The 42,294-nt window shown below is 65.9% G+C and carries 46 protein-coding genes and 4 pseudogenes; 20 read left to right on the top strand and 30 right to left on the bottom strand.

Going from position 1 to position 42,294, the window contains the following annotated elements; all coding sequences use genetic code 11:
• The first annotated feature begins 88 nt into the window (after positions 1-88).
• From AC30QB_RS03255 to AC30QB_RS03240, 4 genes are all read left to right on the top strand, one after another.
• Positions 89-1,221, top strand: a protein-coding gene (locus tag AC30QB_RS03255; RefSeq protein ID WP_489544749.1) for an IS3 family transposase whose coding sequence is annotated in 2 segments (ribosomal slippage) — positions 89-350 and positions 350-1,221 — 1,134 coding nt in all. Because the reading frame shifts where the segments join, the coding sequence is not laid out codon by codon here.
• A gap of 155 nt (positions 1,222-1,376) precedes the next feature.
• Positions 1,377-2,141: an isocitrate lyase/PEP mutase family protein gene (locus AC30QB_RS03250; RefSeq protein ID WP_489544748.1), complete on the top strand. Its 765-nt coding sequence runs from the start codon at positions 1,377-1,379 to the stop codon at positions 2,139-2,141.
• Between the two features lie 9 nt (positions 2,142-2,150).
• Positions 2,151-2,618, top strand: coding sequence for an OsmC family protein (locus tag AC30QB_RS03245; RefSeq protein ID WP_489544747.1), 468 nt, complete (start codon positions 2,151-2,153; stop codon positions 2,616-2,618).
• A gap of 2 nt (positions 2,619-2,620) precedes the next feature.
• Positions 2,621-3,271 carry an FMN-binding negative transcriptional regulator gene (locus AC30QB_RS03240; protein ID WP_489544746.1) on the top strand — a complete coding sequence of 217 codons (651 nt, stop codon included), beginning with the start codon at positions 2,621-2,623 and terminating at the stop codon, positions 3,269-3,271.
• A 22-nt stretch (positions 3,272-3,293) separates the two neighbouring features.
• Here the strand turns inward: AC30QB_RS03240 and AC30QB_RS03235 are convergent.
• Positions 3,294-3,839, bottom strand: a pseudogene (locus AC30QB_RS03235) (phosphatase PAP2 family protein); the annotation flags it as partial.
• 165 nt (positions 3,840-4,004) lie between these two features.
• On the opposite strand from AC30QB_RS03235, the gene AC30QB_RS03230 reads away from it, so the two are divergent.
• Positions 4,005-4,688 (top strand): response regulator transcription factor, encoded by a 684-nt coding sequence (locus AC30QB_RS03230; RefSeq protein WP_489544745.1) that lies wholly within the window; start codon positions 4,005-4,007, stop codon positions 4,686-4,688.
• Positions 4,685-6,019, top strand: a complete 1,335-nt coding sequence (locus tag AC30QB_RS03225) for a histidine kinase dimerization/phospho-acceptor domain-containing protein (RefSeq protein WP_489544744.1) — start codon at positions 4,685-4,687, stop codon at positions 6,017-6,019. The genes AC30QB_RS03230 and AC30QB_RS03225 overlap by 4 nt, the downstream gene beginning before the upstream one ends.
• A gap of 42 nt (positions 6,020-6,061) precedes the next feature.
• On the opposite strand, the gene AC30QB_RS03220 is transcribed toward AC30QB_RS03225, so the two are convergent.
• Entirely contained in the window at positions 6,062-6,574 is a 513-nt protein-coding gene (locus AC30QB_RS03220; protein WP_489544743.1) for a hypothetical protein, read from the bottom strand.
• A gap of 316 nt (positions 6,575-6,890) precedes the next feature.
• Here AC30QB_RS03220 and AC30QB_RS03215 point away from each other — a divergent pair, with 316 nt between their 5' ends.
• A complete protein-coding gene (locus AC30QB_RS03215; RefSeq protein ID WP_489544742.1) occupies positions 6,891-8,033 on the top strand; it encodes an ABC transporter substrate-binding protein in 1,143 nt (380 codons plus the stop codon).
• Positions 8,034-8,198: 165 nt separating this feature from the next.
• Here AC30QB_RS03215 and AC30QB_RS03210 read toward each other — a convergent pair whose 3' ends face one another.
• The 8 genes from AC30QB_RS03210 to AC30QB_RS03175 all read right to left on the bottom strand — a co-directional run bounded on the left by AC30QB_RS03210 (position 8,199) and on the right by AC30QB_RS03175 (position 13,637).
• The gene (locus tag AC30QB_RS03210; RefSeq protein ID WP_489544741.1) at positions 8,199-8,609 is read right to left on the bottom strand and encodes a hypothetical protein; all 411 of its coding nucleotides are present in this window, start codon (positions 8,607-8,609) and stop codon (positions 8,199-8,201) included.
• Complete coding sequence (locus AC30QB_RS03205; RefSeq protein WP_489544740.1) at positions 8,606-9,115, bottom strand: response regulator; 510 nt, start codon at positions 9,113-9,115, stop codon at positions 8,606-8,608. The genes AC30QB_RS03210 and AC30QB_RS03205 overlap by 4 nt, the downstream gene beginning before the upstream one ends.
• On the bottom strand, positions 9,112-10,287 hold the full coding sequence (locus AC30QB_RS03200; RefSeq protein ID WP_489544739.1) for a DUF5666 domain-containing protein: 1,176 nt from the start codon (positions 10,285-10,287) through the stop codon (positions 9,112-9,114). The genes AC30QB_RS03205 and AC30QB_RS03200 overlap by 4 nt, the downstream gene beginning before the upstream one ends.
• Complete coding sequence (locus tag AC30QB_RS03195) at positions 10,284-11,099, bottom strand: DUF6502 family protein (protein WP_489544750.1); 816 nt, start codon at positions 11,097-11,099, stop codon at positions 10,284-10,286. The genes AC30QB_RS03200 and AC30QB_RS03195 overlap by 4 nt, the downstream gene beginning before the upstream one ends.
• Before the next feature lie 92 nt (positions 11,100-11,191).
• A complete protein-coding gene (locus tag AC30QB_RS03190) occupies positions 11,192-12,013 on the bottom strand; it encodes a M90 family metallopeptidase (protein ID WP_489544738.1) in 822 nt (273 codons plus the stop codon).
• 95 nt (positions 12,014-12,108) lie between these two features.
• Positions 12,109-12,630 (bottom strand): RDD family protein, encoded by a 522-nt coding sequence (locus AC30QB_RS03185; RefSeq protein WP_489544737.1) that lies wholly within the window; start codon positions 12,628-12,630, stop codon positions 12,109-12,111.
• Between the two features lie 70 nt (positions 12,631-12,700).
• Positions 12,701-13,186, bottom strand: coding sequence for a hypothetical protein (locus AC30QB_RS03180; RefSeq protein WP_489544736.1), 486 nt, complete (start codon positions 13,184-13,186; stop codon positions 12,701-12,703).
• Between the two features lie 16 nt (positions 13,187-13,202).
• Positions 13,203-13,637 carry a DUF4864 domain-containing protein gene (locus AC30QB_RS03175; protein WP_489544735.1) on the bottom strand — a complete coding sequence of 145 codons (435 nt, stop codon included), beginning with the start codon at positions 13,635-13,637 and terminating at the stop codon, positions 13,203-13,205.
• Positions 13,638-13,857: 220 nt separating this feature from the next.
• Between AC30QB_RS03175 and AC30QB_RS03170 the strand changes: the two genes are divergently transcribed.
• Positions 13,858-14,643 carry an SDR family NAD(P)-dependent oxidoreductase gene (locus AC30QB_RS03170; protein ID WP_489544734.1) on the top strand — a complete coding sequence of 262 codons (786 nt, stop codon included), beginning with the start codon at positions 13,858-13,860 and terminating at the stop codon, positions 14,641-14,643.
• 19 nt (positions 14,644-14,662) lie between these two features.
• Here AC30QB_RS03170 and AC30QB_RS03165 read toward each other — a convergent pair whose 3' ends face one another.
• Positions 14,663-15,427 carry an SDR family NAD(P)-dependent oxidoreductase gene (locus tag AC30QB_RS03165; RefSeq protein WP_489544733.1) on the bottom strand — a complete coding sequence of 255 codons (765 nt, stop codon included), beginning with the start codon at positions 15,425-15,427 and terminating at the stop codon, positions 14,663-14,665.
• A 132-nt stretch (positions 15,428-15,559) separates the two neighbouring features.
• On the opposite strand from AC30QB_RS03165, the gene AC30QB_RS03160 reads away from it, so the two are divergent.
• On the top strand, positions 15,560-16,507 hold the full coding sequence (locus tag AC30QB_RS03160) for a GAF domain-containing protein (RefSeq protein WP_489544732.1): 948 nt from the start codon (positions 15,560-15,562) through the stop codon (positions 16,505-16,507).
• 29 nt (positions 16,508-16,536) lie between these two features.
• Here the strand turns inward: AC30QB_RS03160 and AC30QB_RS03155 are convergent, their stop codons facing one another.
• Complete coding sequence (locus AC30QB_RS03155) at positions 16,537-16,836, bottom strand: hypothetical protein (RefSeq protein WP_489544731.1); 300 nt, start codon at positions 16,834-16,836, stop codon at positions 16,537-16,539.
• A 180-nt stretch (positions 16,837-17,016) separates the two neighbouring features.
• Here AC30QB_RS03155 and AC30QB_RS03150 point away from each other — a divergent pair, with 180 nt between their 5' ends.
• The gene (locus AC30QB_RS03150) at positions 17,017-17,607 is read left to right on the top strand and encodes a YdeI/OmpD-associated family protein (protein ID WP_489544730.1); all 591 of its coding nucleotides are present in this window, start codon (positions 17,017-17,019) and stop codon (positions 17,605-17,607) included.
• Positions 17,608-17,688: 81 nt separating this feature from the next.
• The gene (locus tag AC30QB_RS03145) at positions 17,689-18,975 is read left to right on the top strand and encodes an SGNH/GDSL hydrolase family protein (RefSeq protein ID WP_489544729.1); all 1,287 of its coding nucleotides are present in this window, start codon (positions 17,689-17,691) and stop codon (positions 18,973-18,975) included.
• Positions 18,976-18,988: 13 nt separating this feature from the next.
• Here AC30QB_RS03145 and AC30QB_RS03140 read toward each other — a convergent pair whose 3' ends face one another.
• From AC30QB_RS03140 to AC30QB_RS03130, 3 genes and pseudogenes are all read right to left on the bottom strand, one after another.
• The gene (locus AC30QB_RS03140; RefSeq protein ID WP_489544751.1) at positions 18,989-19,399 is read right to left on the bottom strand and encodes a hypothetical protein; all 411 of its coding nucleotides are present in this window, start codon (positions 19,397-19,399) and stop codon (positions 18,989-18,991) included.
• Positions 19,323-19,765, bottom strand: a pseudogene (locus tag AC30QB_RS03135) (patatin-like phospholipase family protein). Before AC30QB_RS03135 ends, AC30QB_RS03140 begins: the two are co-directional and overlap by 77 nt.
• Positions 19,766-19,773: 8 nt before the next feature.
• Positions 19,774-20,202, bottom strand: coding sequence for a hypothetical protein (locus AC30QB_RS03130; RefSeq protein WP_489544728.1), 429 nt, complete (start codon positions 20,200-20,202; stop codon positions 19,774-19,776).
• A gap of 73 nt (positions 20,203-20,275) precedes the next feature.
• Between AC30QB_RS03130 and AC30QB_RS03125 the strand changes: the two genes are divergently transcribed.
• The 3 genes from AC30QB_RS03125 to AC30QB_RS03115 are packed head-to-tail and all read left to right on the top strand — an operon-like array spanning position 20,276 to position 23,206.
• Positions 20,276-20,764 carry an Lrp/AsnC ligand binding domain-containing protein gene (locus AC30QB_RS03125; RefSeq protein ID WP_489544727.1) on the top strand — a complete coding sequence of 163 codons (489 nt, stop codon included), beginning with the start codon at positions 20,276-20,278 and terminating at the stop codon, positions 20,762-20,764.
• Positions 20,765-20,816: 52 nt separating this feature from the next.
• Positions 20,817-22,238, top strand: a complete 1,422-nt coding sequence (locus tag AC30QB_RS03120) for a hypothetical protein (RefSeq protein ID WP_489544726.1) — start codon at positions 20,817-20,819, stop codon at positions 22,236-22,238.
• Positions 22,235-23,206, top strand: a complete 972-nt coding sequence (locus AC30QB_RS03115; protein ID WP_489544725.1) for an alpha/beta fold hydrolase — start codon at positions 22,235-22,237, stop codon at positions 23,204-23,206. The genes AC30QB_RS03120 and AC30QB_RS03115 overlap by 4 nt, the downstream gene beginning before the upstream one ends.
• A gap of 9 nt (positions 23,207-23,215) precedes the next feature.
• On the opposite strand, the gene infA is transcribed toward AC30QB_RS03115, so the two are convergent.
• Together infA and AC30QB_RS03105 are read right to left on the bottom strand one after the other, a co-directional pair.
• Positions 23,216-23,455, bottom strand: a complete 240-nt coding sequence (gene infA, locus AC30QB_RS03110) for a translation initiation factor IF-1 (RefSeq protein ID WP_489544724.1) — start codon at positions 23,453-23,455, stop codon at positions 23,216-23,218.
• 179 nt (positions 23,456-23,634) lie between these two features.
• The gene (locus AC30QB_RS03105) at positions 23,635-26,103 is read right to left on the bottom strand and encodes a DEAD/DEAH box helicase (protein WP_489544723.1); all 2,469 of its coding nucleotides are present in this window, start codon (positions 26,101-26,103) and stop codon (positions 23,635-23,637) included.
• Positions 26,104-26,193: 90 nt separating this feature from the next.
• Here AC30QB_RS03105 and AC30QB_RS03100 point away from each other — a divergent pair, with 90 nt between their 5' ends.
• Positions 26,194-26,964 (top strand): hypothetical protein, encoded by a 771-nt coding sequence (locus AC30QB_RS03100; protein ID WP_489544722.1) that lies wholly within the window; start codon positions 26,194-26,196, stop codon positions 26,962-26,964.
• 6 nt (positions 26,965-26,970) lie between these two features.
• Here the strand turns inward: AC30QB_RS03100 and AC30QB_RS03095 are convergent, their stop codons facing one another.
• On the bottom strand, positions 26,971-27,696 hold the full coding sequence (locus AC30QB_RS03095; protein WP_489544721.1) for an SDR family oxidoreductase: 726 nt from the start codon (positions 27,694-27,696) through the stop codon (positions 26,971-26,973).
• A 121-nt stretch (positions 27,697-27,817) separates the two neighbouring features.
• Here AC30QB_RS03095 and AC30QB_RS03090 point away from each other — a divergent pair, with 121 nt between their 5' ends.
• Positions 27,818-28,744 carry a LysR family transcriptional regulator gene (locus AC30QB_RS03090; RefSeq protein ID WP_489544720.1) on the top strand — a complete coding sequence of 309 codons (927 nt, stop codon included), beginning with the start codon at positions 27,818-27,820 and terminating at the stop codon, positions 28,742-28,744.
• On the opposite strand, the gene AC30QB_RS03085 is transcribed toward AC30QB_RS03090, so the two are convergent.
• Complete coding sequence (locus AC30QB_RS03085) at positions 28,741-29,028, bottom strand: hypothetical protein (RefSeq protein WP_489544719.1); 288 nt, start codon at positions 29,026-29,028, stop codon at positions 28,741-28,743. The two genes, AC30QB_RS03090 and AC30QB_RS03085, sit on opposite strands and share 4 nt — an antisense overlap.
• A 155-nt stretch (positions 29,029-29,183) precedes the next feature.
• On the opposite strand from AC30QB_RS03085, the gene AC30QB_RS03080 reads away from it, so the two are divergent.
• Positions 29,184-31,673: a putative bifunctional diguanylate cyclase/phosphodiesterase gene (locus AC30QB_RS03080; RefSeq protein ID WP_489544718.1), complete on the top strand. Its 2,490-nt coding sequence runs from the start codon at positions 29,184-29,186 to the stop codon at positions 31,671-31,673.
• A gap of 69 nt (positions 31,674-31,742) precedes the next feature.
• Here AC30QB_RS03080 and AC30QB_RS03075 read toward each other — a convergent pair whose 3' ends face one another.
• The 4 genes from AC30QB_RS03075 to AC30QB_RS03060 form a co-directional block, all read right to left on the bottom strand.
• Positions 31,743-32,534: a hypothetical protein gene (locus tag AC30QB_RS03075; protein ID WP_489544717.1), complete on the bottom strand. Its 792-nt coding sequence runs from the start codon at positions 32,532-32,534 to the stop codon at positions 31,743-31,745.
• A 234-nt stretch (positions 32,535-32,768) separates the two neighbouring features.
• Positions 32,769-33,473: a glutathione binding-like protein gene (locus AC30QB_RS03070; protein WP_489544716.1), complete on the bottom strand. Its 705-nt coding sequence runs from the start codon at positions 33,471-33,473 to the stop codon at positions 32,769-32,771.
• A 161-nt stretch (positions 33,474-33,634) separates the two neighbouring features.
• Entirely contained in the window at positions 33,635-33,904 is a 270-nt protein-coding gene (locus tag AC30QB_RS03065) for a GlsB/YeaQ/YmgE family stress response membrane protein (RefSeq protein WP_489544715.1), read from the bottom strand.
• A 114-nt stretch (positions 33,905-34,018) separates the two neighbouring features.
• Entirely contained in the window at positions 34,019-34,306 is a 288-nt protein-coding gene (locus AC30QB_RS03060) for a hypothetical protein (RefSeq protein WP_489544714.1), read from the bottom strand.
• 177 nt (positions 34,307-34,483) lie between these two features.
• Here AC30QB_RS03060 and AC30QB_RS03055 point away from each other — a divergent pair, with 177 nt between their 5' ends.
• A complete protein-coding gene (locus AC30QB_RS03055; RefSeq protein WP_489544713.1) occupies positions 34,484-35,125 on the top strand; it encodes a TetR/AcrR family transcriptional regulator in 642 nt (213 codons plus the stop codon).
• 72 nt (positions 35,126-35,197) lie between these two features.
• On the opposite strand, the gene AC30QB_RS03050 is transcribed toward AC30QB_RS03055, so the two are convergent.
• From AC30QB_RS03050 to ssb, 4 genes are all read right to left on the bottom strand, one after another.
• Entirely contained in the window at positions 35,198-35,683 is a 486-nt protein-coding gene (locus AC30QB_RS03050) for a hypothetical protein (protein WP_489544712.1), read from the bottom strand.
• 102 nt (positions 35,684-35,785) lie between these two features.
• The gene (locus tag AC30QB_RS03045; RefSeq protein ID WP_489544711.1) at positions 35,786-36,253 is read right to left on the bottom strand and encodes a group II truncated hemoglobin; all 468 of its coding nucleotides are present in this window, start codon (positions 36,251-36,253) and stop codon (positions 35,786-35,788) included.
• A 22-nt stretch (positions 36,254-36,275) separates the two neighbouring features.
• Positions 36,276-36,770: a GNAT family N-acetyltransferase gene (locus AC30QB_RS03040; protein WP_489544710.1), complete on the bottom strand. Its 495-nt coding sequence runs from the start codon at positions 36,768-36,770 to the stop codon at positions 36,276-36,278.
• Positions 36,771-36,886: 116 nt separating this feature from the next.
• Positions 36,887-37,420, bottom strand: a complete 534-nt coding sequence (ssb, locus tag AC30QB_RS03035; RefSeq protein ID WP_489544709.1) for a single-stranded DNA-binding protein — start codon at positions 37,418-37,420, stop codon at positions 36,887-36,889.
• A gap of 184 nt (positions 37,421-37,604) precedes the next feature.
• Between ssb and AC30QB_RS03030 the strand changes: the two genes are divergently transcribed.
• Positions 37,605-38,993, top strand: coding sequence for a serine/threonine protein kinase (locus AC30QB_RS03030; protein ID WP_489544708.1), 1,389 nt, complete (start codon positions 37,605-37,607; stop codon positions 38,991-38,993).
• A 32-nt stretch (positions 38,994-39,025) separates the two neighbouring features.
• Here AC30QB_RS03030 and AC30QB_RS03025 read toward each other — a convergent pair whose 3' ends face one another.
• Both AC30QB_RS03025 and AC30QB_RS03020 read right to left on the bottom strand, forming a co-directional pair.
• Positions 39,026-41,233: a prolyl oligopeptidase family serine peptidase gene (locus AC30QB_RS03025; protein WP_489544707.1), complete on the bottom strand. Its 2,208-nt coding sequence runs from the start codon at positions 41,231-41,233 to the stop codon at positions 39,026-39,028.
• A gap of 78 nt (positions 41,234-41,311) precedes the next feature.
• Positions 41,312-41,818: a cupin domain-containing protein gene (locus AC30QB_RS03020; RefSeq protein ID WP_489544706.1), complete on the bottom strand. Its 507-nt coding sequence runs from the start codon at positions 41,816-41,818 to the stop codon at positions 41,312-41,314.
• A 68-nt stretch (positions 41,819-41,886) separates the two neighbouring features.
• Here AC30QB_RS03020 and AC30QB_RS03015 point away from each other — a divergent pair.
• A pseudogene (locus AC30QB_RS03015) lies at positions 41,887-42,222 on the top strand (DEAD/DEAH box helicase); the annotation flags it as partial.
• Here AC30QB_RS03015 and AC30QB_RS03010 read toward each other — a convergent pair.
• Positions 42,177-42,293 (bottom strand): annotated as a pseudogene (locus AC30QB_RS03010) (DEAD/DEAH box helicase); the annotation flags it as partial. The pseudogenes AC30QB_RS03015 and AC30QB_RS03010 overlap by 46 nt on opposite strands.
• Position 42,294: the final 1 nt, after the last annotated feature.

Genomic DNA, 42,294 nt, shown 5'->3' with positions numbered 1-42,294 from the left:
CAGAGGTGGCGGCGCAAAACCGGACACGACGATAAGTGGAAACTCTGCTTCATGACCACGGGCCCGAGGCCCGAGAAAGCGGCAGACCATGAGCAGAAGAGCAAGACGAAACCACTCACCGGCCTTCAAGGCCAAAGTGGCGTTAGCAGCCATCCGAGGCGAGAAGACCTTGGCCGAGTTGGCCAAGCTGCACGACGTGCACGCGAATCAGATCAACGATTGGAAGAACCAGTTGCTTGAACGAGCGGCAGGCGTATTTGGAGGCGAGGTGCCCAACTCGCCACCCGCGGTGGATCTCAAAGAGCTGCACGCCAAGATCGGCCAACTGGCGTTGGAGAATGATTTTTTGGCCGGCGCGCTCAACAAGGCCGGCTTGTTGAGCGTAAAGCGATGATCGACCGAGAGCATGCGCTGCCGATCAAGCGGCAAGCCGAGTTGCTCGACATCAGCCGAGGCAATGTGTACTACCTGGCGCGGGGTACGAGTCAGGCCGATCAGCAGCTGATGAAGCGCATTGACCCTATTCACCTGGAATACCCATTTGCCGGCAGCCGCATGCTGCGCGACCTGCTCAACCGAGAAGGCCTCGAGGTGGGCCGCAGGCACGTGGCCACGCTGATGCAACGCATGGGCATCCAGGCGCTGTACCGCAAGCCCAACACGAGCAAGAAGCAGCCAGGGCACAAGATCTATCCGTACCTGCTGCACGGGATGAAGATAGCGCGCGCCAACCACGTGTGGGCGAGCGACATCACCTACATCCCGATGGCCTGCGGCTGGGTCTACCTGTGCGCCATCGTCGACTGGGCCAGCCGCAAGGTGTTGGCACATCGGGTGTCGATCAGCATGGACACCGCGTTCTGCCTGGAGGCGCTGGAAGAGGCGTTTGCGAAGCACGGACAGCCAGAGATCTTCAACACCGACCAGGGCAGCCAGTTCACCAGCGAGGCGTTCACGCAAGTGCTCAAGGACCGCGGTATCCAGATCAGCATGGACGGCAAAGGCAGCTGGCGCGACAACGTGTTCGTTGAACGGCTGTGGCGCTCGATCAAGTACGAGGAGGTCTACCTGCACGCCTACGAGTCGGTTAGCCAAGCCAAGGCTGGCATTGCGCGGTACATCGGCTTCTACAACGAGCGCCGGCCGCATTCGTCGCTGGACAAGCAAACGCCTGACGAGTTCTACTTCGCAACCCTGCCGGCGATGGCTCAAGCCGCCTGAGGGGGCGCCTCCGGCGGCCTGGCAGGGGCCTATTTGAAATCCTCAACCCGCAGACGATCCACTTATCAATTCAGGTTTGGTGTTCAGACAAGCGGAGCCACCTCTCCCGCTTCAACGGCTTCATTCGCTACGACTTTTCACTTTAAGGAGGCTGCATGGCCCACACCTTTCTCGAGCTGCACCAGCAGCCACGCGCCTTGCTGATGGCCAATGCCTGGGACGTGGGCTCGGCCAAGCTGCTGGCAAGCCTGGGCTACCAGGCCATCGCCACGTCCAGCGGCGCCTCGGCCGCCACGCTGGGCCGCGTCGACGGCGAGCTGACCCGCGACGAAGCACTGGCGCATGCGCGCGCCGTGGTGCAGGCCGTCGACCTGCCGGTGTCGGCCGACCTGGAAAACGGCTTCGGGCCCGAGCCCAAAGCCGCCGCCGAGACAATCCGCCTGGCCGCTGAAGCGGGCCTGGCCGGCGGCTCGATCGAAGACTCGCCCGCCGCCGGCTCGCCGCCCTATGACTTCGACCATGCAGTTGAGCGCATGCATGCGGCGGTCGAAGCGGTGCGCGCGCTGAAGCGGCCTTTCGTGCTGACGGCGCGCACCGAAAACTACCTGCGCAACAAGCCCGACCTCGACGACACCATTCGCCGCCTGCAAGCCTTCGAGAAGGCCGGAGCCGACGTGCTGTTCGCCCCCGCCTTGCCCGACCTGGCGGCCGTGCGCGCGGTGTGTGCCGCCCTCACGAAGCCGGTGAGCTTCATGGTGGGCATGCCCGGCAAATCGTTCAGCGTGGCCGAGCTTGAAGCCGCAGGTGTGAAGCGCATCAGCTTCGCGACTTCGTTTTACCGCGCCGCAATGCGCGCCGCACGCGACGCCGCCAAAGAGGCCCTCGAACACGGCACCTTCGGCTACACCAACCAACGCTGAGCGAACGCCATGTCTGAGCACTCGTATGTCGCCACCACCCACTGGGCGCGCGGCAACCAGCCCTTCAGCGACAAGAAGTACAGCCGCCGCCATGAGATCCACTTCGACGGCGGGCACGTGATGCCGGCCTCGTCCTCGCCGCTGTCGGTGCGCGCGCCGTATTCCGACCCGGCAGCCGTAGACCCTGAAGAGGGCTTCATCGCCTCGATTTCGAGCTGCCACATGCTGTGGTTTCTCGACATCGCCTGCCGGGCCGGCTGGGTGGTCGACGACTATCGCGACGACGTGGTCGGCGTGATGGACCGCAACCCACAAGGCCAGATGGCCGTCACCCTGGTCACGCTGCGCCCGGCCGTGCGCTTCAGCGGCAAGCAACCCACCGAAGACGAGCTGCACCACCTGCACCACCGCGCGCACGAAGAGTGCTTCATCGCCAACTCGGTGAAGAGCGAGATACGCTGTGAGCCGGTCATCTGAGCATGTACACGCCCGCCCACTTCAACGAAGAGCGCCCCGACACGCTGCATCAGATGGTGCGCGACCACCCGCTGGGCCTGCTGATCACGCAAGGCGCGCAGGGGCTGGACGCCAACCCCATTCCCTTCCTGCTCGACGCCGAAGACGGCCGCCCCGGCGTGCTGCGCGCCCACGTGGCGCGCGCAAACCCGGTGTGGCGTGAGGCGCGCACCGACGTCGAGACGCTGGTGGTATTCCAGGGCCCGCAGGCCTACATCTCGCCAAGCTGGTACCCGAGCAAGGCTGACAACGGCAAGGCCGTGCCCACCTGGAACTACATCACCGTGCAGGCGCGCGGCCGGCTGGTGGTGCACGACGATGCCGAATGGCTGCGCACGCTGGTCACGCGCCTCACGCAGCGGCACGAGGCCACGCAGGCCCGGCCCTGGGCTGTGACCGACGCGCCAGCCGACTACATAGACGCCATGCTGCGCGGCATCGTGGGCATCGAGATCCCACTCGACTCGCTCAAGGGGAAATGGAAGATGAGCCAGAACCACCCCGCCGCCAACCGGCGAGGCGTCTCGCAAGGCCTGCGAGGCCGGGGCGAAGCACAGTCTGAGGCGGTGGCAACGTGGGTGGACCTTGGTGGGGAGCCACCGGCGACGGGTTAAGGCGCGGCCTCACGACGGCCGCCACGCTGAGCGCAAAAGTCCAGCACAGCCAGGCGGTCCAGAAGGTATGGCTCATGAAGTGCGCACCGCGTGCCTGCTGCGCCATGCCCAAGGTGAAACCGGCCAGCAACGCCACCGCCAGCCACAGGCGTGCCAGTTTCGGTGCGCGCCCCCGCCACACGAAATACCCGCCTATGAAGGCGAAGCCTGAAGACGCATGCCCGCCCGGGAAGCAGCGGCCGCTGCCACCGTCATGCTGCCATGACCAGTGCGACAGATGGCGTGCCACGCCACCGAAGGCCGACAGGTCCCAGGGGCAACTGGTGGGGCTGAACGACTTCAACAACGACACCAGCAGCACGCTCAGCAGCGTGGTCGCAATGAGCTGAACACGCTCGCGCGATTCGAGCCTGCGCAGCGGGCCGACCGGCCACCACACGGCCAGCGTGAGGGCCACCGCGACACCCCATGACACCAGGCGGCCGCCGTCGTGCAGCACGTTGGTGAGCAACCAGTGCTCGGTCAGCGGAAAACCCTGGGGGCCACCGAACCACTGCGCCAATCGCATGTCCAGAGGGCTTGCGTCCCAGGCCAACAGCGCGAACAGCAGGCCGAGGGTGATGAAGGCGTGGCGGCGCAACAGGTGGGCAGACATCTGAACCGTCACTGTCGATAACACGGCTTAAGGGACGCTTAAGGGCGAGGCGACAGGCGCCACCGCACAATGCGCCGCATGCGCGTTCTGGTGGTCGAAGACGATGAAGGCATCGCCGCGGGCCTGCAAGGCCATCTGCGGCAGCAGGGATGCGCCGTCGATGTGGCGGGCAGCGTGGCCATGGCCTGGGCGGCGCTGCGTGCCGAAGCCTTCGACATGGTGCTGCTCGACCTGGGCTTGCCCGATGGCGACGGGCAGGACGTGCTGACCCGCCTGCGCGCCGCCGCAACGGGCAGCCTGCCGGATGCACAGACACCGGTGCTGGTGATGACCGCGCGCGATGAAGTGGCCTCACGCATCGCTGCGCTGGACCGCGGCGCCGACGACTACCTCACCAAACCTTTCGACCCGGGCGAGCTGGCGGCCCGCATGCGTGCTGTGCGCCGCCGCGCGGCTGGGCGAGCTCAGGCCTTGCTGCACTGCGGCGAGGTCGAGGTCGACCCGGCGGCGCGAACGGTGCAGCGCGCGGGCCAGCTGGTGGAGCTGTCAGCGCGCGAGTTCAGCGTGCTGCTGGCGCTGCTGGAGGTACGCCCCCGCGTGCTGTCTCGCCCACAGATCGAGGCGCAGCTCTACGACTGGGGCAGCGCCATTGACAGCAACGCGGTCGAGGTGCACGTACATCACTTGCGCAAAAAGCTGGGCGAAGGCGTGATTCGCACGCTGCGCGGCGTGGGCTATTTCGTGCCGGTGGAAGGCCCATGAGGCAGAAGTCGCTGATGCGCCATCTGCTCGCCTGGGTGCTGGGTGCCCTGGCGCTGGTGTGGGCGAGCTTCATCGTGATGGGCTACACGACTGGCGTGCACGAAGCCGACGAGCTGACCGACGGCCACCTGGCGAGCGTGGCCCAGTTGCTGCTGCGCCAGCACGATGGCCGCTTCGATGCAGGCGACCGCAGTGGCATTGCCGCGCCACAAGATACCGGCCACGACCTGAAGAGCCACGACTACCAGCAGTCGATGAGCGTCGTGGTGTGGGACGCCCAGGGCCGCGTGATCACGCAAACGGGCGAGGCGCCGACACCGGTGTTCAACGCCAACGAAGGTTTTGCCAACCTCTTGCTGGGCACCCCCCCCACGCTGTGGCGCGCCTTCTCGCGCTGGGACCCAAGCGACCACAGCCGCAAGGTGATGGTGATGCTGAGCGTGCATGAGCGCGATGACCTGGCCGAAGACATTGCCGAGCAGGTGGCCGAGCCCGGCTTCTGGCTGCTCCCCGTGGTAGCCCTGGCGCTGGGCTGGGCGATACGCCGCGGGCTGAGCCCCTTGCTCAAGCTGTCGCACGACGTGAGTGCGCTCGATGTGCACGAGGCCGCACCGCTGCACACGCAGCCCCACCAAGAGTTCAAGGCCGTGGTCGACTCCATCAACACCCTGGTCGAGCGCCAGCGCAATGCGCTGGGGCGCGAGCGCGAGCTGAGCAGCGAGCTGGCCCACGAGCTGCGCACTCCGCTGGCCTCGCTGGTGCTGCACGCCGGCCTGCTGCGCCAGGCTGGCAACGAGGCCGAGCGCCAACAGGCGCTGGCCAGCATCGAGCACGATGCGCAACGCGCCAACCATGTGCTCTCGCAACTGCTCTCGCTGGCACGCGCCAGCCGCGCCGAGATGGCCGAAGCCGCGCAGCCACTTGATCTGGCCGAGCTGGCACGCCGCGTGGTGAGCGAGTACGCGCAGGCCGCGCTCAACACACAGCACGAACTCGCACTGGTGGCCACCGGCCCCTTCGAGATCAAGGGCCACCCGGTGCTGCTGGAGATCGCCTTGCGCAACCTGATCGACAACGCGCTCGACCACACGCCGCGCGGCAGCTTGATCGAAGTGCAACTCGACACCGCAGCTCGCTGTTTGCAGGTGTGTGACAACGGTGCACTCTCGTCGGCATCGCATGAAGCGGCGACAGCCGCCTCGCGAGGCCTGGGCCTCGGCCTCGGCCACCGCGTGGTCGACAAGATCGCCGCGATTCACGGCGCGCGTTTCGCGCTAGAGGCGCCACCGGCAGGCTTCAGCGCCTGCTACCGCATCAGCTTCTCTGTTTGAGCGCTAGACGCGCCAGAAGGCGTGACCCCGAAACGCCGCGCCTCAGAGTGCGGCTGCAACGCTGCCGGCCACGTCCAGCGGCGCGCGCTTTTGCATACGCTGCGCCAACGCCGGCTCGATCTTGTTGGAATAGAGGGTCAGGCGCGCCGTGGCGCCACTGGCCACCAGGTCGGCGCGCGTGCCAGACGTCTTGCTGCCCCACGAAGCAGCTTGGCCGCGGCGGCCATCGGGGCGACCATAGGTGTGCTCAAACTCGGCCGCGAGCACCTTGGCTTCGACGGCGGCTTCCAGGGCCACCATGAACAAGCGATCTTGATGAAAGCAGTAGCGCACGCCTTTCAGCGCGCTGTCACCGAAGATCAGGTTCTCGCGCTCGCGCTGGTAGCAAGCGACGTCGCCATCGGTGTAAGCCACCTTGGCGTCACCCAGCGCTTCGACACCTTCACCCCACGACACACCGCGAAAGCCGCGCAACTCGAAGGCATGCACGCCCACGGCGGCCAGGCTCAGGCAGACCAGGGCGGCCCATTTGGCGGTGCGTTGAAGTGACTTCATGGGGCGCTTTCCTGTGGTGGCTGCGGGGTGAGGAAAGTGTGTTCGCTGCGGCCCGAATGTGTCAATTCGTTACCGCCCCTGGAACCACACCTGCGCTGCGCACAAATCCGCGCTTTGCTTAAAGCGCGATGTGACAAGACGCGTCACCGCGACATATGCACGACTGCAACAAGATCGCACGAAAGTATCAATCTGTACCAATGCCTCAAGCGCTACGGCCCACAGCCGAAGACGTGCTCATGGTGCAAGCTCGAACAACGCGCACGTTGCGCGCATCGGGCAGCCCGGTCGTCCCCGTCATCAGCAGGAGAGTCACATGAAGCGCAGAAACTTGGTGTTCGCAGGCCCCGCAGCATTGGCGGCCGGCATGGTCGGTGGGGCGTCGTTCAGCGCAACACCGCAGGGCAACGTGATCAAGTTCGGCCAATCGGCTTCATTGACCGGTAGCCAGGCCAGCTACGGGCGCGACATACGCGACGGCATCATGGCTGCGTTTGCCGCCGCCTCGGCAGTGCCGGGCAGCCCGCGCTTTGAACTGGTAACGCTGGACGACGGCGGCGTGAAAGACCGCTGCATACAGAACGTGACGGCGCTGATGGAAGGCGGCGTGTCGGCAATCGTGGGCCTGACGAACGGCATCGCGGCCGAGGCCTGCGTGGCGCTCGCCAACAACAACCAGACCGCGCTCTTGGGCACGGCCAGCGGCAACATGGGCCTGCGCAACATGGCCGCAAGCGGCGGGGTCTTTCATGTGCGCGCCGGCTATGACCTCGAATACAAGCGCATGGCCAGCTACATCAAAGACTTCGGCATGCGCCGCATCGGCTACGTCTCGCTGAAAGACACCTCGCCTGCCAACCTGGCGGCCATGACGCAAGCGCTGAACAACGTGTCCATCGTGCCCACGGAATCCATTGCGATAGACCGCGCGGCCGCATCGTTCGACGACGTCTGCGCCAAGCTGCTCGACGCCAAGCTCGACTGCGTGCTGCTGTCTGCCAACGCAGGGCCCGTCGCCACCATCATCGACAAGATGACGGCGGGGCGCTACTCAGGCCTCTTCTACGCCTCGTCGTACGCCGGCCAGGGCTTGATGGACACCCTCATTTCCCGCAAGCAGAGCTGCATCATGAGCATGGTGGTGCCGCGACCGAACACGGGTTCCGCCAACGTGGTCTCGCGCGCCCGCCAGGATTTCACGGCCATGGGCCCCGACGCCAAGCTCGGCATCACGACGCTGGAAGGCTACATCGCCGGCCGCACCGCCGTGGAGGCCGCGCGCGCTGCGCTGAAGGTGAGCGGCGGCGAGCGCATCAGCCGCGCGCGCCTGAAGGAGTCTCTGGCCGGGCTGCGCACCGACCTCGGCGGCTACAGAGTCGAGTTTGCGCCCGGGGTAACGCAGGGCTCGCAGTACGTCGACCTGATCGCCATCGACCGTTGGGGTCGCCTCGTGGGCTGATGGGCGACGAATCTCGGCCTTTCCACGGGCCACGTTCGCCCTGAGCAACCGAAGGGTGCGTGGGTGCACTGCGCTGCCCTTCGCTACCTCAAGGCGAACGGAAATTGGCTGAGGTAGCGCTCGAATCAAGAGGCAGACTGATGTCGCCCCGCCGCGGTGCGGCCATCAGTCCTTGCCGTGCTTGCCGTGCTTTTCCTTTTTGTCGTGCTTGTCGCCATGACCGTGCTCATGCTCATGTTCATGCTCATGTTCATAGCGCTCGCGCACCCAGCTCTCTTTCACGAAGTAGACCGGCTGCCCGCAGGCGTTGTATTGGGCGCAGTGCTTTCCCCATTTTTTCTGGTGGCCAGGCGGCACGTACAGGTAGAGGGGCTGCTGCACCACTGCTACGGGCTGCGGCGCATAGATGATGGGGCGGGCGTAAATAACCTGCGGCGGCGGCATGTTGCCGATGTCGATGCGCCCGTAGACCCCCGGCTGGTTGATGCCCACCGATACGCCTACGTTGGTCTGGGCTGAAGCGGTGGCGGCTGTCAACGCCGCCGCCAAAGTGATGAGAGCGTAAAAAGTCTTCATGAGGGGGCTCCAAGAGTTTGGAAGGGGTTGGCATAGGCAGCGGCGCGGCCAGGGCAGAGGCGCGCCACCACATCGGCCAGGGCACCGGCCGAGAAGGGTTTGAAGATGGCTTCGTCCATGCCGGCTTCCGTGTAGCGACGGCATTCGCTGACCATGGCGCTCGCAGTCACAGCCACGATGGGCGTGCGCGGGCGGCCGGTTTCTCGCTCCCAGCGCCGGATGATTCGTGTGGCTTCCAACCCATCGACCACCGGCATCAGGTAGTCCATCAGCACCAAGGCGTAAGGCGTGGCCTTCACGGCTGCGATCGCCTGAGCGCCGTCGGTCACCAAGGTGTGGACGACGCCCAAGTGCTCGAGCATCAGCGTGATCAGCAGGGCTTGCACCGGGTCGTCTTCGACCACCAGCACGCGCTCACGGCGATCGCGGGCCATGAAGGTCGGGGCGTCGTGCCGCTCGCGCCACAGCGGTGCGGGCGTTGCCGGCTGGAATTGAGGTGCTTTCATCGCTCGAACTTGATCTTGTCTGCGTACAGATTGATGCCGCCCGGTGAGGGCGCGCCCTTCACTTCCACCTGGGCGCCCACGACGAGGCCGGCCACCGTACCCGCTGAAAAGTGCGTGCCTGCGTCGTAGGCGACGGTCGCGCCACGGATCACGAAGGTCTGCGCCGCAACGTTCACCGATTCGATGGCGCCATGAAGCTCGAACTCCTGGTCACCTCCACCGGCTTTCTTGAAGTCGACCGCACTTGCCACCAGCACGCCGTTGCGCATTTGACCCTCCACTTCCACCCGCACGCCGTTGGCAAGCTGGGCCGGCGCACCATGGCGAAAGCTCACGCCCGGCCCACTGGCGTCCACCGCCACACCCGCCACCTGGAAGCTCGCACTGCTGACGAAAGCGCTGACGATGCCTTCGAGCTCAGCCTCGGTGGCATCAGGGAAGTTGCGTTGAGACGTGTGCACCGAGCTGGCCACCCAACGCCCTGCGACCGGCGTTGTTTGCAGGCTCACGCGCACCGACAAGCCGTTGGCCAACTGCGGCAGCGACGAAGGCGCAATCGCGCTGTAGTCGATCACGGCCGCGCCGATGGCAAAGCTCGTGGCCGAGAGGCTGGCAATGCGCCCCCGTAGCTTGTAGATGCTCAGCGAGGTCTTGCGCTCGATGCGCGTGGCCATGTACACGGCGCTTGTGGGGTCGTAGAAGGCAAACACTTCGACCAGATCACCCGCCATCACACCCGCCAGGCCCGTGGCATAGCCACTCAGCAACGTGTCCACGTCAATTTGCACCACCTGGCCCAGCACCCGAAGACGTGCGTTGGCAAAGTCCACCGACTCGACGGGGCCGGCGATCTCGTTGCCAAACTGGATGCTGCGCGCCACGCCGTTTCCGCTGTTGCCCTGCAGCGTGCCGTCGACGTCCACGATCATGCCGAGCTTGAGGTCGGTGCGCGGATGCACGACACCCTCGTCGTCAACGACATTGGCGTGTGCATCATCGAAGCGGACGCCGTTCACGATCACGGAACCGAAGCCCGAGATGCGACCTGCAGAGCTGGTCTGAACGGTCTGGCCCGTGCCGCCGCTGTCGACGCCGCCACAGGCGTTCAGCAGCAGGGCGATGCAGGCCAGCGTGGCCAGCGCGAACCACGGGAGGCGGAGGCTGTATTTCATGATGTGCTCCTCATCGGTTCTGAGTACGCATACAAGCCGATTCGCAGCCGCTGGTCTTGCACCCGCTGCTCGGCCTGGTCTTCGTCGATCAGCTTTTGCACCACAGGCGCCAGGGCGCTCAGCAGTTGCTGCCATTGCGCACGCACAAGCGGCTGCAGCTGCTTCAAGGACTCCGCCGAAAGCTCGTCGGCAAACAGGGCTTGCTCCAGGTGACGCGGTGCCTCGGCGAGCACATTGGCCACGGCGGCTCGAAGGTGGTCACCCACGTTGCTCGCCAAAAAGCCGAGCATGCGCGACCCATCACCCGATGGGGCAAAGCGTTCTCGCAGCAGCTCGACGCGGTCAGTCGTTTCGTCCACACCCACCAGCCCCAAGCGGCACAGCTCTTCGAGCAGGCTGCGCGGATGCACATCTTTCGTCACCGACTGCGCCAACGCTTCAAAGCTGGGGGCGGCCCCTTGCCGAGGCAGCGTGCGCAAGGGCGCTCCGCCGCTCGCCCAGGCGGGGTCGCTCAGCCAGCGAGTGAACAGCTGCGTGGCAGGTGAGCGCCTGCTCGCGATGGCCGGCTCTCGCTGCTGGATGAGGCGGCTCACTTCTCGCCGGTTCAAGCCCGTGGCGGCGCTCACACGGCTGACCGCCCGGGTGGGCGCCGCCTCAGGGTGAGCCGCTTGAGCCGCATCGACAAAGGCACTGCGCAGACTTTCATCAACGTCGGCGTAGTGAAGGCCGCGCGCTATCGCCAGTTCAGCCAGCGGCCTCATCAAGGCGCGGCAGGCTTGAAGCTCAGCAGGTGCTGCGGGAGCGGGAGGCAAGGTGGTAGCAGTCAAGGCCAGGTGACAACGGTGAAGTCAGGCCTCGATAATACCTCAAATGTGCTTTTTGCACATTTCTTTTGCCAAAGCCGCTACCAGCTCAGCGGGCTCAGCCGATAGAAGCCCGCGAGCTCCCGGTACAGCGCAGGGTGCTGTGTCGCGAGCTGCTGCGGCTGCTCGAAGAACACTTCTGATGCCACCGCAAAAAACTCGGCGGGGTTGGTGGCGCCGTAGTGGTTGAGCAGCGTGGGTTCGTGGCCCTCGGCCCGTGCCTGCAACTGCGCAAACTCGGCCGCCATCACCGTTGACCAGCGCGCGTAGTGCTTGCGGCCAGAGAGTGGCGGTGCGCCGTTGGCATGGCCGTTTTCCTGATCGAGCTGGTGCGCAAACTCGTGAATCACCACGTTTTGCCCATCATCGATCACGGCCGCGCCTTCGAGCGTGTCTTGCCACGACAGAATCACCTGCCCCTGCGACCACGACTCTCCTGACAGCGCGCGCCGCTGGTCTTGCAGCACACCGGCACCGTCGGTGTGCACGCGGTCGACCAGAAACGCGCCGGGGTAGACCAGGATCTGGCGCAGCTGCGGGTAGTAAGACGCACGCCGCTTGTTGAGCAGCAGCAGGCAGGCTTGCGCGGCAATGGTGATGCGCATCTCGTCGGTCACATCGAGCCCCGCGCACCCGATGAACGGCTTCTCGGCCACGAACACCTGGATGTGCTTCTTCAGCTGCAGCTGCAAGTCGGCCGGCAGGCCGCGCACATAAGGCACGCGGCGGCGAAGAATGTCACGCCATGCAGCAGGGAAAGGCCGGCGGCGTATGCGCTGGCGGCGCAACTCGGTTGCCAGCGGCTGGCCGGCAAGCCAGCCCACCAGCAGCAGCATCACGCCGATCACGATGAACAGGGGCACGGTGCGGCCTTGCGCAAAGGGGGTCGAAAGACACAGCTGGGTGCGAAGCGGCGGGTTTCAAGCTCCGAGAAAACGAGCCGAGGAGGCGCTCTGGCTCAGCGCTTCTCGAACACAACCGGCCGCGTGCCGGCGCTCTTGCTGCGCACCACGACTGTCCCTGCGAGCTTGTCGTGCCAGCCTTGCTTGCGCGGATCGAACCCCACCCAGATGAGGCCCAGCCCCAAGGGCAGCGTCGAGACAAAGTAGCCGAGGTAGCGCACGAGCGACTGGCCGACGCTGAGTTTGCCGCCGGTCTTCGCGTCAACGATGCGAGCCGACACGGCCATCTTGCCGGGGGTGCCCTGCTTGCTGCTCAGCCAGAAGGCGATCACCCCCGCTGCGGGCAGCAGCCACGAGATGGCGAAATCGGCCGGGCCTGCGAAAAAGCCGCTTCGGGCCTGGCTGAAATAGGTCCAGCCATAAAGCGCGCCCAAGATCGGCCAGGTGACGACGAGGATGACCACGGTGTCGATCAAGGACGCGCCCACGCGTATCCAGAAGCCGGCGTACTCGACGTCACCTTCGGCGGCGATGTTTTCAACCGCGGCGCTGGGCGGGGTGTAGGGGTTGGTGCTCATCAGGCATTGTGACAAGCCGCCTCGGGCTCCGTGTGACAAGCCTCGTGGGGTTCGCACGCCCTGACATGGTTCAAGCCAGCGCTCTGGCTTTATGTGAGGGAACCACCACGTTGCGCTCGACCCAGCTTCTGAACTTGGCCGACTCGACGCTGGTGGTCTTGCCCAGGTAGACCCACAAGGCTTCGCCCTTGATGCGCAGCGCCCGCTCAGACCCTAGCGTTTTCACGTCAGCGCCCAGCGTTCGGCGTAGCACCTCGTCTCTCGGAAAGTGCGGCACAACCTTTCGCACATCAGCCAAGCGCAACCATCGGTATTTGTCTTGATCCTCGGCAACGCTGATGGGCTGGCCTCTGTACTGAAATTGGCAACCCTCGACGTCTCGATAAGCCAGCGCTCGAAGCCACGCGCCCACGCTGATGAAGCCTTCCACGATGGGTTTTGCGAACGCCATCGCGTACAGCACAGAGCAGTACACCAAGCCCTCAGGGCCCATGACAGACCACGCCAAGTAGGTCACCACGCCACACGCCATGAGCCGGATGGCGATGGATGTCATGACGAATGAATCGGTTTCAGACGACTTGCCCTTCGCCCTTGTGCACCACGCAGCCGCTGATGCGCCAACTTTTGTCGAGCTGCCGCTCCAGCGCATAGAGCGCCAGCCACACGTGGCCATCGCCATCGGTCATCTGCACCGCCTGGAAAACCTGGCCATCGATGCTGCCGGTGCTGAGGAAATTGACCGAGGTGGGCCGGTACACCACCGGGTAATTGGCTCGCACCATTTCCATGAAGCGTTCGGGTGTGCCCGACGCAATGCGAATGCCCGGTGCCGCGTAAGAGAAGGCCTTGGTCGCGTCGTCTGACGCAAAGGCGGCGATCTGCGCCTCGATCAGCGTCTTGATTTTTCTGGCATCGGCTGGGGCCACTTCAGACGACAGCGCGGCGCCGCACACGAGGCTCAGCACCAGACCCAGAAGCCACAGCTTGCGTACGAGATAGTGCATGCCCCACTCCCCATCCTGACGGTGATAAAGCGCATCGTGAAGGAATCAGCGCTGGCTTGCAATCGAGCCAGCGCCTTGTCCCTGCGCGCGACGCAAGGCCTGTCAGATCATTCGCGTTTTCACGACCAAGCAGGTTGTGCCCCTCGGGATGACACCGGGGCGGGTGCCGCTCCAAGCGGCCTATGCTCTCGGTTTTGGAAACATCGGTACGGAGCAAACCATGAAACGTCTAGAAGGCAAATCGGCCGTCGTCACCGGCGCTGCCAGCGGCATCGGCCGCGCCACCAGCATCTTGTTCGCCGAGCATGGCGCCAGTGTGATCGCAGTCGACCGCGCACCCGAAGTCGAGGCCACGGCCGAGGCCGTTCGCCAGGCCGGTGGCAAATGTGTGGCCCTGGTACGCGACACCTCGCTAGAGGCCGACGTGGCCGACTACATCGAAACAGCGGTACGCACCCACGGCAAACTCGACATCGTCTACGCCAACGCAGGCGTGAGTGGCGGCATGCGCGCCTTCGACGAGTGGACGGTGGAGGACTGGACGCGCATTCTCAGCATCAACCTCATCGGCACCTTTCTCGCCATCAAGTACGCGGCGCGCGTGATGGTGCCCGCCGGCCGCGGCTCGATCATCTGTACGGCCTCGGTGGCCGGCTTGCGCTCGGGCGCGGGCGGCCCGCCTTACAGCGCCAGCAAGGCTGGTGTGGTGAGCCTGGTGCAGACCAGCGCCAACCAGTTCGGCGGCACCGGCATACGCATCAACGCCATCTGCCCGGGGCTGATCGAGACCGGCATGACACAGCCCATCTTCGACCGTGCGCGCGAGCGGGGCACCGAAGCGAAGATCGGGCAGCTGAACCCGCTGCGGCGTGGTGGCTTACCGCATGAGATTGCGCATGCGGCCCTGTTCCTCGCATCTGACGACGCGTCGTATGTGAACGGGCAGGCGCTGCCGGTGGATGGTGGCTTGTCTTCGTCGTTGCCAGTCGTGCCACCGAAGGTGTGAGGGCCCGCGCCCACCTCGCCTAAACCTTCGAGATCCGCAAACCCGCATCCACCAGCATCACCTCACCGGTCGTCTTCGCTGCACTCGCGCCCAGGTACCAAGCCGTCTCGGCCACGTCCTCGGGCGTGATCACCGCTTCGAGCGCCGCACGGCCCTTGTACCAATCCACGCCGCGCTGGTAACCCTCGGCGCCCAGTCCCTCTTGCAGCCAGGGCGTCTCTACCAGCCCCGGCGCTATCGCATTCACGCGCACGTTCGGTGCCAGCGCGCGCGCAAGGCCCACCGTCATCGCATTGAGTGCGCCTTTCGAGGCCATGTACGCGAGAGAAGACCCGCGCCCCATGATCGACGCGACCGACGACACGTTGACCACGCCCGAGCCCACGTTCAGCTTCAGCAAGGGAGCCAAGGCGCGTGTCATCTGGTATGCCCCGATCACGTTCACGCTGTAGATCTTGTGGAAGTCTTCGGCCTCCAGCCCGTCGAGGTTTTTCAGATCGACGAACTTGGTGGTGCCGGCGTTGTTGACCAACGCGTCGGCGCGGCCGAAGCGCTTTTCCACTTCGCTCGCCAAGCGGCGGCAGTCGGCGTCTTGCGACACATCGGCCTTGACCAGCAACACCTCTGCACCGAGCGCCTCGCACTGCGCTGCCACCGCCTCAGCCGGGGCCGGGTCGCGCGAGTAGTTGACGACGACGTTCCAGCCGTTGCGCGCGTACAAACGGGCCGTGGCCGCCCCTATGCCTGACGACGACCCCGTGATCACGCACACCTTCTTGCTCATGACAGCTCTCCTTGCTCGCCGATGTCGCCCTGATGTCGCTGCTGCGCATTACCGCCCGAGGATGTTAGCGCCGCCATGTCGGCTGGCTCGAAACCTGCTGTGCCAGACCATCCTCTAGCTGCAGGTGGAGACATGAACACACTCATCAAAGCCGTGGAAGTCTGGCTGCCCACGCCTGATCGCAGCCTGCTGGAATTCGGTGGCGGCTTGTTTGGCCGTGCGACCGGTTTTGGTGCGAGCAGCCGTGCCATGTGCTTCGGCCGCGGAGAGGGCCTGCCCGGGCGCGCGTGGTTCGACGGGCGGCCTATCGTGCTCAAGCAGTTTGAAGGCTCCTACTTCCGTCGCACCGATGCGGCGCGCGAAGCGGGCTACACCTGCGCCATCGCGGTACCGGTGTTCGTGGCCGAGCAGATGACGGCGGTGGTGGTGTTCTTCTGTGGCGGCTCGCCTGCAGGGGAGAGCACGCACGACGGCGCGGTGGAGCTTTGGCGCAACAACGCGCGCGTCACCTCCGACATGACCCTGGTCGACGGCTACTTCGGGCCCGAAGCGGCCGAGGCCTTCGAGCCTCTCACGCGCGACACCTACCTGCCGCGCGGCAGCGGCCTGCCGGGCATGGCCTGGCAACGCGGTGCCTCGGTGCTGATCGACGACCTGGGGCAAGCTGCCAAGTTCATGCGCGCCGAAAGCGCGGCCGAAGTCGGCATCAACCGCGGCCTGGCCTTCCCTTGCAGCACGGCCACGAACGACGCGTATGTGCTGGCTCTGCTCTCGACCACGCAAACCCCCATCGCCAAGCGCATCGAGTGCTGGGCGCCCGACGACTCGCGCCAGTGCTTGCAGCGGGTGTTCGGTTTCTGCGAAACCGTAGGCGGCCTGCGCGCCTCAGAGGGAGGCACGGTGCTGGCCGGCGCCATCGGCAAAGCCTTCGCGAGCGGCGTGCCGGTGGTAAACGAAGCAGCCGGAACTGAGCCCGGCAGCGTAGGCGATGCAGCCCGTGCGGCAGGGCTGCAGTCGATGCTGGCGCTGCCGGTGGTGAACGAGGGCGCGGTGAGCGAAGTGCTGGCGCTGTACTTCTGAGCGGGCGCGTGGTGGCCCACAGGGCCGTGTCAGCCCAGCAACTCGGGGGCTCTCAAAGAGAGCAGCAAACCCAGCCCGATCAACCCGACCAGCACGTGGGCCTGGCGTGAGAGCGCAGCCCCTGCCGGGCCGCGCTGCTGCGCGGCGAGCGTGAACATCACGAAAGAAGCCGAGGCCGACGCGGCAAACAAGGTCGCCACGAAAAAACCGTAGGCGCTGCTCTCACCGCGCTGCGCCATCACCGCCACCGCCTGGCCCAGCATCAGGCCGAGGCCCACTGCCAGCGGGTGACGCGTACGGAAAAGAAGAGGAGTCGATCGGGTGCTCATGGGGTGCCATCGTGGCATGCATGCGCGCAGCAGGGTCATCACAAAACGTGTCATTTGGCATGCCTTTTCAAGCTATCGCTCAGGCCATCGCCAGAGGCATTCTTCGGGCCGTTGTCAGCTCATCAGCAGAGGCCCAAGGTGCGGGCGACGACGTCCACCGCGTCGCCGCTACATTCGGTCATGGCCTCCACCAAGCTCGCCGACACGCCCCTTCTGCTGTTCAAGACACCCACGGCCTGGGCCACCTGGCTGGCCAAGCACCACGACAAGTCGACCGGGCTGTGGCTGCGTCTGGCGAAGAAAGACTCAGGCTGCAAATCGATCACCTACCCCGAAGCCCTGGAAGTGGCGCTGTGCCATGGCTGGATCGACGGCCAGAAGAAAGGTGAAGACGAGCAGTACTGGCAGCAGCGCTTCACGCGGCGTGGCGCGCGCAGCATCTGGTCGAAGATCAACCGCGACAAGGCCCTGGCCCTCATCGAGCAAGGGCTGATGAAGCCTGCAGGGCAGCGCGAAGTCGATCGCGCCCAAGCCGATGGCCGATGGGACGCCGCTTACGAGGGCCAAGCCAAGGCCACCGTGCCGCCCGACCTGCAAGCCGCGCTCGACGCCAACAAGACGGCCTTGGCCTTCTTCGCCACGCTGGACAGCGTGAACCGCTACGCCATCCTCTTTCGCACGCACAACGCCAAGAAGGCCGAGACGCGGGCCAAGCGCATTGCGCAGTACGTGGACATGCTGGCTCGACACGAGAAGATCCACGGCGACTGAGGTCAGGGGTCGACACCGATGTCGGTGGGTGAGTGCGGCGACGAGACTGCCGGACCGACATCCACAACAAACGAAGACGACATGCATCCCTCTGCGCCCTTCTCAGACCACGCCCCTGCGCGCCGCCGCTTCATGCACCACGGCCTTCTGTCGCTCGCGCTCGCGGCCAGCTTCAGCCTGCCGGGCTGCGCCACCGCCCCGACGGCACACAGCGGCGATGCCGGTTGGGTGGGCACCTGGGGTGCGAGCCCCGCGCTTGCCGAGCCCGCCGCCAACTTCAACAACCAGACGCTGCGCCTGATCACGCACGTGACGCTGGGCGGCGAACAGGTGCGCATTCGCGTGTCCAACACCTTTGGCACGCAGCCGATCGAAATCGGCACGGCCCAAGTGGGCGTGCGAGCAAAAGACGCCGCCGTGGCGCCCGGAATGCACCGCAAGCTCAGCTTCAGCGGCGCGCCAGGCATCGTCGTGCCGCCGGGTGCGGTGGTGGTCAGCGACCCGGTGGGCTTGAGTGTGGCCAACGGCGCCGATCTGGCCATCAGCCTGTACCTGCCCAAGGCCACAGGGCCTGCGACCTCGCACACGCTGGCATCGCAGACCTCGTACGTTTCGGGTGTGGGCGATTCGTCGGCCAACGACGACGGCGCGCCCTTCAGCACCAAGGTGCAGGTCTGGCCTTTCCTCAGCGGCGTAGAAGTGATGGCTAGCAACGGCGCGCGCAGCATCGTCACCTTTGGCGACTCGATCACCGACGGCTTCAAGTCGACGGCCGAGACCAACGGCCGATGGCCCGACACTCTTGCACGCCGCCTGCAAGCCGCAGGCAAGAAGATCGCGGTGGTCAACCAGGGCATCAGCGGCAACCGCCTGTGGTGGGACGCACCCGAAGCCATCAAGCGCTTCGGCCCCAACGGCATGGCCCGCTTCGATCGCGACGTATTGAGCGTCACCGGCGTGTCACACGTGGTGCTGCTGCTCAGCATCAACGACATCGGCATCCCCGGCTCGCGCAAGGAGCCCACGCAAGAGGTCTCGGCGCAGCAAATCATCGCCGGCATGCGCCAGCTGATCGCTCGCGCCCACGCACGCGGTGTGAAGCTCGTCGCCGGCACGCTCACGCCTTTCGACACCTACACCGGCGTGGGCTACTTCACGGCCGAGAACGAAGTGAAGCGCCAGGCCGTCAATGCCTGGATCCGCAACGGCAAAGAGTTCGACGGCGTGATCGACTTCGACGCCGCCACGCGCGACCCGGCCAACCCGAACAAGTTCCTGCCGGCCTACGACAGCGGCGACCATCTGCACCCCAACGATGCGGGCTACAAGGCCATGGGCGAGGCAGTCAACCTGTCCTTGTTCGAGTGACCCCAATGAGGGCTCACGGCTGGCCGAGGTAAAGGTAGGCGGCGCGGCGGCCGCTGTCGGCAAAGCCGGCGGCGACGTACAGCGGCCCGATGGGCGTGTCGAGCGCGAAGTAGAGCGAGCCCCCATGTCGCCGCGAGCGCTGCGCGGGTGTCAGGAAAGCCACGTTGGTCATGCGTGCCGTCTCGATCGACGCGCCGGCATACATGCCGTCCAGAAAGCCGGGCCCCGACAAGCGGTAGTTGTAGACCAGGCGGGCGAAGCGGTAGTCGTTGGCGATCAGCTGGCCTGTCTTGTAGCCCGACAGCTGCAAGAAGCCGCCCAGCTGGAAGATCTCGTGGCCGGGCAACTCACCGTCCTTCAGGTTCTGGCCCGACTTGAACGCCGCGCGAAACGTGTGCCGGCCCAAGCTGGTGGCCCCCAGCACTGAGGCCTCGGCCTTGGTTTAGGTGTCGTCTGCGCCCAGGCTGGGGTGAGAGAAGTACAGCCGTACATCGCCGGCAAAACCCGAACGCGGAAAGCGCAAGTTGTTTCAGCGGCAGCCCGCTCGCGTAGGCCGAGCCCACGATGGAGCCGGCGCTGGTGCCCACGATCATGTCGACCGGCACGCGCAGCTCTTCAAGCACCTTGAGCACCCGATGTGCGCACCGCCGCGCGCACCACCGCCCGACAGCACCACACCGATGCGTGGGCGGGCCGCGGCGCTGTCAGGTGCAGGGCTGGTTTGCGCCGCGGCAGCAAAGGCGCACAGCCACGCCGCACTGCATGCGGCGCGGCGCACCCAAACCGGCATGCGTGGCCTCAGCGGGAAGCGGCAGACGCGGGCGGTGCGGCCGGCGCCACCGGCACGCTCACCCCGGGCATCAGCGAGATCTCTTCCTGCACGCGCACGCCGGTCACGTAGGCCCGGGTATCGCCGAAGCAGCTGGTGGGCAGGCCCACCTTCTCGTCGTAACTGAGCGAGACGCGCTTGCCCATCACCGCGGTGATCTTTTGGGCGACGGCGTCGTCCCATACGGTGAATAAAAACTTCTCGGGCGATGCACCGGGCATGGAGACCAACGACAGCTCGCCCTCCCATGTCTTGCAGAGCCAGCCCTTGTGCGACAGCTTCTGCACCCAGCCGGCACGCTCTCCACTGGAGTAGCTCCACCTCGACACCATGAGAACGTAAGCCGCGCCTAGCAGCACGACGATGAACAGCGCCATCAGCACACGGGTCAAACGCATCGGATCCTCCAACCTTCTCTGGGTCAACGACGGTTTATAACCGAGGATCAGTGCACGCCCTGGAGCGAACGTCATGAAAGCCGACCCCTGCGCCGCGAGCCCCGACGGGCTGGACAAGATCGACGCCAAGATTCTTCGCCTGCTGCAGGCCGACGGCCGCATGTCCAACCTCAAGCTGGCCGAGAGCATCCACCTCTCGCCCACCGCCGTGCTCGAACGCGTGAAGCGGCTCACGCGCGACGGCTTCATCCTCGGCTACGAGGCCAAGCTCAACCCCAACAAACTGGGCGCCGGCCTGATGGTGTTCATCCAGGTGGTGCTCGACCGCACCACGCCCGATGTGTTCAATGCCTTCAAGGCCGCAGTGCAGGTGCGACCCGAGATCATGGAGTGCCATATGGTGGCGGGCGGCTTCGACTACCTCATCAAGACGCGCGTGGCCGACATGGCGGCCTACCGCGAGCTGGTGGGCGCGGTGATCTGGACCCTGCCCGGCGTGCGCGAGACGCACACCTATGCGGTAATGGAAGAAGTGAAGAACACGACGGCCCTGCCGCTGTGAAGCCCCACTATTCCGACCAAGGAACAACCCAAGAAACAACCCAAGGAACGCGATGCCGCTTTTCGAGACGGACTACCTCATGGTGGGCGCTGGCGCCACCGGCATGGCTTTCGCCGACACCCTGCTCGACGAGTCTGATGCCACGATGCTCATCGTCGATCGCCAGCACGCACCCGGAGGGCACTGGCTCAATGCCTACTCCTTTGTGCGGCTGCATCAGCCTTCGTCGTTCTACGGGGTCAATTCACGCCCGCTGGGCAAAGACCTCAAGGAAGGCCCGGGCCTGAACGAAGGCCTTTATGAGCGCGCCAGTGGCGCCGAGCTGGTTCACTACTACGAGCAGGTCATGGGCCGGCTGTTGGCCTCGGGGCGGGTGCGCTTCCTGGCCATGCACGAGTACGTGGCCGAGCGTGATGGCGTGCATGTGGTGAAGTCTGTGGTGGCGGGCGAAGAGCACACGGTGCGCGTGAAGAAGAAGCTCGTCGAAACCACTTACTTCAAGACCGAAGTGCCCGCCACGCACCCACCCAAGTACGCCGTGGCCGCTGGCGTGACCTGCGTGCCCCTCAACGCCCTCACACGCATGGCCAGGCCACACTCAGGCTACGTGGTGGTGGGCGCGGGAAAGACCGGCGTCGATGCATGCCTGTGGTTGCTGGAACACGGTGCCGACCCCGACTCGATCACCTGGATCATGCCGCGCGACCAATGGTTCACCAACCGGGCCACGGTGCAAACAGCCGACGACTTCTTCGTGCCCACCTTCACTGCGTTTGCCCAGCACATGGAAGCCATCGCCGGGGCTTCCGATGAGCCAAGCCTGTTTGCCAGGCTGGAGGCCGATGGCGTCTTGATGCGCATGGACCCCCACGTCACCCCCACGATGTACCACGCCGCCGTGATGTCCGAAGGCGAGCGAGCGGCTCTGCGGCGCATTCGCCATGTGGTGCGCCTGGGGCGGGTGCTGCGCGTCGAGGCCGAGCAGATCGTGCTGCAGCACGGCAGCATTCCGAACGATGCCAACCGCCTGATCGTGGACTGCTCGGCGAGCGCACTCAACCCGGTGCCGCCGTCACCCATCTTCGGCCCGCATCGCATACGCACGCAGGCAGTACGCTGGCCCGCACCCACCTTGAGCGCAGCCCTGATCGCCTACCTCGAGGCCCACATCGAGTCCGACGACGAGAAGAACCACCTGGCCCCGCCCTTGACCTTGCCGGACCGCGCCATCGACTGGCTGCACACCATGATTCACAACATGACCGCACAACAGCGCTGGAACCAGAAGAAGGAAGTGCGCGACTGGATCACGCGCTCGCGGCTCGATGGCTACGGTGCCATGGCCATGACCGTGGCCCCTTCGGACACCGAGCGCTTGGCCCTGCGGCAGCGCTACAAAGAGGCCGCCGGTGCAGCCCTGGCCCAGTTGCCCACCCTGCTCAAGAACCTGAAAGCCGAGGAGCGCCCCGCATGAACGAACTCAGCCTCGACACCTTGCAGGTCGGCAACATCCGCATGCGCGTGGCCAGCCAGGGCAGCGGGCCGCTGGTGCTGCTGTGCCACGGCTTCCCTGAATCGTGGGTGTCGTGGCGACAGCAGATGGCCGCGCTGGCCGCTGCCGGCTACCGCGCCGTGGCGCCCGACATGCGCGGCTATGGCGGCACCGACGCACCGGAGAGCCCTGACGACTACACCATGCTGCACCACGTGGGCGACATGGTCGAGCTGGTGCGGCTGTTCACCAAAGACCAGGCCTCGCAGCAGGCCGTGATCGTCGGGCACGACTGGGGGGCGCCGGTGGCCTGGCACGCCGCACTGCTGCGGCCCGACGTTTTCCGCGCCGTGGCCGGCATGAGCGTGCCCTACACGCCGCCCTCACGCACCGACCTGCTCACCGCGCTTGAGAAGCAAGGCGTCCACACCTTTTACATGCAGTACTTTCAGACGCCGGGCGTGGCCGAGGCGGCGCTCGAAGCCGACGCCGCCGCATCGATCCGGCGCATCTACTTCAGCATGTCGGGCGATGGCCCGGGTCACATGGTGGCGGGGATATTGAAGCCCGGCGAGGGCTTTCTCGACAACACGGTCGACCCCCAAGTCTTGCCCGGGTGGATGAGCCACGACGACATCGCCTACGTGGCCGCAGAGTTCAAGCGCACGGGCTTCCGCGGGGGCCTGAACTGGTACCGCAGCATTCGGCGCACGTCAGACGTGCTGGCACCGTGGCAAGGCTGCGTGATCACGCAACCCTCACTCTTCATCACCGGGGACCGCGACGACGTGCTGCGCTTCCCCGGCATGGCCGAGCGTGTGAAAGCCTTGGAAAAGGTATTGCCCGGCCTGCGAGGCAAGCATGTGCTCGCAGGCGCCGGGCACTGGATACAGCGCGAGCGCGCTGTAGAGGTCAACCAGCTGCTGCTGGGTTTCTTGAAGGGCTTGTGAGCGGAAGGCTCAGAAGCCGCCAGGGCGACGCTCGAGGTGGCGGAACATGATGCGGCCCTTGCTCAGGTCATAGGGCGACAGCTCCAGCGACACCTTGTCGCCCGCGAGGATGCGGATGTGGTGCTTTTTCATCTTGCCCGAGGTGTAGGCCACGAGCTGGTGACCGTTTTCCAGCGTGACGCGAAAGCGCGAGTCGGGCAGCACTTCAGTCACAGCACCTTGCATTTCGATCAGTTCTTCTTTGGCCATGGTCGTCTCCGATAGGTTGGCATTGCGACGAACGCAAGGCCAAGGCACGGGGGCCTTGTCAGAGACGGTTCGAAGAAGGTTTTCAGGCTTTTGGGCAGTTGACAGACGTCACTGCAGTCGGCTCAGGGGAAGGCGCATTGTAACGCCGGGGCCTGGTCTGTGCACCTCGGCGTGCTCTCTCAGCCCAGGGGCGCCAGCAAGGCCCGCAAGTCGTCGTCACTGAACTTTGCAGCAGCCGAGTCGTCGTGCCCCAGCACCCCCTCTGCCAGTGCCAATTTACGAGCTTGCAATGTGAGCATGCGCTCCTCGATGCTGCCTTCCACCACGAGCTTGTAGACGAACACCGGCAGCATCTGCCCGATGCGGTGGGCACGTGCCGTGGCCTGCTCTTGCACCGCCGGGTTCCACCACGGGTCAAGGTGGATCACGGTGTCGGCCGCGGTGAGGTTCAAGCCCAGCCCACCGGCCTTCAGGCTGACCAGCAGGATCGGCACCTCCTGGGCCTGAAAGCGTTGCACCACCGCGCCGCGCTGGCTCACCGGCGTGCGACCGGTGAGCGCGAGCCAGGGCAAGGCCAAGGCATCAAGCTCGGCCTCCACCAGGCCCAGCATCTCGGTGAACTGCGAAAACACCAGCACGCGACGCCCTTCGCCCACCAGCGCCGGCAGCATGTGGCGCAGCAGCTCGAGCTTGGCGCGCTCCATGGTCTTGGGCATCTTGGCGCCCTTCAGCAGGTAGGGGTCGCAGCAGACCTGGCGCAGCTTGAGCAAGGCATCAAGGATGCTGATCTGCGCACCCGCAAAACCACGCCGCTTCAGCAGACGGCGCACGATCTCGTCAGACGCCACGCGCACGCTTTCATACAGCTCGCGTTGCCGGCCTTGCAGCGCCACGCGCTTGATCACCTCGGTGCGCGGCGGCAGCTCGGTCGCCACATCTTGCTTGCGCCGCCGCAAGATGAAGGGCCGCACGCGTTGCGCCAGCAGCTGCGCGCGCAGCGTTTCGCCGTTCACCTCGATGGGCTTGCGCCATTGCCGATCGAAGCTGCGCGCGTCACCCAGAAAGCCCGGCATCAAAAAGTCGAACTGCGCCCACAGCTCGCCCAGGTGGTTCTCAAGCGGAGTGCCGGTGAGGCACAGGCGGTGGCGTGCATCGAGGCGGCGCACGGCATTCGCGCTGCGGCCGGCGGCGTTCTTCACTGTCTGCGCCTCGTCGAGGATCAACTGGTGAAACGGCTGCGCGGCCAGCGCCTCGATGTCGCGCCACAACAGCGGGTAAGTGGTGATCACCACATCATGCTCGGCCATGCGGGCGAACTGCTGCGCCCGGTCAGGGCCCTGCAGCGTGAGCAAGCGCAAGGCGGGAGCCATGCGCCGCGCTTCGGCCTGCCAGTTGAAGAGCAGCGAGGTGGGCAGCACCACCAGCGCGGGCAGGTCGAGGCGGCCCGCCTGTTGCTCGATCAGCAAGTGCGCCAAGGCCTGTGCCGTCTTGCCCAGGCCCATGTCATCGGCCAAGATGCCCGCGAGGCGCTGCTCGCGCAGGTATTGCAACCAGGCCACGCCTTGCAGCTGATACGGGCGCAAGCGCACCCCCAGGCCTTCGGGTGCAACCACCGACGGTGGTGTGCCGGCGCCGCGCAGACGCTGCGCCAGCGAACGCAGGCCCGCTTCGCCTTCGAGTTGCCACGCGCCGTGCAGCCCGGCGCGCTGCGCTTGCGTGTTGAGCAAGCCGATACGCAGGGCATCGAGCCGCTGCGCTTCCCATGGCGAGAGCGCGATAGCGCCGGCCTTGCGGCGCGGGTCGGTGAGCAGATCGATCATCGCGCCGACGATGGCCTTGATCGGCGCCGCCAGCGCGTCGATGCGCCGCCCGCCCGGCGCATGCAGGCGGATCAGCGCGAGGTCGTCGATGGCGGCGACCCCGCGCGCGTCTAGCCAGCGGCTGTCGCGCTTGAGCAGGTCGGCCAGCAGCGGCACCAGGTCCCAGGTTTCGCCGGCCACCTCAATGCCGAGCGACAGCATCCACGAGCCTTCTCGCTCAGGCAGACGCAGCGCAGACACCTCGGGGGCACGCCGCATCGGCGCGGCCACTTCCTTGCCCAGCACCTCGCCGTTGACCGGGTCGATGACCAGTCGCCAGGCGTCCACCAACAGCGTCTCGTGTGCAAAGCCGGGGCGCACCACGACAGCCCAACCCTGGGCCTGCCACTCGGGCACGCGCTCGGCCCAGAAGTCGCCGAAGAACCCTTCTTGCTCCAGCGTCCAGAGCGGGCCAGGCAGCGCCGCGTGCGCGCGCCACTGCAAGGCGTCGTCGGGCACCGGGTGCAGGCCGGCGGCCCACACCGCGTCGAGTGCATCGGCCTCGGCGCGTCGGTCGCGCCGCAGCGAACGCTCGCGGCCTTGGCTGTCTTCCACCCGATGCAGCACCGGCGCGCGGCTGTTGAGCACCGAGATGGGCGCCGCAACCGCGCTGTGTGTGCCGTCGCCATGGTCGTAAACCCAGTCGATCTGCGCGACGGTCACGTTCGGCCCGCGTGGGCCGAAGGGGCCTGCCGGTTTCAGACCCAGCAAGCCGTCACCGCGGCTCAGGGTCTGCAGCGTGAGGCGAGGGCGAAAGTGCGAAAGGGAGGATGTCTCCTGCAAGCTCATCGCGGCGATTGTGCGTCGGGCTAGACTGGCTACCGTGTCAACCAAGACTGAGCTGCGCGAAGGTTCGGGTGCAGCCCCCGAGAGCTGACCTTGCTCGCACTCAAGCTCTTGCTGGTCCCCGCCTTCCTGCTGCTGGTGTCGCTGGCCGGCAAACGCTGGGGCGCCACGGTGGCGGGTTGGCTGGCCGGCCTACCGGTGGTGGCCGGGCCCATCCTTTTCTTCCTGGCGATGGAGCACGGCACTGCCTTCGCTTCCCATGCGGCCGTGCTGTCGTTGTCGGCGGTGCTGGCCTCGGTGGCGTTCAGCCTGGCCTATACCCACGCGGCGCAGCGCCTGCGGTGGCCAGCCTCGCTCGGGCTGGGGCTGAGCGCATGGGGCACCGCCGCCCTGGGCCTGTCAACGCTGCCGCTGCACGCCACGCTCTCGTTGGTCGTGTCGCTGTTCACCCTGCTGCTGGCGCCGCTTCTGTTCCCTGCGGTGAACGCGCCCGTCAGCGCGCGCCCGGTCACGCGCCACGAGCTGGGCTGGCGCATGCTCGCCGGTGCGGTGCTCACTCTGGCCGTGACGGCCTCGGCGAACCAGGTCGGCGCGGCGTGGAGCGGGTTGCTCGCAGTGTTTCCGATCCTGGGAATCGTGCTCGCGGTGTTCTCGCACTGCAGCCAGGGGGCGGCCTTTGCGGCGGCCCTGCTGCGCGCCATGGCCATCGGCCTCTACTCGTTCGTGGCCTTCTGCTTCGTGCTGTCGGCCACGCTGCCCGCCATGGGCGTGGCGCTCGCATTCACCCTGGCCGCGGCCGCGTCGCTGCTGGCCCAGGCGGTCACTTTGCGGCACATGGCCGCCGCGCGCCGAGAGCCGGCCTGAGCCCCGTCACATCGCGGCAAACTGCTTCTCCACCGCCTTGTGGTCCTGCTTCCAGGCGGCGTAGAGCTGGGTCGACATGGGGTCCGGGAATATGTCTTCGCAGTCGGCTTCGATGCCGGCGATCACCGCCGCCGCCACCTCGGCAGGCGCACTCTTGGGCATCTCGACACCCGCCAGCATGTCGGTGTCGACCGCCCCCGGGAACACACCATGCACCGCGATGCCGCGCCGCGCCAACTCGGCTCGCAGCGACTGCGTCATCGACCATGCCGCGGCCTTGCTGGCGTTGTAGGTCGCCAGGCCCGGCATGCTGGCCAGCGCCACCAGCGTGAGCACGTTGACCACCGCGCCGCCGCCCTGGCGTTCGATCACCGGGGCAAAGGCGCGCGCCATGTCGAGCGGGCCATAGAAGTTGGCGTCGAACTGGTGCGCGACCTTGCTGCGCTCCACCTCGAGAATGCTGCCGAACTCGAGCACGCCGGCGTTGTTGATGAGCAGGTTGACGTCGGGCGCCGACCGCGCCGCGGCCGCGATTTGCGCGGCGTCCAGCACGTCAAGCTGCAGCGGCAGCACACGCGCCTTGTCGAGCGCGAGCACTTCGGCGAGGCCGGCCTCGTCGCGCGCCGTGGCGTAAACCCGCCGCACACCGGCCTGCAGCAGGGCCGCAACGAAAGCGCGGCCTAGGCCGCGGTTGGCGCCAGTAACGAGGGCAGTCGACTGGTGGATCTTCATGGCATGTCCTTCAAGACAGTGTGGGGTGAGCGAACTCTAGGGAGTGCGCCACCCACAATAAAGACAGAAATCAACATGAAGCTCGTGCATAAACTGCATGAATCACCCAAGGGCCTCCACCATGAATCTCGCAGCTCTGGAGATGCTTGCAAGCGTCGTGAAGCTCGGCAGCTTTGCCGCCGCCGCGCGCGAGCAAGAAATCGACCCGTCCTCGGTGTCGCGCAGCATCGCGGCCCTCGAACACGAGCTGGGTTTACGCCTGTTTCAGCGCAGCACGCGCCAGCTCGCGCTCACCGAGGCCGGCGGCCTCTACTTCGAGCGCATGCAGCCGCTGCTCGAAGAGCTGCAGCAGGCGCACCTGGTTGCCGCCGATGTCTCGGCCAGCCCCAAGGGCCGCCTGCGCGTGACGGCTTCCAATTCCTTCGGCCTGAAGTGCGTGGTGCCGGCATTGCCGTCGCTGGCCCAGCGCTACCCACAGCTGCAGGTGGAGCTGCTGATGACCGACGCCGTGGTCGACCTGGTGGCCGAGCGCATCGACCTCGCGGTGCGCCTGGGCACGCTGGCCGATTCGAGCCTGGTGGCACACCCGCTGATGCGCACCACCTACCGCGTGTGCGCCAGCCCCGCCTACACGGCACAGGCGGGCAAGCCGAAGAGGCCGGTCGACCTCACGCGCCATGCCTGCTTGCTGTTCCCGCTGACCGGGTTTCGCTCGCGATGGGTCTTTCGCGACCGCCAAGGCGTGCAAGTAGAAGTGCCGGTCAGCGGCAGCCTGCACGCCTCGAATGCGCTGGCCCTGCAGCACTGCGCCGTGGCCGGCATGGGTGTGGCCTTGCTGCCCGAATGGTTGGTGGCCGACGACCTCGCGGCCGGTCGCCTGATCGACCTCTTCACGCGCCACCAGGTAAGCGCCACCGACTTCAACACCGGCGCCTGGTTCGTCTACCCCTCTCGTGCCTACGTGCCGCTGAAGGTGCGGGCCTTCATGGCGCACCTGCAGCAGCACCTGGGGACCAAAGGCCAGGGCCAGGGCCAGGCCTACGGCTAGGGCCGCGCGCAGCGCCCCTGGCGCTCGAACCAATACACCACGTTGCCCACCACGGCGATGCTGCTAGACACCACCGCGCTCGCTGCGGCCACCACGCCGGCACCGACCAGCAGGGCCACGCAGCCATCGTTGGCGCAACCGCCGAAGGCGCCGATCTGCTGCACCTCAAGCACCATTTGGCGGCGCTGGTACTTGCACTCTTCGTCGTAGACGCTGTCGGTGCGCGGCACCACCACGCAGGCTTGCAGCAGTGCGAGGGCGGCCAGGGTGAGGAGGTGTTTCACGTAGACGTTCTGCAATGTGAAGCTTGGGGTTTGCCGCAGGGTACATGACGCGTTTGAGGTGCCGTCACCCAGTGGTCCAGGCCCGCACCCGCTTTGCACCACTCCGTCACGAAACACCCCCACCGAAAACATGGGCAAGCCCTAACAATTCGATCATGCACCGGCTGCTGCTCGTCGAGTCTTCTCCCACCCTGCGCCGCGGCATGGAAAAGCTGCTGCTGCGCCACGGCTTCAGCGTGCTGGCCGTGTCGGCCGACGACGCCGCATTGGGCGCACTGGAGCAAGAGGTGTCGCGCGGCATGGGCACGGTGGTCGTGGGCTGGTCGACGGCCCCCTCAGCCATTCGTGATGCCTTGGTGCAGCGCCTACGCAAGCCCGATTGCCAGCACGTGGCGCTGCTGGTGCTGGCAGCCGACCCGTTGCGCGCAAAGGCCAGCCTCGCCGGAGAGCGCGCCTACACCCTGGTCAAGCGACTGCAGCGCCCTTCGGAAGTGCCGCGTCTGCTGCGCGGCCTGCTGGCCCAGGTGGCACGCGAGACGCGGCCCAGCGCCGAGTCACCTGCCGCGCTGAAGGTGCTGCTGGTCGACGACTCGCGCACCAGCCGCACCAAGTACCAACGTCTGCTGCGCACCCACGGCTATGCGGTGGTGGCTTGCGAGCATGCCGAAGCAGCGCTGGCCAGGGTGCAGACCGAGCGCTTCGACATCGCCGTGATCGACTACTTCATGCCCGGCCTGAACGGCGCCGCGCTGTGCCGCGCCTTGCGCGACCTGCCCACCACGCGCGACCTCACGCTCGCGGTGCTGACCGGCTCATACGAAGACGGCCTGATCAGCGACTGCCTCGAAGCCGGCGCGATGGAGTGCATGTTCAAGAACGAATCCGACGAGCTCTTCATCGCACGCGTGGACAGCATGGCCCGCCTGCGCGAGCGCGAGCAGCGCCTGCAGGCCGAGAGCCAGCGGCTTGAGCTCATCCTCGCCTCGGTGGGCGACGGCGTGTACGGCGTTGACCGCAATGGGCGCATCACCTTCGTCAACCCCACCGCGCTGCGCCTGCTGCAGTGCACGCATGAAGACGAGCTGGTGGGCCTGTCGGCGCACGAGCGCATTCACCACGCCGACGAGCGCGGCCGCGCCGTGCCGCCCGAAACCTGCTTTCTGCAGCAGGCCTACGAGCTGGGCGACTCGCTCAGCAACTGGGAAACAGTGTTCTGGCGCGCCGACGGCGAGCTGGTGAACGTGGAATGCACCGTGCGCCCGCAGCACCAGGGCGGCGAGTGCGTGGGCGTGGTGGTGGCCTTTCGCGACATCGCCGAGCGCAAGCGCTTTGAAGCCGAGACGCAATGGCAGCTGCACCACGACCACCTCACCAAGCTGCACAACCGCCGGCACTTCGAGTACATGCTGGAGCAGGAGATCTTTCGCCTGCGCCGCAGCACCGAGCAGAGCGCACTGCTGTTCATCGACCTTGACCGTTTCAAGCACGTGAACGACACCGCGGGCCATGCGGCCGGTGACGCCCTGCTGGCGGGCATCGGGCGCAAGCTGAAGGCGCGCTCGCGCCAGAGCGACCTGGTGGCGCGCCTGGGCGGCGACGAGTTTGCCGTGCTGCTGCGCAACGTCGACGATGGCAGCATGCTCACCTTGGCCGAGAAGTTTCGCGCCATCCTCGATGAAACCGGGTTCAGCCACGGCGGGCGCGAGTTCGAGGTGTCGGGCAGCGTGGGCATCAGCCGCCTCAACCGACACACGCTCTCACCGGCCTATGCCATGAACTGCGCCGACGCGGCCTGCCACATTGCCAAGCGCCAGGGCCGCAACCGCATCCACATGTTCGACCTGGGCGACGACGCCGGCGCTCTGGCCGCGCTGCAGCAGTCGTGGTCCGAGCGGCTCAAGAGCGCACTGGCGGCGGGCAACTTTGCGCTGCAGTACCAGCCCATCTTCGACCTGCGTGAGCTGACTGCGGGCCAGGCGGTGCCGTCTGCGCTGTACGGCCACGAAGTCTTCTTGCGGCTGGACGACGTGGGCACCTTGCTCGCGCCACGCGCCTTTTTGTCGCAGGCCGAGCGCTTCGAGCTGATGCCCGCGCTCGACACCTGGGTGCTCAACCACTTGGCATGGTCGCTCGCCGAGAACAGCCCACGCCTGGACACGCGCCTGCACATCAACGTCGCCGCCGTCTCGCTGCTCGACGCGGGCTATCTGTCACGCCTGAGCGCCCTGCTGAGCGCCGGTGCCTTTGCGCCCGGCCAGTTGTGCCTGGAGATCAAAGAAAGCGAGATCGCCGGCCACTTCACGCCGCTGCTGCCCATCCTCACCGAGCTGTCGCAGCTCGGCGCCAAGCTGATGCTTGACGAGTACGGCCGCGGCTTCAGCGGCCTGGGCCACTTGCGCAGCCTGCCGCTCAGCGCCGTCAAGCTCGACGCAAGCCTGGTGCAGGCACTGGCCCAAGACGAAGTGGGCGTGATGATGGTGCGCGCCATGACCGACCTGGCCCACGCCATGAACATGGTCGTGATTGCCCCACAGATCGAAGACGCCGCCGCATTTCAGCTGCTGCGCAACGCCGGCGCCGATTGCGCCCAGGGCTATGTGCTGGGCATGCCACGCGACGCCTGGGCTGAACTGAGCACGCACTGACGCGCCAGCCGCCGCACGTGCGCCTGGGGGTAGGAGTCTTGAACCCTTGAGCGCCCGCCAGTTCTTTGGTCAGTTGTCGGTGAAGTCGAATCCGATTTGCAGGGCCACCCAGGTCTTGCCGTTGAAGCGATAGTCCACCGTGGGATCCTGGCTGACCCGGTCCCGCCCGATGAACAAGCCTGTCTTGAAGGGCTTGCCACGCGTGGACTTCAGCACGTCAAACATGACCCCGGCGGCAAACGAGATCGCGGCCACCTGGGCGGTGCCGGTGACAGCGGGCTTGTTGTCAACCAGTGTGCTGGGGTCGACGGTGTTCGCCTTCACCGAGCTGAGCGTGAAGGCCACTGCATAGGTGGTGCCGCTGCCGGCTCGCCCATGGCGCCAGCCCATGTAGCCTCCCACGGGTGCATTGACGGTGAAGCTCTTCTCACCCGGGAAGTACTTGTAGGGCATGGTCAGCACGCCATAGGCATAGCCAGACCGTGTGGCGCCCTGGGCAATGAGCTCGCTGGCCAGCTTGGCCTCTCTCTCGCGGCTGGTGGCCACGCAGCGAAGCGGAAAGTACTTGATCTTCCCGGGAACCACGGTGAGCCGCCGGTCATCGTTGTCCAGCTCTTTTTGCTCGGTGACCAGGTAGGTGCGCGCACCCTCGTCGTTCACATCGGGATTTCCTTTCAACCCGAAGCAATCGCCGATGTAGTCACCTGCCGCGCTGGAACTCTTGACCTCGGTGGTAGTTTCGGACGTGGCCGGCTTGGAGGTGTCGTCCTTGGCCGCCTCTGCAGCCCTCGCCACCCCAGCGCCCATCAGCGAAGCACCCATCAGCCCACCCACAACCCAGTGCCTGCACAGCTTGCTCATCTCGCGTCTCCCACGTGCGGCCTGAGGCCCACCATGGGCATCCGCAGCGGGCACGGCACGCAGATCGCCAGCGGGTGTCGCGAATTGTTGGTTTCGCGAGCAGCCCCGGCATCATCAAGTTTCACGAGAACACTGGGCCGGTAGAGGGTGGAGTGGCGGCCACTTCACAGCCGCCCACACCCTGTGCAGCCGCGGCCTGTTGGCGACGGGCCCGCACCCGAAAACGAGCCGCGGCTACGCCCGCTTGGGAATGTTGAGCCCGCGCACCACGGCCGGTCGCGCCACGAAAGCCTGCAGCACGCGCGTGACTTCGGGAAAGTCTTGCATGCCCACCAGTTCGCCCGCTTCGTAAAAGCCGATCAGGTTGCGCACCCACGGAAAGGTGGCGATGTCGGCAATGGTGAACTCGTCGCCCATGATCCAGGCGCGGCCCTTCAGGCGCTGATCGAGCACCGCGAGCAGGCGCTTGGCCTCGGCCACATAGCGGTCGCGCGGGCGCTTGTCTTCGTAGTCTTTGCCGGCAAACTTGTGGAAGAAGCCGAGCTGTCCAAACATCGGCCCGATGCCGCCCATCTGAAACATCACCCACTGCAGCGTCTCGTAGCGGCCTGCCGCGTCTCGCGGCATCAGCTTGCCGGTCTTCTCGGCCAGGTAGACGAGGATGGCGCCCGACTCGAACAGCGCCAGCGGCTTTCCGTCAGGCCCGTCGGGGTCGAGGATGGCGGGGATCTTGTTGTTCGGGTTGAGCGACAGAAACGCCGGCGACAGCTGATCGTTGGTGTCGAAGCTCACCAGGTGCGGCTCGTAGGCCAAGCCGGCTTCTTCGAGAAAGATCGAGACCTTCACGCCGTTGGGCGTGGGCAGCGAGTAGAGCTGCAGCCGGTCAGGGTACTGGGCCGGCCATTTTTGGGTGATGGCAAAGCGTGAAAGGTCAGTCATGGAGTGCGTCGGGCGAGGTGAGCGAGCCGCGATTCTGCGTCGCGCGCTGCCACCCCGAAACGCTGTCACTGCAAAGCCGCACCCCGCGTGGGGGCGGCTTGCGCCGGACACCGCCTGCCTCGCAGCTTGCGCTTGCAGGCAGTGCCTGACTCACAGCCAGGTCAGCGCGCGCTGCCTCGCCGCACCAGGTTCACGATGGCCAGCAAGATCACCGCGCCCAGCAGCGAGACGCCAAGGCCCGCCACGCTGAAGTCGTTGCTGTTGATCGTGCCGGTGCCGAGCATTGGCGCCAGCAAAAAACCACCAAGCAGTGCGCCGACGATGCCAACGATGACGTTGAGAATCATCCCCTGCTGGGCATTGGTTTTCATGATCATGCTGGCAACCCAGCCGATCAGGCCTCCGACGATCAACCAAATAATGAAGTTCATGGCGTTTCTCCGTTGATGAAAAGGGGTGCCGGAAAGTTACCCGGCACAGGCCCTCAGCAGCAGAGGAGAAAAGCGCGACACGGCGTAGGCTGCGGCCTACGCGCGGCTGGCGCGTCAGGCCGCGAGCGCCCAGGCGCCCTGGTAGACGCCCAGCAGCAGCGCCGTTACCAGCACATTGGCCACCAGGTGGCGCGTGCCCATGCCCACGCGGATGCCCAGGCGCGCCGAGACGCTGCCCCACAGCAGCACCAGCAGCAAGGCGCCTGCGTCGGCCTTGCCGATGTCAGCGTGCAGGATATGCATCAGGCCCACCGCGAGTATCCAAAGGCCCGCGCCCATGATGACGGCAGACGTCACCTCATTGAACCGAGGTTTTCGCAGCGGAATTCCGATGAGTTTCATGGTGGCGGCCGGTGACCAGAACAGGGCAGTACGTGTGGCCCAAAGTGTCGACTCTCCAGGCGGCTGCGCTCGCGAGAGATGCGGTGCAAGGCAGGCCCTAATCGGCAATTTGCACGCTGGCCGGTGTGTAGTCGGGGGACACTGCGTGACCACGACCGCCCCTACCTCTGCACCCCGATGGCCACCACCAAACCGAAGGCGAAAGCCACCAAGCCTGTCTCGCGCAGCCGCAAATCGGCTGGCATGCGCGAAGCGATCGTTCACGCCGCAATCGAGATCATCAATGCCAAGAGCTATGCGCTGGCCACGCTGACCGAGATCGCCGCCAAGCTCGACATGCGCGATGCGGCGCTGTACTACTACTTCCCCAACAAGCAGGCGTTGGCCTATGCCTGCCACCGCTACTCGCTGGAGCGCTTCGAGCACCTGCTGCTGGCGACCGACCAAGCCGGCGGCACCGGCGAAGAGAAGCTGCGGCACTTCATGCGCGGCATGCTCGTCGATGCGGCGCAGCACGGCGCGCAGCTCTACTTCGGCGACTACTCCTACCTCGAAGCGGCTCAGCGCAAGACCGTCTCCGCCTGGGCCGAGCGGCTGAAGAACATGCTGGTGAAGTTCTTGAAGGAAGGCATGGCCGACGGCTCTGTCGTGCAATGCGAGCCCGAGCTGGTGGTGCAGCTGCTGCTGGGCATGCTGATCTGGCTGGCGAAGTGGGTGCCCGACGTCGAGGGGCTGACCGTCGACCGGCTGATGAATGCAATCGATGCATCGGTCTTTCGCGGCCTGGAGCGCGGCCACACGGTGTTGGCGAAGAAATAGCGGGGCCTGCCGCCGAGCCGCAAAACTCTACTGAAGCCGCGCTCACCGTTTGACGGGTTTAACGTGAGAGGCTCACCCCGGTTTGCCTGGGCGAGCCCTTTCGGTAGAAGGGGTGGAGCGCACTCGCCCGTACGCACTGACCATTGCGTGAAGGCTCTGGCGCTCGACTTCGGGCAGGCTCTGCGCAAGCGACAAGTCAGCCAGAACCCCTTGGGCAACGGCAGACTCATCGTGGTTTCGAATGGCGCCGCGCTTGAGCATGGCGGCGTATCGGCCCCAAACCCGGGACCGCACATGCGACAGGCTGAGAACGCCCTTTGCACGCATCTCCGCGTCGAGTGCGACGACCTGCGACAACGGCCAAGGAGACGATATCTCCAGGCAGTTGTTTACCGCCATGCGCAGTGCGGACTCCGCCCGACTTGAAGACTCTTGCTCGTGTCGCTCGAGCATGGCCATCGGTCGATCATGAGCGGATTGACACCGCTGATCCAAAAAGCGCAGAGAGAAGAAGCGCAAGAACGCCTTCATTTCTGTGTACCCGGGTTTGGGGTTCATTTCAGGCGCTTTAGCGTTGGACATAAGAGGCGCGACCCGGTTTGCCGGGGCATGCCCTTTCGATTAAATGGTTTGCTCGCGTGGCGCTTAGCGCGGTCGGTTTCACGGCAAGTAAGGGCCTTTGACTTCGCCCCAGCCCCACTTGGGCATTGGCGCGTGCTCATCCACTGTGGCGCCTGCTTGAGAATTGATGACGGCCAGCCTCGAACCCCATTCGAGATAGCCGACCAAGGCTGATCGGAATTCTGGGTCATCTGGCATTCGCAATTCGTCTGCCGTGTCGAGCAGCAGCGCGACCCACTCTCGCCTTTGGGCTTGGTTCAAGTGGCGATTCAGATGCTGCTGAATCATGTGCGGATGACCGCCGTGGCTGGCCGAGTAGTTTGATGGCCCACCAAGAACTTCTGCCAGGAATGCCGCGACGTGTTGCGGGTGGTCACTGCCCATGTGCTCGAAGACCGGAGCAAGAACAGTGTTGTCGCGAACTCGCTCATAGAAGCGGGTAGTCAGGCGATTCAGAGCTTCGATGCCGCCGAGCCACTCGAAAAGGGTAGGAACCGATGTGTTCATGGATGAGTGCTCCGGATGCGGTCTAACGTTTGAGATGAGAGGTGGCGCCCGGTTCGCCGGGTGACGCCCACTCGACGGCAGGGTTAGACGCCAGCTCTTCTACCGTGGCATAGAACTCGACGCCTTTTGAATTTTCCTTGGTTACGCGAAAGCCAAGGCGCCGATGAAACTGCATGGACAGCTTGTTCGTCTTGTAGACGTTGCTTCGCAGGTCGGCGATTCCTTCTTGCTGTGCAACCTGACCTACCTGCCGCAACAGATCTCGAATGACCGGCGCAGTGCGATGGCCAGGGTGAGTGTTGAAACCGCGAACAAACCAGGAAGAACCGGACCGCCGATTGAGCATTGCGTAAGCCACAAGCTCTCCGTCTCGGCGGACCTCGCAAGTTCGTGAGCAAGCAAGCGACTCTTTGATGCTCACGGCGTGTAGCTGCGGGTCAATGCGATCACCAGCCCGCTCCGTGTGCTCGGTGAGCGTAAGAAGATCAAGCGCGAGCAGTTCTTCGACAGTTGGCATTTGCTGGCGTATGACCAGATATAGAAATCAACACCGCTGACACCACAAACAAAAACCCGCAACTCTTCAGCGGCGGGCTCTTGTGATGCAGCAGCAAGCTGCTTCAGCGGGCTCAATCAAAACGGAATGTCATCGTCCATGTCGTCAAAGCCGGTCGACGACTTTGCCGCAGGCTTGGTGGCCGCAGGCCGTGCCGCCGGGGCGCTGCGCTCGGGGCGCTCGCCACCGCCGCCGCCTTGCGCACCACCACCACCACCTTGCGCACCGCGGCTGTAGCCACCGCCACCACCGCCGCCTTCATCACCGCCACCGCCCTCGCGGCCGCCCAGCAACTGCATGTTGTCGGCCATGACCTCGGTGGTGTACTTTTCCACGCCGTCTTTGTCGGTCCACTTGCGGGTCTTCAAGCGGCCTTCCACGTAGACGGGGCGGCCCTTTTTCAGGTACTCGCCGGCGATCTCGGCCAGGCGGTCGAAGAAGACCACGCGGTGCCACTCGGTTTCTTCTTGCTTCTCGCCGGTGGTCTTGTCTTTCCAGTTGCGCGAGGTGGCAATGGTGACGTTGCAGATGGCAGCGCCGTTGGGGGTGTAGCGCACTTCGGGGTCGCGGCCCAAGTTGCCGATGAGGATGACTTTGTTGATCGAGGCCATGGCCGGCTCCTGCTTTGAAAGAGGGGATTGTCCCGAAGGATCAATGCGAAACGGTTGAATTTCACGCGAACGCGTGCTGTCGCCAGCTTACCGTACCGTCATGCCGGGCGGCACCGGTAATGATGGGGGAGACGGGGTAATCCCCCGTCCGAGGGAAAGCAGTCTGCTTCACCAATTTCCCGCCATGCCACCTGTCAACGACCCCCTGGCGACCACCGCCAATTTCAGCCGACGCGACCCGATCGGGTCGGACGCCTGCGACGTACGCGACGCCCTGCCCGCGGGAACGCGGCTGGACGAGTTCGAGGTGCTCTGCGTGCTGGGCGCTGGCGGCTTCGGCATCGTCTACCTGGCCCTGGACCACGCGCTGATGCGCCAGGTGGCAATCAAGGAGTACATGCCCAGCGCGCTGGCGGCGCGCGCCATGGGTGCCTGGGTGGCCCTGCGCGGGCCGCAGTACGCCGACACCTTTGCGGCCGGCCTCAGGTCTTTCGTCAACGAAGCGCAGCTGCTGGCGAACTTCGACCACCCCTCGCTGGTGAAGGTGCACCGCTTCTGGGAAGACAACGGCACGGCCTACATGGTGATGCAGTACTACCCGGGCCGCACCCTGAAGCAAGAGCGCGGCGCGCTGCAGGAGCCCCTCAGCGAAGCGTGGCTGCGCGCGCTGATGGAGCCGATGCTCGAAGCCCTGGACGTGCTGCACCGCGAGGGGGTGTACCACCGCGACGTGTCGCCCGACAACATCTTGGTGCAGCTCGAAGGCCCGCCGGTGCTGCTGGATTTCGGCGCCGCGCGCAAGGTGATCGGTGACTGCACGCAGACGATCACCACCATCCTCAAGCCCAGCTTTGCGCCGGTGGAGCAGTACGCCGACGTGGCGGGCATGCGCCAGGGGCCGTGGACCGACCTCTACGCGCTGGCCGCGGTGGCGTACTACATGATCCAAGGCCAGCCGCCCGTGCCGGCGGTGGCGCGTGCGGTGCGCGACAGCCAGCGCCCACTGGCGGCTTCGCCCGGCAAGCTCTCGCCCGTTTTTTTGCAGGCGCTCGACTGGGCGCTCGCCGTGGCCCCCGAAGACCGCCCCCAAGATGTGAGCCAGATGCGCGAGGCGCTGAGCGGCCGGCTGAAACGCCCCGGCACACTGCCCTCTCGCGCCGACGCAGTGGCGGCAAACCGGCCACGCGGCTGGCAGTGGAGCGCCGGGTTTGCCGCTGTGCTGGTGATGGGGACAGTTGCGAGCTGGGGCTACCGCGCCCAGACGGCGGCGCCACCGTTGCCCCCTGCACCCACGGCGCATGCACTGGAGGCTGTGCCCGTCGTCGCCGCCCCGCGCACACCCGACGCCCCCGCTGCTGCCGATGCGCCGCCGGCCACGACCCGCAGGCGAGCCACCGTGGTAGCCCACCAGTCAACGAAGTCGCCGAGATCGCCAGACGAGGCCTGCAGCGGCCGCAACTTCTTCAGCAAAGCGATCTGCGTCAGCCGCGAATGCGCGAGCACTCGCTTTGTACAGCACCCGCAATGCGTGGCGCAGCGACACAGCAACGAGGCACGCGAGCGCGGCGGCTAGCGGCAACGCTGTTCGTTTGGGGCCGGCCGCACTCAGGGGTTGGCCGGCTGATACCCCGCCACGCCCATCTGCCAGAGGAAGAAGGCAAACATGTCGGCGCGCTCTTCCAGCTGCTGCTTCTTGGTGTTGCCGATGCCGTGGCCGGCGTCATAGGCCAGGCGCAGCAGCACCGGCTTGCCGCTGGTGCTGCTGGCCATCAGGCGGGCGGCGGCCTTGGTGCTCTCCCACACCTCTACGCGCGGGTCGTTCACGCCGTGCGTCAGCAGCACGGCAGGGTAGGGCGTGTTGGGCTGGATGTTGGCGTAAGTGCTCATGGCTAGCAGCGCCTTGAAGCCGGCTTCGGTCTTGGTGCTGCCGAACTCGGGGATGTTGGGCACGCCATTGGGGGTGGTTTCCATGCGCAGCATGTCGAGTGCGCCTACGGCCGGGATCACGGCGGCGAAGAGGTCGGGCCGCTCGGTCATGGCGCGGCCCACCAGAATGCCGCCTGCGCTGCCGCCCAGGATGCCGAGCTTGGAGGCTTGCGTGTACTTCTGCGCCACCAGGTATTCGGCGCAGGCGATGAAGTCTTTCCAGGTGTTGGGCTTGGTGGCCTGGTAGCCGCCGCGGTACCACTCTTCGCCATACACGCTGCTGCCGCGCGGGTTGGCCACGGCATACACGCCGCCCGCGTCTAGCCAGGCGAGGCGGCTCACGCTGTAGAAGGGCTCCTCGGTCACGCCGTAGCTGGCGTAGCCGTAAAGGATGGTCGGGTTGTTGCCGTCGAGCTTGGTCTCGGCGCGGTGAATGATCGAGAGCGGCACCATCGCGCCGTCGTGGCTCTTGACCTTGACCTCGGTGGTCACGATGCCGGTGGGCGAGTCGTAGGGGCCGGTGGGTTGCAGGCCGGTATTGGTGACTGTGCCGTCGGCGCCCACCAGGTAAACCTGGCGCGCGCTGTTCCAGCTTTGCAGGTCGACGATCACGCCGGGCAACTGCGGGTTGGCAGCGGTCACGCCACCTTCGCTGTTGGCGAGCTCGAAGGAGCCTTCGAGCGGCAGCTTCACTTCCACCGGCGCAGCGCTCGTGCCATGCGGGCGCTTGAAGAGGCGCTTGACGTTGCCGTCGCGCGTTTCCACATACAGCGCATCAGCGGCCGTGACCACGTTGACCACCACGCGGTCCGAGACCGGCATCACGACCTCGGCGCTGCTCAGGTCCATGGACTTGAGCTTGAGCGCCAGCACCTGCGAGCGCGGTGCGCCCTTGTGCGAGACGAGGTAAAGCACGTCGTCGAAGTACGCAATGCCAGTCACGTCGTCAGAGGTGTTGAGCAGGCGCTTCCAGGCCGGCTTGCCCGCCAGCAAGCTGGCCTGTGGCGCCACGAACAGGCCCTGCTCGCGCTGCGTGCCGTTGATCACATAGCCGAAGGCCCAGCGGCCATCGTGCGAGAGGGTGGTGAGGGGGATCTCGGCGGCGCCGATTTTCACGCCCTTCACCGCGGTGCCAAACACCACACGCGCGCGGCTCACGGGCTGGCCCACCTGCAGCATCATGGCCTGGCTGTGCTGGTACTTGTCGGTGGCGCGCGCACCCTTGCGCAGGGCTTGCAAGCGGTTGAAGAAGACGGTCTTGCTGTCGGCGGACCAGTCAATGCCGCCGAAATCGGCACGCATGATGGGCTGGCCTATCGGCTTGCCGGTGCGCGTGTTGAGCAAATGCAGCACGGCCGCTTCTGAGCCTTGCGACGACAGGCCATAGGCCACCACCGAGCCGTCGGGCGAGGGCGAGTACCAGTTGATGGCGTGCGGCTTGCCCGTCTTCTTCTCCAGCGCTTCGGGGTCGACCAGCAGCTTGTCGGCGCCCTTGAAACCCCGGCGCATGTAGAGCTTGAACTGGTTCTCTGTGGCCGAGCGGCGCTCGATGAACACCAGGTCACCGGGCACGCGCGCCACCTGGGCCACGCGGTCGGAGGCGGCCGAGTCGTACTGGATGATCTTTTGCAGCAGCGCGTTGCGCCCCGGAATGCGCGCGAGCGTGGCGTAGGCGTTGTCACTGTGCGCCTTCATCCACTTGGCAACCTCGGGGTCGGCCTTGTTCTCGAAGTAGCGGTAGGGGTCGTCGACCTTGGTGCCGAAGTAAGTGTCGGTGACGTTGCGCACGGTGGCGGTGGGCAAGGAGGTCTGTGCGAGGGCGGGGGCCGCTGCCGCGCACAAGGCCAGGGCCGCACCGGCCCAGCGTGGAGAAAACGAATGCTTCATGGTAAGAAGTTCCTGAGTAGAGGCCGGGCGCGCGAGGGTGGCTGCGCGCCGGTGCGGGAAGTTAGCACGGCCGTGGCTTCAGGGCTCGCCATCCCAGTAGTCGAGGTCGTCTTTCTCGCGGTGCATGCGGGCAAAACCAAACGGCTCGCCGCCGCTCGCCGCCGAAGCCAGGTACTTGCCGGAATCGGGGTACTCCACGATCTCGGGCTTGTCTTTGGTGCTGATTGACAGGTACTTGAGCGGCGCGGCCGAGGTGTTCAAGATCTGGTGCGGATAGGCCGGGCCGGGCGGGATGAACATCACGTCGCCGGCGCGTATGGGCAGCATCTCGCCGGCCACCCGCAGCGTGCCCTCGCCCTCGAGCACGATGAACATCTCTTCTTGGGCGTAATGAAAGTGGTAGGGGCAGGAGCGCTTGCCGGGCGCAACGGTGTCGATGCTCGCCCCCATCTTGAGTGCCACCGTGCCTTCGGCAAGCCGGGCACCCACCGAGTCGTACAGCGGCTCGCGGGTGTCGTGCTTGAGCGGCACGTCGTTGAAGTTGCGTATGAGCTGCTGGCGCAGGGTGCTGGCGCGGTCGGTCATGGGGCCTCCTTGTGGGGGAGACGAGCCTACCGCAGGAGGTGCTCGCGTACCATGCCGGGCTCAACGCCATGCCGCCTCACGCCTCCCCCTCCCTCACGACGACCGACCCGCTGCACATCCTGCAAGAGGTGTTCGGCTACCCCGCCTTCCGCGGCGCGCAGCAAGCCATCATTGACCACGTGGCGGGCAACGGCGACGCGCTGGTGCTCATGCCCACCGGCGGCGGCAAGAGCCTGTGCTACCAGGTGCCGGCGATTGCGCGGCACCGCGGCGGCCAAGGTGTGGCGGTGGTGGTCAGCCCGCTCATCGCACTGATGCACGACCAGGTGGGCGCGCTCGAAGAAGCCGGTGTGCACGCCTGGTCGTGCATCAGTGCGATGAGCGGGCTGACCACCACCGCCACACCCTGCCCGCCGCGGTGCCGCGCGATCGCCGGCACCTGGTAGCACAGGCTCTTGCCGCCGCCGGTGGGCATG

It is taken from the genome of Rhizobacter sp. (assembly GCF_046595475.1).
Lineage (GTDB): Bacteria > Pseudomonadota > Gammaproteobacteria > Burkholderiales > Burkholderiaceae_C > Rhizobacter.
The sequence above is the reverse complement of the archived record's forward strand: the minus strand, read 5'-3'. Positions and strand labels throughout refer to the sequence as shown.

Coding starts and splice junctions, on each gene's coding strand:
- AC30QB_RS03200 (WP_489544739.1), bottom strand. CDS start 10,287: ATGAAATACAGCCTCCGCCTCCCGTGGTTCGCGCTGGCCACGCTGGCC.
- AC30QB_RS03150 (WP_489544730.1), top strand. CDS start 17,017: ATGGCCTCCACCAAGCTCGCCGACACGCCCCTTCTGCTGTTCAAGACA.
- AC30QB_RS03215 (WP_489544742.1), top strand. CDS start 6,891: ATGAAGCGCAGAAACTTGGTGTTCGCAGGCCCCGCAGCATTGGCGGCC.
- AC30QB_RS03025 (WP_489544707.1), bottom strand. CDS start 41,233: ATGAAGCATTCGTTTTCTCCACGCTGGGCCGGTGCGGCCCTGGCCTTG.
- AC30QB_RS03210 (WP_489544741.1), bottom strand. CDS start 8,609: ATGAAGACTTTTTACGCTCTCATCACTTTGGCGGCGGCGTTGACAGCC.
- AC30QB_RS03060 (WP_489544714.1), bottom strand. CDS start 34,306: ATGAAACTCATCGGAATTCCGCTGCGAAAACCTCGGTTCAATGAGGTG.
- AC30QB_RS03040 (WP_489544710.1), bottom strand. CDS start 36,770: ATGCCAACTGTCGAAGAACTGCTCGCGCTTGATCTTCTTACGCTCACC.
- AC30QB_RS03145 (WP_489544729.1), top strand. CDS start 17,689: ATGCATCCCTCTGCGCCCTTCTCAGACCACGCCCCTGCGCGCCGCCGC.
- AC30QB_RS03155 (WP_489544731.1), bottom strand. CDS start 16,836: ATGAGCACCCGATCGACTCCTCTTCTTTTCCGTACGCGTCACCCGCTG.
- AC30QB_RS03050 (WP_489544712.1), bottom strand. CDS start 35,683: ATGAACCCCAAACCCGGGTACACAGAAATGAAGGCGTTCTTGCGCTTC.
- AC30QB_RS03165 (WP_489544733.1), bottom strand. CDS start 15,427: ATGAGCAAGAAGGTGTGCGTGATCACGGGGTCGTCGTCAGGCATAGGG.
- AC30QB_RS03180 (WP_489544736.1), bottom strand. CDS start 13,186: ATGACATCCATCGCCATCCGGCTCATGGCGTGTGGCGTGGTGACCTAC.
- infA (WP_489544724.1), bottom strand. CDS start 23,455: ATGGCCAAAGAAGAACTGATCGAAATGCAAGGTGCTGTGACTGAAGTG.
- AC30QB_RS03225 (WP_489544744.1), top strand. CDS start 4,685: ATGAGGCAGAAGTCGCTGATGCGCCATCTGCTCGCCTGGGTGCTGGGT.
- AC30QB_RS03095 (WP_489544721.1), bottom strand. CDS start 27,696: ATGAAGATCCACCAGTCGACTGCCCTCGTTACTGGCGCCAACCGCGGC.
- AC30QB_RS03105 (WP_489544723.1), bottom strand. CDS start 26,103: ATGAGCTTGCAGGAGACATCCTCCCTTTCGCACTTTCGCCCTCGCCTC.
- AC30QB_RS03080 (WP_489544718.1), top strand. CDS start 29,184: ATGCACCGGCTGCTGCTCGTCGAGTCTTCTCCCACCCTGCGCCGCGGC.
- AC30QB_RS03020 (WP_489544706.1), bottom strand. CDS start 41,818: ATGACCGACCGCGCCAGCACCCTGCGCCAGCAGCTCATACGCAACTTC.
- AC30QB_RS03240 (WP_489544746.1), top strand. CDS start 2,621: ATGTACACGCCCGCCCACTTCAACGAAGAGCGCCCCGACACGCTGCAT.
- AC30QB_RS03070 (WP_489544716.1), bottom strand. CDS start 33,473: ATGACTGACCTTTCACGCTTTGCCATCACCCAAAAATGGCCGGCCCAG.
- AC30QB_RS03090 (WP_489544720.1), top strand. CDS start 27,818: ATGAATCTCGCAGCTCTGGAGATGCTTGCAAGCGTCGTGAAGCTCGGC.
- AC30QB_RS03220 (WP_489544743.1), bottom strand. CDS start 6,574: ATGAAGTCACTTCAACGCACCGCCAAATGGGCCGCCCTGGTCTGCCTG.
- ssb (WP_489544709.1), bottom strand. CDS start 37,420: ATGGCCTCGATCAACAAAGTCATCCTCATCGGCAACTTGGGCCGCGAC.
- AC30QB_RS03205 (WP_489544740.1), bottom strand. CDS start 9,115: ATGAAAGCACCTCAATTCCAGCCGGCAACGCCCGCACCGCTGTGGCGC.
- AC30QB_RS03065 (WP_489544715.1), bottom strand. CDS start 33,904: ATGAACTTCATTATTTGGTTGATCGTCGGAGGCCTGATCGGCTGGGTT.
- AC30QB_RS03160 (WP_489544732.1), top strand. CDS start 15,560: ATGAACACACTCATCAAAGCCGTGGAAGTCTGGCTGCCCACGCCTGAT.
- AC30QB_RS03120 (WP_489544726.1), top strand. CDS start 20,817: ATGCCGCTTTTCGAGACGGACTACCTCATGGTGGGCGCTGGCGCCACC.
- AC30QB_RS03250 (WP_489544748.1), top strand. CDS start 1,377: ATGGCCCACACCTTTCTCGAGCTGCACCAGCAGCCACGCGCCTTGCTG.
- AC30QB_RS03185 (WP_489544737.1), bottom strand. CDS start 12,630: ATGAGCACCAACCCCTACACCCCGCCCAGCGCCGCGGTTGAAAACATC.
- AC30QB_RS03230 (WP_489544745.1), top strand. CDS start 4,005: ATGCGCGTTCTGGTGGTCGAAGACGATGAAGGCATCGCCGCGGGCCTG.
- AC30QB_RS03075 (WP_489544717.1), bottom strand. CDS start 32,534: ATGAGCAAGCTGTGCAGGCACTGGGTTGTGGGTGGGCTGATGGGTGCT.
- AC30QB_RS03030 (WP_489544708.1), top strand. CDS start 37,605: ATGCCACCTGTCAACGACCCCCTGGCGACCACCGCCAATTTCAGCCGA.
- AC30QB_RS03245 (WP_489544747.1), top strand. CDS start 2,151: ATGTCTGAGCACTCGTATGTCGCCACCACCCACTGGGCGCGCGGCAAC.
- AC30QB_RS03130 (WP_489544728.1), bottom strand. CDS start 20,202: ATGCGTTTGACCCGTGTGCTGATGGCGCTGTTCATCGTCGTGCTGCTA.
- AC30QB_RS03175 (WP_489544735.1), bottom strand. CDS start 13,637: ATGCACTATCTCGTACGCAAGCTGTGGCTTCTGGGTCTGGTGCTGAGC.
- AC30QB_RS03170 (WP_489544734.1), top strand. CDS start 13,858: ATGAAACGTCTAGAAGGCAAATCGGCCGTCGTCACCGGCGCTGCCAGC.
- AC30QB_RS03125 (WP_489544727.1), top strand. CDS start 20,276: ATGAAAGCCGACCCCTGCGCCGCGAGCCCCGACGGGCTGGACAAGATC.
- AC30QB_RS03115 (WP_489544725.1), top strand. CDS start 22,235: ATGAACGAACTCAGCCTCGACACCTTGCAGGTCGGCAACATCCGCATG.
- AC30QB_RS03045 (WP_489544711.1), bottom strand. CDS start 36,253: ATGAACACATCGGTTCCTACCCTTTTCGAGTGGCTCGGCGGCATCGAA.
- AC30QB_RS03055 (WP_489544713.1), top strand. CDS start 34,484: ATGGCCACCACCAAACCGAAGGCGAAAGCCACCAAGCCTGTCTCGCGC.